Below are 57,671 nucleotides of genomic sequence, written 5' to 3'. Positions count from 1 at the left end.
AATTATATGTGTTTGATTATCTTTCAATATTAAACAACATCATTAGTAAACTCTTGTAATAAAAGAATCAATTCATAAGCACATTCCATTTGTTCTTGTCCTGTATTATTAAGCTGTAATAAATCCATCCATTTAAAATAAAGAGATTCAAATAAATAAAGCTCTTCATAATTTAACCAACATAAATTAGATACAATATGAACTGGTATTTCTTCGTAAATAGTATTTTCAAAAACTTTACGAAAATTTTTATTCTGAAAACGCACAGGCCATGAAGGCATTATAAAGCTCATTTTAAACGAGAAAAAATCTTCATTAACCGAATAATTATTATAAAAAACTAAGCACTTAATTACTTCCTCTATCGTTTCTTTTAACGTTATTGTTAAAATATTTTTTAATTTATCTATCGTTTCTTCTAATAAAACTCTCGAAATAAAATTGTTAGAAATAGCTAATACATCACCATTTAATGAGCTTATTTCTAACTGAAACTCATCATTTATTGATAAAACACTAAGTTGTAATTCACTATTTAACAAACCATTAATTAATTCATCAATAATTTCATCTCGTTTAACAAGTGTGTTTTTACTATTATGAGAAAGAATTATTTTTACTGATGAATCTAATAATGAAAAATCTATTTGAAATCCGAAATTATCTTCAAAACAAGAAGGCAATAATAAAACATGTTCTAATAATAAAAACCCTTCGCTTTTCTGATTGATATTAACCAAATAATTTATAGATTTTTTAATTGCATTTTCTGCTGCTATTTCATTTTTCGCTATGTGTACAATGTTCGATTTATTACTACTTCTTTGATATAAAACGTAATAATAATAATAATCAGCTATTTTAAGATCTTTTTTTATGATATAATTTGCTTTATCTATACCATATTGCATCACATCATTTAGTAATAATTCTTTTTCTCCAACATAATGCATGTTGTTATATAAACTCTCTTTTACACTTTCTTTTACTTTTATGTCATCTATTTCAATAATTTCGAAATGTTCATCAGAAGTATAAATATCAATTTCACTAACTACTACAGATACTTCCAAAGTTTTAGGATGTATACGTATACCTGATTCTGATATACTTTTAGTCAGCGATTTCATTTCAAAATTATTGATTCCTAAAAGTATTGCTATTTTTTTTAATACTCCTGATATCATTTTTCCTTCTTTATAATTGAAAGATTTTGATCTGTTATAACTAATAGTTGCATACTGCTTAACTAACTCTTGTTTATCAACTAATAACTGCTCTTCAAATTTATTAATCGGTATTGCATCACCATAACTTACTTGATTTATTTTAAGTAAACTATACGTTTCAAAAGCTTCATTATATCTAGATAATAATTGACTAGCAACTTTATTTAATCTTATTGAAGAATGATTATCAAAAAAAACATTTAATTCATTTGTTATTTTATCCCAATATATTTTAGTTTCTTCTAAATTATAAGAAGTGTTTACTGGCTCGATAACATCCAATAAATCTGCTATATCTGGTAAAGTATTTGTAAAGTACGATGCTTCTTTATTTTCATTAATATCATACAGCGTATAAATATTAGCTAATTGTGCCAAAAAATTTACTATAAGCTGATCAAAAGGCATTAAATAAGCTTGTAACTGTTTTATTTGAGCTTTACGTAATGGTGTTGCTGAATTACCTATACCTCTATCTCCAATACCATAAATTTCTGGAAATTGTTTTCTTATTGGATAATGATATGTTATATCTTGATAAGTTCCGCTAGGTATCGATATTTTATTTAAAGAATTAGAAGCTGCTTTAAACTTACTTGATTTTAAAGCCTGAATAAAAGACAATTGCTTTTTAGCCTTTTTTAAATCTGGTTGAAAAGAAATACTAGAATTTTCAAAAATTAGGTTTTCATTTGATTTAGGAAATAAAATTCTTCCTGTCATATTTTTTGGAACCTTAAAATTTTCTTTAATAACATGTTCTTTTTTAGTAATTGGATTTACATAATTTAAAGAGAAATTATTGATATTTAAAACCCCAGGAATTCTAGAAATCATTTTAATTATTTCAGAAATTTTAATAACTTCTAAAGGTCCTCTTAAATTTTCACCTTTTATAAATCCGTTTACTAAATTAGGTCCATTAAATATTTCATTTATTGATATATTTTCTTCTTGTAATTGTTTTAAAGAAGAATAACTTACCTCTGGCGCCAAATAATCATTAACACTATGTAAAATATTTGCTAAAATTCCTTCAGCATCAACAGTATCTAATAACTTAATTTTAAGCGATACAACTAGTGTTAAAGGTTTATAAATTTCAATAGCATATAAATCTTCACACAGGTTACGATGTTCATTATATATTTGAGTTATTTGTTCTTTTATATCTTTATTTTCTTCCGCTTCTTTAACTTGATGTACGTGATATTGATATTTCTCTACATATAAGTGTAATAAACCTTTTACATTATTTAATTCTTTATCATAATTATCAACAGGATGTATCCACAGGTTTTTTACATTATGTACTTTATCAATAAAAAATTTTCTATAATCATTAAATGTGATAGGCGTGGTTGTTAAAATATCTGATGCAATAAAAAGACCATTATCTCCAGATTTTAAAGCCTCTTTTTTTGATGATACTAAAATATCTTCTATAGGTAAAGTTGTTTTATGTGCTAATTCTGTAATAGCATATGAAATATTCTCTAATAAAGTTACTCCAGGATCGTGTTCATTATAATCAGTCCAAACACCACCACTTAGCTTTTGGAGAATTTCCAATGCTTCTTCATGTAGTTCTTCATAAAGACTAGAACCTTTTTTTCTTTTAGAAATATATCCTTTGTTATCCATAAATAATTTACACTATTGTTTAAATAGTTTGCTAATATCAGTGTCCCATAATTTTGTTATGTGATACTGTATGTTTTGTCCTGTTCCATAATCAGATTTTGTTCTCATTTGTAGTTTATAATCATAAGTACTACCTGTAAAACGAATATCTATTTTATTCCAAAACCAACCATAATGTGCTTGTGTTTTACGAATTTTATGATGTGATTTTCCAAAAGTACTTAATGCATGCGCATGTAATAAAGCATATCTTCCTGCTTTAGCTTTTCCTACCTGAGCCATTACTTCAAAAGCGATGCAACCATCTAAACCAGTAACAATATCATGCCAATGACCATCTGCACTAATAGTACCAATTTTATAAGTACCAATGCGAGTATCTGCTCCTAAAACACCTGTTACTTCTAATGTTGTTCTTGGTTTTTTTGTACCAATACCTATTGCTCCTGATTTTTTAAAGGAAATTGCAGTAATTGCTTTTGTATTAGTAATAGGAGCTTCTATAGAAAGGTCGTTATCTTCGTTTTGCCCTAATGCAACACTCCATTGTGGTAATTCATCCTCTACATTATCGTAAAAACTAATTACTTTGTTAGAGTCTTCTCCTTTAGGTGCTAATACTAATCCATCTTTTTCGTTTTTAGAAATTCCATCATCTACTTTATTTAGCATCGCATCTATCAAACTAAAGAAATTACTTTCTTTTGGTCTAGCTCCTGCTGCAAATAATGTCTTAAGGCTTTGTCTATTTAATAACTTAATTTTCAATAGTTCTTAATTTAATGGTTATTTATTTTAAAAGTCAAAACAGTATCCGATTTTGATTTTTTTAATATTACTGTATTTTCAGCTATTACTTCTTCTGTTTGATTTATCGATGCTATAATTTCTTTTTCATCTTCATAATCTCCTGCAACAATATAGTCTACTCCTATTTGTAAATTCTGACTTTCTATTTCTGCTATTGTTTCATCTTCTAAAATTGCTGATGAATAAATATTATGTTTATTTTTAGGTACTAAAATAGACCAAGGCTTCGTCGGATTTATTTCTTCATTTTCTTCATAAATTTTCACTGAAAAATCATCGAGTCCTTTTTTTATAATATGTTCTATTTCTAATTTTTTTATAGATTCTATGTATGATAAATTCTCTAAATAACTCTTTAACATTCTAGGAACAATAGTAGTTCCTATACCTTGAACAGCCGTAGAATCTTCATGAGTTATCGGGCATAAATACTCACATAGTTCAGTATTTAATGCATTCAAATAATATCCGCCTTGATCTTTAGCTTCAAACTCGACAATACAAGTAACAAGCAACCATTCTACAGTTGGGTTTATTACTTTTATTTTGATAAAAGAGTTCGATTTCTTTTTTATAAATTGATGTATCGCATCTAACTCATTGCCATTAAAATAATGATGTTTATAGTGTTTCCATTTATTCGATAATACTATCAACGTTATTTTTCCTGCTTGTGGTTTAAAAAACTGATTTAAGTTTGTACATTTTACAGCTATTATTTCATGAAAATATTGAAGTATCAAATGTTCATAATCCCAAACTGTTAAAGCTCTATCTTTATGTCTTAAACGCTCACTAACTTCGGTATAAAATAACTCAGGAGTTGTTGGTATTTTACCTCCAAAAGAGGCGGTTGGTTGTACTACTTTTTTAATTGCTGTTATTTTATTTACGACTTTAATAATACTTTCGGCAGCAACTTTTTTACCTATAACATTTTCATCATTACTGGTACAACTAGCTATTACTGCATTAGGATGAATACCATTAATTATAGGATATTTATAAGCTTCTTTTTTAGCTACAAAGCGTAACGAAAATTCTTGATTACCTACAGATAATACATTATTCGGAATTAGTATTTCTATAATTCCTGATTTACTTAACTGGTCTGTTCCATCTGAAATAATATTCTTTTTAGGTAGTGTTCCCCAAACATCTATCTTCAAATATTCGAAAATAATATTATTAGATGCTTTAGAATATTGAGACGTATTATTATTTAAATCGAAAAATAAGGAAACAGTACTCTCTTCTTCTATTTTATCTAATTTTAGATACAAATAACCTTCTCCATCAAAATTTGAAATAATAGTATTTTTAGAAACCTTACTATTATCTACTGTTTTTTCTCTTCCAAAAGGTGTTAAATGAATATAATTTCCTGTTATTTCATCAGTAATATCATTAAAATTATTATTAAAATAAATTGCATCACTTGCTATATAATCTAATGTTAATCGTTTTACTTTTGGAATAAATGCTTTATTCGGTAACGGTAATGATTCATTATTTTTTGCATTATATGTTGCTGTATTTATATAATTTTGCTGATAAACTTCCTTTCCAAAAGCATTATTAGGTGCTATTAAAGTTAGTTTTAAAAAACCACTATTAGTATGTATATTATAAGGAACAGGATCTTGTAATGTGTAATTTTTAGGTAATTGATATTTATCTAAATTAGATAATTTAATAGTTTTGTTTTTCGAAATTATTTCACTGTTATATCCTTCTTCTGTTACAACTGATATTGTATCAAAAAGAGAAATATTTTCTTTTTTATCTTCTTCTGTCGGAAGCCAATATCCGTTTGACAACCCTGTAACATCTACTCGAAAAGATGTATTTGTAAATTTTTCTGAATATCCTTTATAATATGTTTCAAAACCTCCGTAATCCAAAGGAACTACTTCCCACTCAATATTTATATTTACGTTTGATAATTCTTTTTTAAATAACTCACTTTTACCAACTAATAAATAATCGCCTATTTTAGCAGCTGAACCAAAAAGATTAAATACTTTTGTTAATGGCATTTTTCCAATATTATTATAAACCGAAAGGTTTTTAATATCTGTAACATTAACATCAATAGTTGCTTTTTCTAATTTTAAATCTTTTAAAAAAGAATACACATATACAGGTGCATATTCATCTAAAACAACCTTTATCATAGGCCAATCATATTTTTTATCCGATGCTAAAACACTTATTGGTGGCGCAGTATTTTCTACGATAAAATGAAGACTGAATGTGTTTGCTTCTCTATTAAATTTAACGCTATAAGAATTTATTGTTTCCCAATTTACTGATGTTGTGTACGATATTACAAAGGCATCTTCAAAAACAGTATTAAAAATTACATCTAAAGGTAATTTCTTATTTAAAACAATTTCATCTAATAATTTCCAAAAGGTATTTTTTGATGATTCTTTTTCTAACGTAAATGTTATTCTAATTTCTCGTTGTCCTTCTTCTAAAAACAATACTTGAGAACCAATCATAAAACCAACATCTGTTGTTATTTTAGATGATATTCCAGAATCTATAATTGAATCTTCATCTGCTCCAAACAACGATTTATTTGCAATATTTTTTGCTGATATTTTATTACAAATAAGATTATTTTTAATAATATTAGATATTGTAGGGAAATTAGTTCCTATTTTAATAAATGGACTTTTATTAAAATATAAGGTTTGTAAAGTACTAATTTCTATAGGTGACGCTAATAATGGTTTGGTCGTTTCAAATAAGATATCTTTTTTACTATCAAATAATTTCCCTGCAGTTAACGCTGTTTTTTCAGGAATTAATATTTCTTTTGATTTTGTATGTAACTGGAAATAAACAACCGTTTGAGTAGCAATTCCTTTACTTGGTACTTGCTGTAATACGTCTTTATAATAAAAATCTAAATGACGTTGTCCTATTTGATTAATTTGATCTTGAACCTTTTTAAATAACAATGAAAATGTAATATACATTGCATTATTAGGCATATGATTATTTTCACTAAAAATAGCTCTTTTTAAATATTCACTTGTAAAATTCTGAATATATAAAACCATTTTTCTGAATGTATGATTTATTTCTGATAAATCAAATTCGTCTTTATTATTTGTTGTGCTTGCATACTTTTTTAAAAGATTTACAATATTATCATTCGTGTTTTTTTCTTTGTTTATTTTTTCTAAAACATCCTGAAGTATTTCTTTCTTTTCGTGTAATACATCTAACAATACATTACTTATTTTATCAGCAAGAAAACCTTCTTTAAAATATAATAATGTATGATACCACTTCTCTATTTTAGCATACCATTCTAATAAATCATAAATCATTGTGACAGACAATTTTTCTTCATCTTCTATATGAAGATTCTCAATTGGCTGTTTTATTATTCCTATAATATAGATAACAGGATCTTGCTCTACTAGCTCTTTCCAGTTACCGTCAATAACATTTTCTGTTGTAAAGAAATTAATTTTTTCTAAATACGCAACAATGTAAGCTAACAAATCTTCAAAAGAACGCTCGTCTATCTTAAACTTCGGATTAAGTAAATTAGGGTTTATTCTCTGACGTTGTATGGTTCCTTTTCTTCTTTTCATCATCATATGTATTGACTAAACAATACGCTTACTTTTTATTTTTCAATTTATTAAGAGCTACTAAATCGGAAATACTAGTAGGCTTTTTTGTTTGTCTTTTATATAATTCAGGAATATCTGTTCCTTCTATTTTATAATACGGAAATACAAGATTGAACCTTGTATTTGTTAATGGAATTTTATAATCTAAATTAATTTTGATAACGCCATCTAAATATTGCGATTCATCTAAATGAACTTTTATTAATTTTATTCGAGGCTCATATCTTAAAATAGCTGTTCTTATAGTTTCTATAATAACATGCACTCTAGAGTTAGAAATAGACTCAAATAAATAAGTATAAATATCACAACCGTATTTAGGATTCATAATACGTTCTCCTATTTTTGTATTCAATAAAATTTCTAAAGATTGTTGTATATCTTTTTCATTAGAAATCATTTCAACACCTAAAGCTGTTTCTTTATGAAAGGTAGGCGGAAAACTCCAACCTGTACCTAAAAACAAATTATGCTTTTTTATATCTTGTTTCATCGAATAAATTAATTAAGATTTACTGAAGAACCACTAATACTTGTACTTCCACTGCTACTAATTGTACATCCACTATCACCATTAACTGTTACAGAATCTGTTCCTGAAACACTAATAGAACTACCACTAATTGAAACATCATCATCAGAAGCCGTTATTGTTACAGATGAACCTTGTAGTGTAAGTGCTCCTACTGCTTTTATTGCTATAGCCGATTCGCTATTTATAGTAATTCCGTCACTGTTTAATTGTATCTCATTTTTATTTTGATCTGTAATTGTAATCTCTTCGGTATTATCACTAATTAAAATGGTATTATTATTAGGTGTTAGTATTGTCATTTCTACATTTTCATCATCAAACTTTACTTGAAGTTGACTTCTTGTAATAATTCCTTTTATATTATTGTTACTATCCGCAGGAATAACAGTATCCTCAGGTGGCAAAGCACTACTATACATACTACCTAAAATAACGGGATAAGCAGGATTACCATCAATAAAACCAAGAATAACCTCATCATTTACTTCTGGATAAAAAAAAGCACCAAAGCTATTACTAGCATAAAAGGAAGCCAATCGAGCCCATACAAATTCAGTAGTATCATTTAGCATTGGTATTTCTACTTGTACTCTATATTCTCCGCCATCTTCGTCGTAAGTACTTTTAACAATACCTACTTGCATTCCTTTAATATCGATTAAAGTATCTTTTATATTTGGTTGAGATGGAGCATTTTTAACTTTTTCATTATGAAATTCAGGAACAACACCTATTTGTACTTCTGTTGTCCATTTACCAGTACTAAGAGTATGCGAAACACTAGAAACGTAAGCATCACCATCAAAAAGTTCTCCCATACCTGTTAATGAAATTAAGGTGTTTGGTTTTACTTCTGATGATCCTAAAAACGTAATACTACCTTTATATTTAGACATTCTTAAGCGTAATAATAACGCATCTGAAAGTTCTTGTGTTTCTTCTTGTGTTAAAGGAACAGAGGTTATAATAGTTTCATCTGTATCTGTGACAGCTTCTAAATCGGAATCAGAAACATCACCTTGTTCATTTGTTGTTGGCTCACTTGCTTCAGAACTTAATGAATCTTGTTCTGATGGTGCCCAAGAATTATATGAAATAGAATTTAATTGTTTTGTAGATTCTAACTCTACATCCATTTCTATAATATCTCTACCATATTCCAATTCTAATACAGGATCGGTATCAACAGTTATAGCATTAACAACAAGAGTTCCGTTGTCGGTTACCACTGCCATTCCATTACGTTGTGCTCGGCTTACTATAAAATCCCAATCTGATGCTTGATTCTGTATAATTTTTTCTTTTACAACCGTAGTTTCTGTAATATCAGCAGTAATACCAAGATTCGTTGCTATTTGTGTTATTGCATCACTATCAAGTGCATCGGAAAGAACCAGATTACTTTTACTATTTACTGATTTTATTAATCCATCTTTACATGTTATTTGAAAAGTAGTTCCTGATTCATCTACCTTAATCGCTTGTTTTGTTACTTCTCCTGAAAAAACAGTAACAGTACTTGTTGCGTATCCTAAAGATATTTCAATAGCATTTCCTGTACTAAAAGTAGTTGCATCTGCTATTTCAAACATTTGTGTTGATGGATTTCCATCTCTTATTGTAATTTGTGCTTGTGCTATAGTATCTACTTCTTGAGATATGCTTACACTCATTACTCCATAAGAATCAGGAATAGCATCACCTTCTGAGGTAATGATAAATGACACTAAATTATTTCCACTTATTATTGGTGAACTCGCCATGATAAATTTACTTTAAAGGTGGTAAATATAACTTTGTACCTGGAATTATATTTCTAAAATTTAATATATTATTAAACTTAGCTACATCAATATAATAACTACTATCGCCATATATTTTATAACAAATTAAGGGTAAAGTATCTCCTTCTTTCATTTCAATAAAATGAGTAAGATCTGGAGATTGATTATCTGCTTCTGCAGCAATATCATCTGCTGAAACTGCACCATCAAAAGCAACACTTAGTTTAGCTCTTAAAGGCGTACCATCACTCTGAAATAATGTATAAGAAATATTTAATGAAGTTAACTTACATTTAAAAACTAAAGTACCCCACGAAATTATTAAATAATTAGGTTCATGTATACTTCCGTTATAAGTAAAACATGTTGTTTTAAAAGTATCTACTTGATCTGAAACAGGAGTTTGTGTAGCTAATAAACTTGTTGAACTTACAGCACCTGTGGCATCAAAATAAATATCAAAAGACACTTTTTCAGGAGGTGTTCCTTTATACCAAACCGAAGTTCCAGGAGAACCTACAGGTTGAAATTTATTATATTCTATTGTATGCTCATGTGAATAAGATGCAGGATTTATTTGCACAGTACAACTATCACCTGTTTCGCTAGCATATTCGTTATCTGAATATGCAGTAATGATCATTAAATCTTTTGACATTTAGCGCTCTTTAAGTTTTTGTAGTTGTCTTTTTACTTCTTTTTCACAAATATTTGTAATTGTTTCTTTTATCAAATTGATATCCAAAACATCTTGCTTAGCTTTAATAGACTCCTCAACTTTAACTTTTATTACTAACTCTCTTATTTCTATGGGCATAATTTATATTACTAATGAATAATCATAAGACAATTCTAAACTTTCTATAAGGATTTCATTATTCATTGAATTTAATGGAGAAAACTCCCATTTAACAGGCCATGCATTAATAAAACTCCAATTTTTGATAGGAAAACTATCTTCATCTAAAAGACTTAAAATAACTGTTTGAGTAATTATTGATGATGATAACCCACCTCCAATTGTAGCTTCACACCATAATGATAATGCTGAAATACTTGACGTTACTCCTCGTTTTAATACTAAATTCGGATATTTTGTTCCTGCTGGAACTCTGTGTTTAAATCGGTTTTCACCTCCTTCGGATATCTCTTCAATACCCATTTCCATAGACATACCCGATACCTCTTGAAAAGAAGTATCGAATAAGCCTAATTCTAATGGAAATGTAAGTCTAAAATAAAAACTTGGTAATGGGTAATCACTCATATATTATATTAGCTATTAGCTATAGTTAAACCTTCATGAGCTAACTCTAAGGTTTCAATAGCAACTTCATTTGCTTCCGACTTTAAATCAGTAGCTGTAATTTTAGTTGGCCAAGCATTTGTTAATGTCCAAGTCATAGTTGGTGCTCCAGATTCATCTAGTAACTTTATAACTACGGTTTCTCTTTTAATGGTATTCATTTTTATTGCACTATACCAATCCCAAAATTTGTTATCTTTTACAAAAACACCTTTTTTAAGTGTTATGTTACTAAATTTAGATAATCCAGGCATTTTAATAGTACTAAATGTTTTACTATCACCATGTCTATATTCGATAACTTGTGTTTCTGTATCTAAACCTGATACCTCTTGAAAAGATGCCGAAGTATCTTGAGAACCTAAACTAACTGTAAAATAAAATTTAGTTAACGGCCATATTGCACCCTGTGCTGATCCATCATCTGCCATAATTGTATGTTTTTAATAAAATATTTAATTAATTTATATATACTGTATTTTTTAAGCTTTTTGCATTTCTTGCTGAAAAGTAACTTCAATGAATTCTGCTGGATGAGATACTGCAACTTTTACAGCAACAATCATTCTTCCATTTAAAATATCATCCGAAGTCATAGTACTTCCAAGTCCTATGGTAACAGAAAAGGCATCTGTAGGTTTTGGACCTACTAATCCTCCTTGATTCCATAATCCTAATAAGAAATTACTAATCATACTTTTTACAGAAACCCATGTATTAGCATCATTTGGTGCAAATACGTAAGCACTAGCGGCATCTTTTACCGATTGCTCTATATAAATTAATGTTCTTCTTACATTTATGTATCTCCAATCATTAGAGTTACCATCTAAGGTTCTAGCTCCCCAAACAAGCACTCCTCTTCCTGGAAATGATCTGATTGCACAAATAGATTTTCCATCTAATGGCATATTAAGATCTTCCTGAGCTTTTAAATCTATTTTTATAGCAGGCGCTATAACAGATTGTACACCTACATTTGCAGGAGCTACCCAAACACCTGAATTATTATCTACAGTTGTGTAAATACCTGCCATGGCAGCACTTGGTGTCATTAAATTTAATTTCTCTAATAAATGTTTTAATAATAATTTATAAGATGAGCTTAAATTTTTAAGTACAGAGTCTGCTTTTTCTTGTGATATTCCACTTACATCTGGTTTCGTTGTAAATAAAGCATTTATGTACTTTTTTACTGGGTTTGCTATCGTATTTTTAGTTTTCGGATCTAAAGTACTAGGAAACTCAGCATTAAGCATTGCTTTTACATCATTATAACTTGCTGGAGCAATATTGTTATATGAAATATCTGTTAATTGATTAACCGTTGTATGTAACCAAGGATAATATGCTGATGCATAACTATTAAATTTAGGTAATGTAGGCTCTACTGCATTTCTAAAGGCTTCAACACTTGTTGTTCCTACTAAAGGCTCACTGTATCCCCCTGGTACATCTAAAAGTGCTACTCTAGTTGTTAATGCTCCACAATGATTTATCAATTGTCCTTGTAAGCTATAACACAATGCGTATTTTTTAGCTAATTCGGTCTCTGTCGGATCCATTAATTCAACAGCATCTGGTACAACAATCATTGTTGGCTCTGCTTCTTTTTCTAAAACAGTTAACGCATCTGTAAAAGGATCTGTAGATGTTAAACCTGTCATAGAATAATCATAACCTCCTGTAGATACGATATAACATGTTCCTCCTCCGTTTTCGTAAAAAAACTTTACAGAACTATACAGTCTATAATTAACAGTACTTGTTGCTAAACTATAACCGTTATCACCTATAAAAAAGTCAACAGTTGCTGTCGATTTTTTAGTAGTAGCCTCTACTGTTGCTGGCTTTGTTGCATCAGAAGTTTTCTTTTTAGAAGGATCTACTGCTGGTGTAACAGGTTTTGCTACTGTAGCATTGTTTGGTATTTGATTTACCGCAAACTGAATCTGTGGAGGCATACTCCCAAAAACAGCATTAAACTCAGCTAATGATGTTATTTTAACGGCTTGGTTTACTAGGTTTTTACCATTGTAATTGGTTTGACCTGTGTACCCAATAAATGCGGGAATTGCAGTCGGTACTGATACCACTGAATTACCAAAAGCATCCAATTCTTGGATATAGACGCCCGGTGTTTTCATTTGTGTTACTGACATTTGGTTAGTTTGATTAAAGGTTATACGTAAATTACTGATTGAGAATAATACACATTCTCATTATTTTTTTCTTTTTTTATTATAGATGATATTGCAGGAACAGGTAATTTCATTTCAAGTTCTAACAAAGCATCTGAAAATTGATTATTATATTCAATTTTTAATACAGCATGTTTTTTCGGTAGTTGACTAAATTTAATAGCATTAGTTGAGGTAAATACGTTAGCCTTTTGATTTCCAAGATATAGTTCTTTTTTTGGCTTTTTATATTGCTCATCCTCTGAAGCTTCTATTTCAATATTTTTAATTTCGATTTTTTTATCCTCAGGAACAATAATTACATATTCTCTAAAAGTTGATCTAGCATTAAAAAATATTTTTAATAAAGGAATTGTATTTTCTTTTAATGATTCTAAAATATTACGCATTTTGATATGTAAAATACCGTAACAATTTGTACTTAAAGTATTAGATAATCCTATAAATTTATTAGATAAAACACCATTTATCCATAGTTCATAAACTCCTATTCCAAAAGCGGTTATATCTACAGGTATATTAGATTGTTCTTCTGAAAATTTCTGATTATAAATCTCTTGATTATCAGTCTTTATTATAATTGTAGTTATTTTTTTTTCAGGAATACTTAAATTAAAACGTAACGAACGAACCTCTAAATATGTTTTTGGTGCTACTGATGTTTCTTTATTTAATCTATTAATAATTTCAGAATTTGTTATATAACTAACACTTTGTTCTTTTTTTTGTGAAGTTATATCTGTATAATTATTAAAATTTGGATCAGAATTTATTAATTGAAAATATAAATCTTCCGTATTTTTAAGTTCTTCCCCTATTTTTTTTGATGAATCTACTTCTGCATAAGCGTGGTATTTATTTTGATATTTTTGAAACCGTATACCATAGTTTTTTAAGATTCGTTGTGTTTCATATACAGGTAATAAATCAAAAATAGTACATTCATTATTCTTAAAATATTGATGCTCTATAATTAATGTAAACCAATGTATATGTTGTTTATTCATAAATATTTTATAATTTTTGAGTACTTGTATCTAAATTATTTATACCTGATATCTGTTCGTTTGCACGTCCTTTCTGAATACTAATCATTCTAACTTTATACACCATAGAAGGCACATATTTAGCTCCTATACCACTCCAAATATGACTCAACTCCTGTATAGGAATATTATATATTTCAAAAGTTAACCGTTCTATTGATGCATCTAATTCGGGATATGTTTCAGGTTTAAAAACTTTAGAAGCCTGAAATACACCTATAACATTCGACAACATTTTTAATGCCTCCATATAATTTGCCGAATTATAATTTGCCGAAACCAATAAATACAAATTAAGATGTACCGCCGGATTCACCTTACTAAAAGAACCTCTTCCATTAGGAACATATTCTCCTCGTGTTTTTACAACCTTTTCATGCTCAAGATTAATAATAGATAAAACAACTTTGTTCTCAATATTGTTAGTTACACTTCCATCTAAATTTATAAGACTACCAACTACCACAACATCATCCGTAAGACCAAAAGATAGCTTTAGTTCTTTATTTAATAAGTTACTTATAAATAGTAATGTTTTATCTAACATTTAAAGTATTATTTTTTATCATTTAATTGAGTTTTTATTGCTGCTACTACCGTTCTTGTAAAATACATTCCTACAAAACAAATACCATATACAACTCTAAAAACAGGATGTTCTTTTGTAATAATTTCTGAAACAGCTTCAATTTCTTTTGATATTTTAGCATCAATAATATGTGCGTCAACACTTATTATATAAGAAATAATTAGAGATAAAGGAATACTAGTAAATGTTACAAATATCAACCATAAAAACTCTTTAGAAACTGCTTTTTTTATACTAGCAAATACCTTCTTAATTTTACCATAATCTTCTTTTACACTTTTATTATCGATATTTAAAGAATTCATTTATGGTAAGTTTTTTTGTTTTTTCTTGATTATTTTACTTGATAAATAAAAAGCATAAACACCTAAAAAGAATCCTATTATTAACAATACAATACCATCATTTATCCAATATTGCATTCTAAAAACAACAACCGTTAATATTAAAATACCTGTTATGTAATATGTCATTAATGAATTATTACTAAAAAAAGCATTACGTGTGTTTGGATATAAAATTGCGATTAAAAAACCAACACAGGCAAAAAATAGAACAAAAGACATTATATAAAGTAAAATTGTTTTATAATTAGTTACTGTAACTAATTTTTTTTCGACACTATTAATTTTACCATTAGGGTCTTTAAGTCCTAATGTATTTACTATTCGAGATACAATAGATACTGTTTTTTTAGATGATGTTTGAGTTTTATCAACTGAGTTCTTATCAGTACTTGAAGTTTCTCCTTCAGAAGAATCAAGTATTTTTGGTGGCTTACCTAATTCTTTACTTATAATTTCCCAAAAATCATTATAACCTTTATCATATCCTAAAGCCCATATTCCTAATCCTTTTAACTTTTTTTCTTTTATGAATTGAGTTTTAAAATAAAAACTAGAATCGTTTTCAAACCAACATTGCCTATAACTATTTTTTGTGTTTTTAATGCTATAAGCGCTATAAGCACTTTTACTTACAGGCTCTATATAAATAGCCTCATTGTTTTCGATATTGTTTTTTATATAGCTAAAAGTTCTATTACCTAAATACTTTTTAACTTTTGATTTTATCTCTAAACTTTTTGTTTCCCATAAAGTTCCATAAGTAGGTAAGGCTAATATTATTTTAGAATTAGGAATATCATTTTTTAAATAATAATCTACGGATGTACTTAAGTTATAAGGCTCCCATGTTTTACCACTTTTTAAAGGTGCAGAAGGTCCTGCATATTTACTTGTTTTACCATAATAATTATACCCCATTATTACAAAACAATCAATAGCTTGATTAATAGCTTTAAAATCTAAAGCTTCACTCCAGTTTACACTAGGTAGGGTAATATATATTTTATAGTTTTTATTTGCTTTTTTTAATCTGTTAGATAAACTAATTAAAAAATTTGTGTAATGTACCTTTTCATTTTTTGAAACACCTTCAAAATCGATACAAACACCATCTGCATTTCTTTTAGATAATAATGTTATCAGATTATTTATTAAGATATCTATAGCTCCATCATTTTTTAAAAATTTTCTATTATTTTTTATTCCAAAATTACTAACAGTTAATAATATTTTTTTATCCTTTTTAGCTCTAATAGAATCTATTAAAGCTGTTGTTTCCCAATCATGTACAGTAATAGGATGACCTGTTTTAGGGTTTACTTCGTATGAAAAATAAGCAACTGTTGATAGTAATGAAAAATTAATACTTTTATAGTAATCTTTTTCCCAATAAGGATACCACCCAAAAACCTCATAATTTAACTTAAAGTCTTGGCTTGTATTAAACCTAATAGCTTTATTTTTAGCTATAGTTGTTAAAAGGTTTGGTGATTTTTTATCTCTTAATATTTTATGATGTTGATGTACAAATTGTCTAGCCTGTTTAACAGAATCACTAGGATTAAAAATGTTTTTTATAAATTTTACTACTTTTTTTTCTTTCTTCTTAACTTTAGAAACATCTTGAACAGGAATTGTATCTACTTTTATAAAGCTATACGAGAACTGCTTTACAAAAACAAACAAAAAAAATAATAAAATAGCACCTCTACTCCTCACTATAAAAATGATTTAATTAAATTAAAATACAAGCTAATAGACTAAACTATTGGCTTATAATATATGAAACTATAAATGACACTAAACACATAAAAAGATAAAAAAACTCTTTAAATTGTTTTTAATGATTGATTATTGAAAAATAATAACTTGAAGAAATTTTATATTAATAAATTTCGGGGAAGATCTAAAAGTTATATTAACAGGATAAATATAGTTTAAATTTTCAAATACCTTATATAATAGCTTAATCCTATTAAAAAAAACAAAATAAAACACTATAAAACAGCTTAATATATTTTATTTTTTTTAATTAAAATTAAAAAAGCCACATACATTTTGATTAATTATCAAAATATATGTGACTAAAAGGTATCTCTAAAAAGATAATCTATAATTTTATAAAACTTTATTTATAAAACTTCCAATACCTCCTACTCCATTTTTATCTAAATCTTTAATAAAAGCCGAACCTATAATTGCCCCATCCGCATAATTACAAGCAGTTGTAAATGTTTTGTTATCAGAAATACCAAAACCAACAACTAATTTACTTTTTAAATTCATTGCTTCAATTCTCTTGAAGTAATCAATTTGCTCTGTTGATATTTCTCCTTTTGCTCCTGTAATAGATGCAGAAGCAACTACATAAATAAACGCATCAGTAAGTGCATCAATTTTTCGAATACGTTCTTCTGATGTATGAGGCGTAATTAAAAATACGTTAGTAATTCCGTATTTTTCGAATAACGCTTTATAATGATTTTCATATTCAATCATTGGCAAATCAGGAAAAATAACAGTTTTCATACCGCAATCTTTTACTGCTTGACAAAATTTATCCTCACCATATTTAATAAGCTGATTTAAATATCCCATTAAAACTAATGGTGTTTTATTGGTGTCTTTTACTGATTTTAGTTGCTCAAAAACAATATCTAAATTCATTCCATTTTGCAAAGCTCTATGACTACTATCTTGTATCGTAGTTCCATCTGCTAAAGGGTCAGAATAAGGTAAACCAACCTCTATAAAATCGACACCATTTTCACTTAAATCGTGTATAATTTTAGTTGTATCATTTAAATTTGGAAAACCTGCTGTAAAAAATATAGAAAGTAAATTCTTCTTTTCTTGAAATATTTCTTTTAATAATTTCATCTTCTTACGCTTTTAAATGCTTCATATACGTTTCTAAATCTTTATCGCCTCTTCCTGATAAATTCACTATAATTACTTGGTCTTTTTTGAATTTTATTTTAGATAAAACAGCCAATGCGTGTGAACTTTCTAAAGCAGGAATAATTCCTTCTAACTTGGTTAATTCAAAAGCAGCTTTTAGGGCTTCATCATCTGTTGCATTCAAAAATTCGGCACGCTTAGTTTCGTGTAAAAATGCATGTAAAGGACCAACTCCTGGATAATCTAATCCTGCAGAAATAGAATATGGCTCTGTAATTTGTCCGTATTCATCTTGCATTAAAATAGTTTTACTTCCGTGAATTACACCAACTTGTCCTAATTGAGATGTTGCTGCACTTTCACCAGAATCAACTCCTAAACCACCAGCTTCAACAGCTATTAAACCAACTTCTTCATCTTCTAAATAATGATAAAAAGCACCCGCAGCATTAGAACCACCTCCAACACAGGCAATAATTGTATCAGGGTTTTCTTTTCCTGTTTTTTCTTTTAGTTGCCATTTCATTTCTTCTGAAATAATAGCTTGTAAACGCGCTACCATATCAGGATACGGAGCAGGACCAACCACAGAACCAATTAAATAATAACTATCTGGATGTTGAATCCAATAACGAATTGCTTCGTTTGTAGCATCTTTTAAGGTTTTACTTCCACTTAATGCAGGCACAACTTTAGCTCCTAACATTTTCATTCGAGCAACATTAGGCGCTTGCCTTGCAATGTCTTTTTCTCCCATAAAAACGATACATTCTAAACCCATTAAAGCACAAACTGTAGCCGTTGCAACACCATGTTGTCCTGCACCTGTTTCTGCTATAATTTTTGTTTTACCTAGCTTTTTTGCTATTAAAATCTGTCCAACAGTATTGTTTACTTTGTGTGCTCCTGTATGATTTAAATCTTCACGTTTTAAATAAATAGTAGCACCATATTTTTCTGATAATCTTTCTGCCAAATATAACGGAGTAGGACGTCCAACATAGTCTTTTAATAAAGCTTTATATTCGTCTTGAAACTCTTTAGATTCGATAATTTTAATATAATTATCCTCTAATTCTTGTACATTTGGATGTAATAATTCAGGAATAAATGCACCACCGAATTGCCCGTAATATCCTTCTTTAGTTGGTTGATATTTCATTTTTTATCTATTTAGTATTCCTCACGGGTTTAAAAAACATTGAGGTCTTTTTTAAATTTTGTTATATCTTTTACTGATTTTAAACCAGCTTCAATTTCAAATTTACTATTTACATCTAAAGCATAAATTGGTAAATTTAATGCTCGTAATTTTTTTATTTCTGATACTTCTTCTAACCCAATTCCACCGCTTAAAAAGAAGGGTTTTGTTAAATTATATTTTTGAAGAACAGACCAATCAAAAGTAATTCCGTTTCCTCCTCGTTCTTTTCCTTTAGTATCGAACAAAAAGAAATCAACTAATGATTCGTAGGGTTTTAAAACTTCAAAATCGAAACTATCTTTAATTCCAAATACTTTTATCAATTCTGGAATTTTATATTTAAGATGTTGCTTTTTATCAGCAATACTTTCTTCAAAAATGGTTCTTAAACGCTGTACATATTCTGATGATTCATCGCCATGTAATTGCAACGTATTTAAACCATATTCTTCGGTTAATGAAACTACTATTTCTGGAAGTTCGTTTACAAAAACACCTACTTTTTTAATTTCCTTAGGTAAATCGGGAATAATTCCTTCAAAATTTCTTTTTGATTTTTCATAGAAAATAAATCCTAAATAATCAGGTTGCAATGCTGCAACTTGTTGGATATTTTCTACATATTTCATTCCACAAACTTTCAGTTTCATATTTATCTTATTTGAGCGATAAAATCTTTACAAGCTTCTCCAGGATTTTTTGTTTTCATAAAATTTTCTCCTATTAAAAACCCTTGAAAACCATGTTCTTTTAATCCTGTAATAATTCTTGGGTCTGAAATTCCACTTTCTGAAACCTTAATTGCGGTATCAGGAATTTGCCCTGCCAAGTTGATAGAATGTTCTAAATCAACTTCAAAAGTTTTTAAATTTCTGTTATTAATTCCGATAATTTTATTATCCAAATCACTAATTTTATCTAAATCTTCTTGTGTATGTATTTCGTATAAAACTTCTAAACCTAAATCGGTTGCTAATTGCCCGTAATTTTTAAGTTCTTGTTTTGTTAAACAAGCTGCGATTAATAAAATAACGTCTGCTCCTATTGCTTTAGCTTCAACAATTTGAAAACCATCAACAATAAAATCTTTTCTTAAAATTGGTATTTGCTGATTTACAGTTCTTGCCTCTAACAAATCGGCCATAGTTCCGCCAAAAAAAGAAGTATCTGTTAAAATAGATTGCGCTGCTACGTTAGCATTTAAATAACCTTCTGTTACTTCTAATATTGATGATGTATCGTTAATAATTCCTTTTGATGGAGATTTACGTTTATATTCTGCAATAATACCTGTTGAACCTACTGTTAATAATGACTTTTTTAATGAAAAAGGCGCATTTTTAAAATTTGGACTTTTTACTAATTTACTAACAGGAACTTCTGCTTTAATTTTAGCAACTTCTGTTTTCTTAAAGGCTATTATTTTATCTAATATTGTCATTTTTTTATGCTTTTGTAATTTTTATGAGTTTTAAAATTTAGTAACTCATTATAATTAACTTTTTACTTTATGCTATTAATTTAGCTAAACATTCTTTTGCTTTCAATCCTAATAAAGAATCTTTTGCTTCTTGATATGCTTGTTCAAAACTCTTTTGATTATCAACAATTTTTAAAGCAAATGCAGTATTTGTAAGCACAACACTATTTTGTGCTTCTGTACCATTTCCTTCAATAATATTTTTGAATATTTTAGCTGCATCAGCAACGGATTTACCGCCAAAAATAGCTGATTGTTGTACTCTTTTTTGCCCTAAATCTTCTGGATTAATTAGTTGTTCTCCATTTTTAGTGAATAACTTAAATCCGCTTGTTAATGAAATTTCATCATAACCATCAAGCGCATGTACAATTCCGTAATTAGTACCTTCTTCTTGTAAAATATAATTGTACAAACGGGCAACTTCCAAATTAAACGTTCCTAATAATTGATTTTTAGGCGAACTCGGGTTTACCAAAGGACCTAACATATTAAAAAACGTTTTTAACGCTAATTCTTTTCTTGTTGCGCTCACCGCTTTCATTGCTGGATGAAATTTTGGTGCGTGTAAAAAACAAATATTTGCTTTTTCTAAGTGCGATTTTAAAATAGCTTCATCATTTGTAAATTGATATCCGAAACTTTCTAACATATCAGAAGAACCTGATTGAGAAGATACGGAATAATTTCCATGTTTTGCTACTTTCTGCCCTGTTCCTGCAACAATAAAAGAAGTTAATGTTGATATATTAAAAGTATCTTTTCCATCGCCTCCAGTTCCTACAATATCAATAGTGTTATATTCAGAAAAATCAACTTTTATAGCCAATTCAATCAAAGCATTTCTAAAACCTGCAAGTTCATCAACAGAAATCGGGCGCATCATAAAAACAGTCATAAAAGACGCTAAATGTGCTTCGTTAAATTTTCCTGAGGCAATATCAATTAAAACCTGTTTTGCTTCAAGTTTTGTTAATCTTTTATGTTGATATAAATTATTTAAAATTTCTTTCATGTTCTAAAAGATTTTATTTTTTAGCGTTGTTTAAAAAATTTCTAACAAGTTGTTCACCTACATCTGTTAATATTGATTCTGGGTGAAATTGAACTGCAGATAAATTAAATTCTTTATGCTGAATTGCTTGGATTCCTCCTTGCTCATCTTTTGCCGTAATCATTAATTCTGATGGAAAATTCTCGTAAGAAGCTGTCCAAGAATGATATCTTGCTGCTTTAAATTTAGTTGAAACATCTTTAAAAATAACTGCATCTTTTTTGATGATTTCCATTTCGGTAGCAACACCATGAAATACTTCTCCCATGTTTTCTATTGCTCCACCAAAAACTTCGGTAATTGCTTGTAAACCTAAACAAACTCCAAAAATTGGTTTTTTACCTGCGTATTGTTTTATAACCTCTTTTAAAATACCTGCTTCGTCAGGAATTCCTGGACCTGGTGATAAAATAATAACGTCATATCTATCAATTTCTGTAACAGAAATTTCATCGTTTCTGAATACATCTGGCAAATTACCTGTAATATCTTCTACCATGTGTACCAAATTATAGGTAAACGAATCGTAATTATCTAGTATTAATATTTTCATTTTTTTCTAATTGTAATTGCCTAATAAATGTTGTTATTTATAAGTCAATTTGTTTGTTTATTTTTTAAGATATTAATGAATAATCTAAATAATATCTTAAAACTCGCTTTTGCGTTAGGGATTGAAACGGCATCCTTTTTATTTTTTTTCAAAATAAAAAGATATAGTGGAAAGCCCGCCCGAACGCCCTAAATATTCTCTGCCAAAATTAACGCTTTTTTCAGAGCTGCTAATTTATTATTTACCTCTTGTAATTCTTTTTCTTCATCAGAATGAATTACAATTCCTGCTCCTGCTTGATAATATAACACATTGTTTTTACTAACAAACGAGCGAATGGCAATGGCTAAATTTACAGAACCGTCTAAACCGATAATTCCGACTGCACCTCCATAAAAACCTCTTGATTGGTTTTCGTAACTATCGATTAATTGCATGGCTTTATATTTTGGCGCACCACTTAATGTTCCTGCGGGGAAAGTATCTCCAACAATTTCAATCGGATTTCCTTTTATTTTTCCTTGCACAGTCGATACCAAATGAATTACATGACTAAAATATTGAACTTCTTTAAACACCTCAACTTTTACATTATCGGCATGTTTACTTAAATCGTTTCGAGCTAAATCAACTAGCATTACGTGTTCGGCAGTTTCTTTTTTATCTTCGGATAATTTTTTCCCAAGCTTTATGTCTTCCGCCATATCGCCAGTTCTTCTGAAAGTTCCTGCAATTGGATTTATAGTTGCTTTTCCTTCGTTAATTTTAATTTGTGCTTCTGGTGAAGATCCCATTAATTTAAACGAACCGTAATCGAAATAAAATAAATAAGGTGATGGATTTATTGAACGTAATGCTCTGTATACATTAAATTCATCTCCTTTAAATTTTTGTTGAAATTGACGAGATAATACTAATTGAAAAACATCTCCTCTTTTACAGTGCGATTTTGCTTTTACAACATACTCTTTAAAATCTTCATTGGTACAATTTGAAGTTTCTTGTCCGTCTATTTCAAATTTTTGAGTATTGAAAGCTTGTGCTTCAATAATAGTTTCTACTTCTGAAATTCTTGATTCAGTTCCTGCTTCTACATTTTCAATAATTGTCATTTCATCATTAAAATGATTGATGGCAATTATAAATCTGTAAAAACTATACTGCATTAAAGGTATTTTAGACGGAGCGTCTTTTACGTTTAATTGTATGTTTTCAAAATACTGAACACTATCGTATGTTGAGTAACCATATAATCCGTTGAATGATTTTAAGGCTGGATCGCAATCTAAATCTACCGATTTAGAAAAGTTATCAAATAAGGTATAAAAATTCTTATCGATACTGTTTTTTTCAATAACTTTTCCTTGTTTTGAAACAACAAAATCGTGATTTTCTACTTTCATTGTTACCACAGGTTCAATAGCTATAAAAGAAAAACTTTCTTCTTTACTATGGTAATCTGAACTCTCTAACAATAAGGTATTAGCATATTTATCTCTAAATCGTAAATACAACCCTACTGGAGTAATTGTATCTGCAATTCGTTTTTTACTAACTGTTTTAAATGCTATTTTATTCATTTTATTTATTATTAAAAACAAAAAAGGCTTATCGTGAGATAAGCCTTTTCTTTATATAATATATACATATAGGTTTGTTCTCACTTATTTATTAAGAGAGTTCCACCACCATATGTTGTTTTGTTTCATCATTATGATACAAAGATATAAAAGTTAATTTAATTATTTATTAAAGTTTTATTTTAATTTTAAACTTTCAATAGCTGAAGAATCCCAAGTATATCCATATCCTCTCCAAAAAGAACCTGTTTCTCCTTTATATTTCCAAGCAATCTCTTTTTCTGGTGTTACTTCCCAAAAACCGTATCCTCCTTCACAAATTAATGTATTACCATTATCTAATCGTACTGCTCCTGATATTTTCTCATAAAACAATTCTGAATCTGTAAAACTCCAAACTACATTTGGTTCATTACTAGCATCAGTTTTCAATTCAAAAACACTTGGCATAGCTAGCTCGTATACCGTTGACTGACTTACATCAGCCCCATTCATATAAACTAATACATTACCAGCTCCTGGTTGATTTTTTTCTAAAAAATTAGGAAAATGATTTCTGTTAAACATACGATTACCAAATGAGTTTTTATAAGCTTCAGGGTTTCCAAACCTATATAATAAATCTCCTCCTTTATTATAATTACCTCCTACACTTTTTTTAGCTTCAACTGATGTTGTACTATGGTCAATAACCCATACTTCACTATAATAATTTACACTTACATATATTACATTTTTATCAACATCAAAATCTATTCCATTTGCATGCATAATATCTCCATTTTCTTTAGGGAAATAATTAATATCGATGCGTTCTGGACTCTTATTTAAAACACCAAATGTTGAAGTAATATCAGAAAATTTATCTTGAATAATATGATCAAAACTATGCCATTCCCATACTATTTGATTAGTACTAGGGTTTACCTCTATTAATACTTCTGGATAAATATCTCCATTTAACTCAACTCCTTTTAGTTTAGCTTCAGATTCTGTAATTTTTTCCCATGCTAAAAAAAGAATATTTCCATTTGGTAACATTTCTACATCATGATGAGCTAAATAATCTTCAGAAGCATATTCATATTCCCAATTAATAGTTCCGTCAATATTTAACAATCTAACAACACCACCGCCACCGCCAAAAGAGAATGCAGGGTCTTTAACCTTAAACATACCTAATAATTTACCATCTGGCATAATTTCAAGGTCATTCCCTAAATTTAAATCAAAATCCCATGTTTTAACTTTTTCTCCTGTTTTATCAATTAAATAAGATTGTTTCGCTCCATTTTCAACAGCTAGCACTAAACCTTGATCTATCAAACTTTTTTCATAAACCTCTACGTTCGATGTTAAAATTACAGGATCTGTAGTCTCTTCTTTTATTACATCGTCTTTAGTACAATTTAAAATTAAAACTGTAAATAAAAAACAACAATATTTAAACAACTTATTCATAAATATTTAATTTTATAATTAAAAAAGTAAACTTAATTATAATTAACTAAAATATCTATATTAAAAAACAATTTTTAATCACAAAAAACACATCAATAAGTTATAATAAACAATTAAAAACAAATTTAAAGTTATAATATGAAATCATAATCAATATTATTATTTACATAATTAAACTTATATCTGATATTTGCATCATAAACAAGAACAAAAAAACACTCGATATAATATTTCGAGATTTAAAATATAAAGTTATGTGTGGAATTGTATGTGCATTTGATTTAAAACAAACTTCAGATAGTTTAAGACCTCAGGTTTTAGAAATGGCTAAAAAAATTAGACATCGTGGACCAGATTGGAGTGGTGTTTATAGTGATGATAGTGTTATAATGGCTCATGAAAGATTAGCTATTGTAGATCCTGCTTCAGGACAACAACCTTTATTTAGTGCCGATAAAAAACTAATTTTAGCAGCAAACGGAGAAATATACAACCACAGAGAATTAGCTAAAAGCCTTACTAATCCTTATGAATTTCAAACAGCTTCTGACTGTGAAGTAATTTTAGCACTTTACAAAGAAAAAGGGGTGGATTTTGTAGATGATTTAAACGGAATTTTTGGTTTCGCTTTATATGACGCTGAAAAAGATGAGTACTTTGTTGCTCGTGATCATATGGGAATTATTCCTTTATATATTGGTTGGGATCAAAACGGAACTTTTTATGTTGCTTCTGAATTAAAAGCTTTAGAAGGTACTTGTTCTAAAATCGAATTATTTCCTCCAGGACATTATATGTCTAGTAAAGATGGAAAATTTGTACAATGGTACAAAAGAGATTGGAGAGATTATGAAGCTGTAAAAGAAAACGAAACTAGTATTGCAGAAGTTAAAGAAGCTTTAGAAGCGGCTGTACACAGACAATTAATGAGTGATGTACCTTATGGTGTTTTACTTTCTGGAGGATTAGATTCTTCTGTAATATCTGCAATTGCTAAAAAATACTCACAAAAAAGAGTTGAATCTGATGATAAATCAGAAGCTTGGTATCCGCAATTACATTCTTTTTCTGTAGGATTAGAAGGTTCGCCTGATTTAGCTGCAGCTCAAAAAGTTGCAGATCATATTGGAACTGTTCATCATGAAATAAAATTCACTATTCAAGAAGGTTTAGATGCTATTAAAGATGTTATCTACAACATAGAAACATACGATATTACAACAATCCGTTCTTCTACTCCAATGTATTTAATGGCACGTGTTATTAAATCAATGGGTGTTAAAATGGTATTATCTGGTGAAGGTGCTGATGAAATTTTTGGAGGATATTTATATTTCCATAAAGCTCCAAACGCAAAAGAATTCCATGAAGAAACTGTTCGTAAATTAGACAAACTACATATGTATGACTGTTTAAGAGCTAACAAAAGTTTAATGGCTTGGGGAATTGAAGGTCGTGTACCATTTTTAGACAAAGAGTTTATGGATGTTGCAATGCGTATTAACCCACAAGATAAAATGATTAACGGAGAACGCATGGAAAAATGGGTTATCCGTAAAGCTTTTGAAGATATGTTACCTGAAAGTGTTGCTTGGAGACAAAAAGAACAATTTTCTGATGGTGTAGGTTACAGCTGGATTGATACTTTAAAAGAAGTTGTTGATAAAGAAGTTACTGATGAACAATTAGCTAATGCTAAATTCAGATTCCCAATTCAAACTCCAACTAACAAAGAAGAATTTTATTATAGATCAATTTTTGAAGACCACTTCCCTAGTGATACCGCTGCATTAAGCGTTCCACAAGAAGCAAGTGTAGCTTGTAGTACAGCTATCGCATTAGAATGGGATGAAGCATTTAAAAACATGAACGAACCATCTGGTAGAGCAATTGCCAATATTCATGATGATTCTTACTAAATAATTGTTCTTTTTTTAAATTTTAATTATTTAAAACCTCGCTTTTGCGAGGTTTTTTCATATACAAAACTTACCGTGTTTCAAAAATAATAAGAAATAAACTATAAAGATGTTTTTAAGCGTTTTAAGACATTTTTAAATTATTCGCAAATAGCTTTATTTTTAAACCTCAACAGCTAAAAAGCTTTAAAATAATTGTATTTTTGTAATAGTTGTTTTATCTAAAAATAGCATATCCTTTTTTTAGAAAATTAGCTAGTTTTTTTATCTGTAGAAAAAAAAAATAATATTTATTTTGTGATAAAAGACATTAAAAACAAAACTTAATTAACTCTTTTTTATAATGAGCGAAGAAAATAAAGGTAGCTATGATGCTTCCAGTATCCAGGCCCTAGAGGGAATGGAACACGTAAGAATGCGTCCATCAATGTATATTGGAGATGTTGGCGTTAGAGGTTTACATCATTTAGTTTATGAAGTAGTAGATAACTCTATTGATGAAGCAATGGGTGGTTATTGTGATACAATTGATGTTACTATTAATGAAGATAATTCTGTTACTACCAAAGATAACGGTCGTGGTATTCCTGTAGGAATTCACAAAAAAGAAGGCGTTTCGGCATTACAAGTTGTAATGACTAAAATTGGTGCTGGTGGTAAATTCGATAAAGATTCTTATAAAGTTTCTGGTGGTTTACACGGTGTTGGTGTAAGTTGTGTAAATGCTCTTTCTGATCTTTTAACGGCTACGGTTCATAAAGAAGGAAGTGTTTGGCAACAAGAATATTCTAAAGGAAAAGCATTATATCCTGTAAAAAAAATAGGAGAAAGTGATTTTACAGGTACTATTGTTACTTTTTTACCTGATAAAACAATATTTAAACAAACAACTGAATTTAATTACGAAACTTTAGCAACACGTATGCGTGAGTTATCGTTTTTAAATAAAGGTATCACGATTACTTTAACAGATAAACGTAACACAGATGACGAAGGAAATTTTATTTCTGAAGTTTTTCATTCTGATGAAGGTTTGCCTGAGTTTATTAAATATTTAGATTCTACGCGTGAGCAACTAACTTCCAAAGTAATTTCTATGGAAGGAGAAAAAAACGGAATTCCTGTTGAAGTTGCAATGGTTTATAATACTTCATATTCTGAAAATTTACATTCGTATGTAAATAATATTAATACACACGAAGGAGGAACACATTTATCTGGTTTCCGTAGAGGATTAACAGGAACATTAAAAAAATATGCCGAAAATTCTGGCTTATTAAAAAATGTGAAATTCGAAATTGCTGGTGATGATTTCCGTGAAGGATTAACAGCTATTGTTTCTGTAAAAGTTGCAGAACCTCAATTTGAAGGACAAACAAAAACAAAATTAGGAAACAGAGAGGTTTCTGCGGCAGTATCACAAGCTGTTTCAGAAATGTTAACAAATTACTTAGAAGAAAATCCGAATGATGCTAAAACAATCGTTCAGAAAGTAATTTTAGCAGCAACAGCAAGACACGCAGCAAGCAAGGCCAGAGAAATGGTACAGCGTAAAACTGTAATGTCTATTGGTGGTTTACCTGGAAAATTATCTGATTGTTCAGAAACAGACCCAGAAAAATGTGAAATTTTCTTAGTAGAGGGAGATTCGGCTGGTGGAACAGCAAAACAAGGGCGTGATAGAAATTTCCAAGCAATTCTTCCACTTCGTGGGAAAATTTTGAATGTTGAAAAAGCCATGCAACACAAGGTTTTTGAGAACGAAGAAATCAAAAATATGTTTACAGCATTAGGTGTTTCTATCGGAACAGAAGAAGACCCTAGAGCTTTAAATTTATCAAAAGTTCGTTATCATAAAGTAGTTATTATGTGTGATGCCGATGTCGATGGATCGCATATTGCTACTTTAATTTTAACATTTTTCTTCAGATATATGCGTGAAATGGTAGAGCAAGGCTATATTTATATTGCTACTCCTCCTTTATATTTAGTTAAAAAAGGACAAAAACGTGAATACGCTTGGGATGATAATCAACGTGATTTAATTGCTCAGAAATTAGGTGGAAACGTAAATATACAACGTTATAAAGGTCTTGGAGAGATGAATGCAGATCAATTGTGGGATACTACAATGAATCCTGAATTTAGAACTTTACGTCAAGTTGTAATTGATAGCCCTACTGAAGCTGATAGAGTTTTCTCTATGTTAATGGGAGATGATGTACCACCTCGTAGAGATTTTATAGAACGTAATGCAAAATATGCTAATATTGACGCGTAAAACTTTCAGTTTATCTAGCTGAAACTTTATAAATAAAGCAAAATAAAACCCTATTGAAACTTCAATAGGGTTTTGTTTTTATATCGATGTGCAAATCGTTATTTTTGTGCAACTAAATTAATCATCACAATTAAAATATAAAAATATGAAAGTAACAGTTGTAGGAGCAGGTGCTGTAGGTGCAAGTTGTGCAGAGTATATTGCTATTAAAAATTTCGCATCAGAAGTTGTATTAGTAGATATTAAAGAAGGTTTTGCTGAAGGTAAAGCAATGGATTTAATGCAAACAGCTTCTTTAAATGGTTTTGATACTAAAATTACAGGAACTACAGGAGATTATGGAAAAACTGCTGGTTCTGATATTTGTATTATCACTTCTGGTATTGCACGTAAACCTGGTATGTCTCGTGACGAATTATTAGGAATCAATGCAGGTATTGTAAAAATGGTTGCTACTAGTTTAGTTGAGCAATCACCTAACACTATTATTATTGTAGTTTCTAATCCTATGGATACTATGACTTATTTAGTACACAAAGCAACTGGATTACCTAAAAATAGAATTATTGGTATGGGTGGAGCTTTAGATTCTGCTCGTTTTAAATATCGTTTAGCTGAAGCTTTAGGAGCGCCTATTTCTGATGTTGACGGAATGGTAATTGGTGGTCACTCTGATAAAGGAATGATTCCTTTAACTCGTTTAGCTACTCGTAACTCTGTTCCTGTTTCTGAATTTTTATCAGAAGAAAGATTAGAACAAGTAAAACAAGATACTAAAGTTGGTGGTGCTACCTTAACTGGTTTATTAGGTACTTCTGCTTGGTATGCTCCAGGAGCTGCAGTTTCTGGTATGGTTCAAGCTATTGCTTGTGATACTAAAAAAATATTCCCTTGTTCTACTTTATTAGACGGTGAATATGGTTTATCTGGTTTATGTATCGGAGTACCTGTTGTTTTAGGTAAAGACGGAATTGAAAGTATTGTTGAAATTAATTTATCTGATGATGAAAAAGCTAGTTTAGCTTCTTCTGCAGATGCTGTTAAAAATAATAATGCTGCTTTAAACTTATAAGAAGTTTTTAGTACTCTACTATCAAATAAATCCTGAGTAATTTTAAATTACTCAGGATTTTTATTTTTAAAATATTTGTAAGGTTAAAAAAACAGTACGACTAATGAAATGAGAAACATTATATAATGTTTTTTTTTCATAGTTTTTTATAGCAATTTTCCCATTTCATTTATGAAGTGGGTTTTTTTATATAAAACTAAATAGATTGTTGTACTTCAAATAACTCTCCTTCTTCACACTTCAAGGTTTTATGTTTAAACTTTACAATTAACTGATAATCGTGAGTAGCCATTAAAATAGTTTTTCCACTTTTATGAATTTCATTTAACAATTCCATCACTTCTAATGAGGTTTGAGGATCTAAATTTCCTGTAGGCTCATCAGCTAAAATTAATTCTGGATCATTTAATAAAGCTCTTGCAATAGCAACTCGCTGTTGTTCTCCTCCTGAAAGTTCAAAAGTATTTTTATTATACTTTTCTTTCATTCCTACTTTATCTAAAACTTCATAAATTTTATGTTCTATATCAGTTTTATTTTTCCAACCAGTAGCTTTTAAAACAAATTCTAAATTTTTAAAAACATTTCTATCATTTAAAAGTTTAAAATCTTGAAAAACGATTCCTAACTTTCTTCTTAAAAAAGGAATATCTTTTTGCTTAGTTTTTTTTAAATTAAAACCAACAATTTCACCTAAACCATGTTGTAATTGTAAATCACCATACAAGGTTTTTAGCAAGCTACTTTTTCCACTTCCTGTTTTTCCGATCAAATAATAAAAATCTCCTTTATTTAATCTGAAATTAACTTTTGATAACACTAAGCTCTCTTGCTGATAAATATCTGCATTTTCAAGATGTAAAACAGATCTTTCCATATATTAATTGATTTTTACAAATCTAAAATTTTATTACTTAATTATATAACATTTCTTACTTTTGATGCATTGTTTACCAACAAAAATAAAAAAAGAACGTTATAGTTCTTAGATAACTAAAAAATATGAGATTTATTTGTTATAAAAAAAGCTGTTATTTATTATTTTTAATCGCTTTTTCAACAACTATAATAGCACAAGAATCTGCTATTAATTCAGAAACTACAGCCGATTATCACAAAGCTGTAAAACTTTACAATAACAAGGCTTATGCAGCTGCACAAGGTTTGTTTAGTGAAGTTTCCAAAAATTCTGAACCGCACCGAAACAGCAAAGCTGATGCCGATTATTACGAGGCAATGTGTGCCATTAAACTAACCCAAAATAACGCTAATGATAAGGTAGTCGCTTTTGTAAGAAACTACCCATATCACAGTAAAAAAGAGAAAGCTTTCTTAGAAGTTGGTAACTATTATTTTGCCAACAGAAAAGCAGCACACGCCTTAAAATGGTATCAAAAAGTAAATGAAGAACTTTTAAGTGCTCCTGAAAGAAATGAATTGAACTATAAAATGGGTTATGCTTTATTAGTTTCTAATTATTTAAAAGATGCTAAAGAGCGTTTTAAAACCTTATTAGGAAACCCTACTTATGGTAATGATGCCCGATATTACTTCGGATATGTTGCTTACAAACAACAAAATTTTGGAGAAGCGGAAGATAATTTAAGTCAATTAGCAAATGATGCTACTTATCAATCAAAAGCGAATTATTATATTTTAGATATTAGTTTTAAAGCTGGTCGTTTTGATAAATCTGCAGATATTGGTACAAAACTTTTAAAAAAATCAAAGGATAAAAAAGAAATTTCTGAAATTTCTAAAATTGTTGGAGAAAGTTATTTCAACCTAAAAAAATATAATGCTGCAATTCCATATTTAAAAGCCTACAAAGGTAAAAATGGAAAATGGACAAATACCGATTATTATTACTTAGGATATGCTTATTATCAGCAAAAAAACTATGAAGAAGCAATTGGTAATTTCAATAAAATTATTGGAGGAAATAACAAAGTTGCCCAAAATGCCTATTATCATTTAGGAGAGTGTTATTTGGAATCAGAGAAAAAAATGGAAGCTTTAAATGCATTTAAAAATGCTAGCGAAATGGATTTCGATTTAAAAATAACAGAAAGTGCTTCGTTAAGTTATGCTAAGTTAAGTTACGAACTTGGAAATCCATATAAAAGTGTTCCTGAAGTTTTAAAAGATTATTTAGCTAAATATCCAAAATCTGCTAGCGCTACCGAAATTAGTGACTTATTAATTACTTCATATTTACATCAACAAGATTATCAAGGTGCTTTAGATTATTTGGCAACGACTAAATCTTCAAAAAATAAAAATCTTGCAAACGAAGTTTCTTTATACAGAGGAATTCAATTATTTAATGAAAGTACTTTAAAAATAGCAAAACCATATTTTCAGAAAGCAACTTTAACCGAAAATCAAATAGTTAGTAATAAAGGAATTTTTTGGCTTGCTGAAACCGATTATTTATTAGGAAATTATCAAGATGCATTAACTAATTTTTTACGAATTACAAATACTGATTTTGAAGAATCTAAAAAATTAAAATATAATATTGCTTATACCTATTTTAAATTAAAAGATTATAAAAACTCAGCAATTTATTTTCAACAATTTTTAGATAATAATTTAAATGATAATAATTTAAATGATGATGCTTCTAACCGATTAGGAGATTCTTATTATGCTTCTAAAGGATTTTTAAAAGCTATTAGTTCATACGAAAAAGTAATTAACGAAGGTGGTGTTGGTGCTGATTATGCGCAATATCAAAAAGCGATGAGTTATGGTTTTATGGGTAAAAACAATCTTAAAATTGAAGCTTTTAAAACACTTATAGAAGAATATAAAGATTCGCAATTACAAGATGATGCATTATTTCAATTAGCAGCAACTTATACTACTGTAAATAATTCGGCTAAAGCTCAAGAAACTTATGATACTTTGTTATCAAAACATTCAACTAGTAATTATGCTCCTAATGTTCTTTTACGTAAAGGATTATTGTACAATAATGATAATCAAAAGAAAAAAGCTTTAGAAAAATATAAAGAAGTTGTAGCAAAACATCCAAATTCAAAAGAAGCTAAACAAGCTGTTACAAACGTTAAAAATGTTTACATTGATCTTGGACAAGTTGATGAATATGCAGCATGGGTTGAAACTGTTACTTTTATAAATGTTACAGATGCAGACCTTGACAATGCTACTTATCAAGCTGCTGAAAATAAATTTTTAGAGAACAATAATACCAAAGCAATTACAGGTTTTAATAAATATCTTAATGCTTTTCCTTTAGGAATACATGCTTTGAAAGCTCATTTTTATTTAGCACAAGCATATAATAATACGAGTCAATTTAATAATGCAATTCCTAATTATGCTTATGTAATTACTAAAGATAAAAATGCATTTACAGAAGAATCTTTAACCAAACTTGCTAAAATATATTTAGAAAAAGAAGATTGGAACAACGGAATAAGTGTACTAGAAAAATTAGAAAAAGCAGCTAATTATCCGCAGAATATTACTTTTGCTCAAAGTAATTTAATGAAAGGTTATTACGAAAGAAAAGAATACTCAAAAGCAATTACTTATGCCGAAAAAGTATTAGCTACTGATAAAATAGATACTAATATTTCTGAAGATGCAAAAATAATAATTGCTCGTTCGGCATTTAAAACGAATGATTTTATAACCGCTGAAGAGTATTTTAATGAAGTTAGCAAAAATGCAACTGGCGAATTAAAAGCTGAAAGTTTATATTATAATGCCTTCTTTTTAAATGAAAATAAAGATTATGAAGCATCAAATAAAGCGGTGCAAAACTTAATCGCCAATTATTCTTCTTATAAATATTGGGGTGTTAAAAGTTATATTGTAATGGCTAAAAATTACGATGCTTTAAATGATGCTTATCAAGCAACCTATATTTTAGAAAATATTATCAAAAATTTTACCGAGCATAAAGATATTACAGAAGAAGCTAGCAATGAGCTTAGAGCTATCAAAAATAAAGAAGCCAAAACAAACGAGTCTATTAATAGCCAAAACTAGAATTTGTTAAAAACAAAAAAGAGTTCAATGATTAAATTAATAAAAAAACACATCCTTTTACTTGTTTTATTTGTAATATCAGTTGCAAATTCACAAGAAAAAAAAGTACCCGAAAAAGCAAAAGATAGTATCATAAAAACAGAAGTTGTAAATGTAGTAACATCGTATGTTCCTAAAATTACAGATGCTTTTAAAATAAAACAAAAGCCTTTAATAACACACTCAAAAGAAACTCAGAAAAAAGCACTTGAATACACTATATTTTCTGTGCCTGTAGCTTCTACTTTTATACCTAAAAGTGGTGTAATGAAAAAGATTGACTTAGGTAAAAGAGAAGAATTATATCCAAATTATCTTTCACTTGGTTTTGGTACTAAAATGACACCTTTTGTTGAAGCATACATCAGAAATGAAACTGGTTATGGTGGTGAGTTTGGTGCGCATTTAAAGTTTTTACTTTCTGCCGATCCTGTTGAAGAAATACCGCTTAGTAGTACATATTATAACATGGGATTAAATTTATTCTATGCACAAAATGAGCGTTATTATAGCTGGAAAGCAGGTGTTAATGGAGAACGAAATAAGCATAATTGGTATGGATTACCTACAAATATTTTTCCTACTGAAGCAACAGTTGACAACAAGGCTACAATTAGCCGTATAGAACCTGAACAAGCATACAACTATTTTAAAGTTTTTGGTGAAATTAAAATGGATGACTCTTCTCTTGAAGAAGTAAAAATATCTGCTTCTCTTTTCTCTGATATCTTAGAAAGTAGTGAATTTTTAGTCGATGGAAATGCGCTGTTTAAAATTCCTTTAGATAATATACATCGTGAATTTAATGACTTATATATAAATACAACTCTAAGTTATTTAGGTACTACTTTTGAAAATAATTATGAAACTCAAGAGCAGTTAAAATATAGCTTCTTTAACTTTGGAGTTCATCCTACTTATAAATTTTTAGCGTATGATATCTCTGTAAAAATAGGTGCAAAATCTTATTTTTCTATGGATATGGAAAAAAGTGAAAATCAATTTTTAATCTATCCTGATATTGAAATTTCGTATCCTATTGTAAAAGATGCTTTAGATGTTTTTATAGGAGCTTCTGGCGATTTAAAAACAAATACATATCGTAGTTTAGCTACCAAAAACCCATACATCTCTCCTACTCAAAACTTATTACAAACAAACAAGTATGAAGCTTTTGGAGGTTTTAGAGGTAAATTAAAACATCAATTTAGCTACAATATTAAAGGAAGTTATGCTAATATTGAAAATAATCCATTTTTTGCATTGAATCAATCAAAATCAGACGGAACAAACAACGCAGGAACTGACGCTTTTTCTTTCTTTGGATATGAATACGGAAATTCTTTTAAAACAGAGTATGATGATATTAAAGCAATCACTTTCTTTGGTGAACTTGCTTTTAATGGAATTAAAAACCTAACTATTGGATTAAATGGAGAGTTTAATCAATTTACTTTAACTAATGAAGAATTAGAACCTTGGAATACACCCGAAATGAAAGGAGAATTCTTTGGAACTTATAAAACAAGTAAATGGTTTGCAGGTACAAACTTATTTTTTGTTGGAGAACGAAAAGGAAAATTATACAATATATTACCTGAAAACACTTTTACTACAGTTAATTTAGAAAGTTATTTTGATATAAATTTTAATGGTGGTTATCATTTTAATGATTCATTTTCTGTATTTTTAAACCTGAACAATGTATTAAATACAAACTATCAAAGATTTAATAGTTTTAACGTACAAGGTTTTCAAGCTATGGCTGGCTTAACTTGGAAATTTGATAGTATATTATAAAAAAATCAGCCTTAATTATTATAAATATATCCCCTTAAAAACAACTAAATGAAAAAATTAATATCCTTACTAACACTAATTATAACCTTATTTTCTTGCAGTAGCGACGACAACCTTAATTTTGATCCACAAAACGAGGCTGATATTATTAAATACATTGCTGATAATAATTTAACAGCTAAAAGAAGTAATTCAGGATTATATTATGTCATAGAATCTGAAGGTACAGGTACAAAACCAACTTCAAACTCAACGGTGACAGTAAATTACAAAGGTTATTTTTTAGATGGAAAAACTTTTGATCAAAATTCTACAGGTTATAAAACCAGTTTACAACAAGTAATAAAAGGATGGACAGAAGGAATTACTTATTTTAAAGAAGGTGGAAATGGAATTTTGTTAATTCCTTCTAAATTAGGATACGGAGTATCATCAAACAAACAAATACCTGGAGGTTCTGTTTTAATTTTTGATATCGAATTATTAAAAGTTCATTAAAGATATCTTTGTTTAATAAAAATATTATTAAACAAAACAATAATATTAATCAAAAAAAGACACTTGAAAACATTTTTATCAAGTGTCTTTTTAACTTTTATAAAACATATTTATTTTATTTTTCAGAAATAATTGCATCTTTTTAGGTTTTAAATAGTCTACTATATGAACTCAAAAAATAAATATCATGAAATATAAAAATCAATGTACTTGCAATTGTAACGGATGTAAAACAGGAAACTGCTCTAATTGCACTTGTGAAAATTGCTCTTGTAATAACTGTAATTGCTAAAGCGAATATTTGTTAACTTCTGTCATTACAAGGCACAAATTAAATTTGGCTTTGTAATGACATTTTTTGTAAATTTATAAAATGACGACAAATCAAGTTTGGAAAAAATATGCTGACGATGTTAAATATTTTATCTTAAGTAAAGTTAAAAATACTACAGCTACGGATGATATTTTACAAGACACTTTTATCAAAATACACACAAAGCTACATACCTTAAAAGATATTACCAAGTTAAAATCTTGGATTTTCACCATTGCTAGAAACGCTATAATCGATTATTTTAAAAGCACCAATAAAACTTTTGAATTGGCTAATTTTGAAACGGAAACAATCATAAAAGAAGAAATACACACAGAACAAGATTGTTTGCGTGGTATCTTAAAAAACTTACCTAAAATATATAGAGATCCTTTATTTTTATCAGATATTAAAGGCTTAAAACAACAAGAGGTTGCTGATACTCTAAAACAAAGTTTATCGACTACTAAATCGCAAATTCAACGCGCTAGAAAACTAATAGCAAAAGGTTTTATGGACTGTTGTGGTTTTGTATTAAATGAAGATGGTAAACTCGTTGGAGAAATACAAGACAAAGGTGATTGTAAAGTTTGTGGGTAAATCTGAAATCAATAGAAAAAAGTATCACATAAAAAAACCTCAATCTTAAAAAAGATTGAGGTTTTTTAGTGGGGAGAGCAGGATTCGAACCTGCGAAGTCGTAAGACAACGGAGTTACAGTCCGTCCCAGTTGGCCGCTTTGGTATCTCCCCAAAGCTTTGCAGAAAAACAAAAGCTTCTCTTATAATAAGAGAAGCTTTTTAGTGACCGGGCTGGGGCTCGAACCCAGGACCCTCTCCTTAAAAGGGAGATGCTCTACCAACTGAGCTACCAGGTCATTGTTTGTTTTCTGCTTAGCGGTTGCAAATATACAAGCTATTTTTAATTTACCAAAAGTATTTTACAAAAGTTTTAAAACTTTTTTATACATTATTGTTTTACAATTACTTAACATTAAAATTATTTTTCTAATAAATAAGCTTCACGTACTTTTTTAAATAAATTAGATGAATACACAAAGTCTACCACTGCTTCATTGTCGGTTTTAAAAATTTCTTTGTGTGATCCCTCCCATGCTTTTAAACCATTTTGAAGAAAGACAATCTTCTCTCCTATTTCCATCACAGAATTCATATCATGTGTATTAATAACAGTTGTTATTTTATACTCATCTGTAATTTCTTGAATTAAATTATCTATTACAATTGATGTTTGCGGATCTAAACCTGAATTAGGCTCATCACAAAACAAATATTTAGGATTCATAACAATTGCTCTTGCAATAGCTACTCGTTTTTGCATTCCTCCTGATAATTCTGCTGGAAATTTTTTATTCGAGTTTTCTAAGTTTACACGATTTAAAACAAAATTAACTCTGTCTAACATTTCGCTTTCTGACTGCTTGGTAAACATTTTTAAAGGAAACATAATATTTTCTTCAACTGTTTGTGAATCAAACAAAGCACTTCCTTGAAAAACCATACCTATTTCTTTACGAAAATTTCGCTTATCTTTTGGCTTCATTTCTGTATTTACACGACCATCATAGACTACTGTTCCTTCTTCAGGAACGTGTAATCCTATTAATGATTTTAAAAAAACAGTTTTTCCTGAGCCACTTTTTCCTATAATTAAACTAGTTTCTCCAGGTAAAAAAGTAGTACTAATTCCTTTTAAAATTTCAATACCGTTAAAACCTTTATGTAAGTTATTTACTTCTATCATTTATGTTAATAACATTTGAGTTAATAAATAATTGGCAATTACAATAAGTACGGTTGTCCAAACTACCGATTGTGTACTTGCCTTACCTACTTCTAGCGAACCTCCTTTAACATAATATCCATGATATGCAGGAACTGTTGCTATTAAAAAGGCAAAAATTAATGTTTTTATCATTGCATAGGTTATTAAAAATGGATTAAAATCCATTTGTATTCCTATAATATAATCTACACCTGAGAATAACCCTGAAAGCATTCCTGTAAGCCAACCTCCAAAAATCCCTAGAAACATTGCTAAAACTATCAGAAAAGGATAAAAAAATATGGTCGCTATTATTTTAGGTAATACTAAATAATTTAAAGAATTAATTCCCATTACTTCTAAAGCATCAATTTGCTCTGTAACTCTCATAGAACCGATACTTGATGTAATATACGACCCTACTTTTCCTGCTAAAATAATAGAACAGAATGTAGGTGCAAACTCTAAAATCATAGAACGTTTAGCCGCAAATCCTATTAATGAATCTGGAATAAAAGGACTATCTAAACTTAAAGCTGTTTGCAAGGCTATTACCCCACCTATAAAAAATGAAATAAACGAAATAATACCTAAAGATTTAAGTCCTAACTCATCAATTTCTCTAAACAAAGCTTCTTTAAAAACACGTGAACGTTGTGGTTTTGTAAAAACTTGTTTTAGCATTAAAATATACTTACCTGTATGTTCAATGTAGTTCATTTAAACGAATCTATTTTTCTTTTTGCTAAAGTATTAAAAAACCATTAACTCTTAGCTTTATTATCTGTTTTAGTATGCTTTTCTTCCTACCTTTGGATTTATAACTTTTAAAATTTAGAATGAAAAAATTAGTCCCCATAGCTATTTTAGCTATCGTTTGTTTATCTAGTTTTACTACTATCAAAAAGAAAACACCTAAAAAACCTAAATTAGTTGTAGGTATTGTTATTGATCAAATGCGCTATGATTACCTTACTCGCTTTGCTACTAAATACGGTAAAGATGGTTTTAATCGCCTATTAAAAAGTGGTTTTTCGCTTGAAAATGCACATTATAACTACATTCCTACTTATACTGCTGTTGGACATGCTTCTATTTATACGGGTACAACACCTGTAAATCATGCAATAATCAGTAATTATTGGTATGATAAATTTTTAAAAGAAACTATTTATTGTGTTGATGATAGTAATTATAAAACTATTGGAAACGATGGTAAAGGCGGGAAAAAATCGCCAAAAAGAATGTTAAGTACAAGTATTACCGATCAATTAAGATTAGCCCAAAACATGAACGGAAAAACTATTGGTATCGCTATAAAAGATCGTTCGGCTATTTTACCTGCGGGTCACACAGCAAATGCGGCTTATTGGTTTGATGGCGGTAGTAAAGGTGATTGGATTACCTCTTCGTATTATATAGATAAACTACCTAATTGGGTTCGAAAATTTAATCAAGATAAAATAATTGACACCTATTTAAATCAGCCATGGGAAACATTATATGACATTAATACTTACACCGAAAGTATTACCGATGACAACAATTTTGAAGAACCTTTTAAAGGAGAAAAAAAACCTATATTTCCTCATAATATTCCTGAATTAAGAAGTAAAAATAAAAATTACAGTATTATAAAAGGAATTCCTGCTGGAAACTCATTAACTACCGATTTTACAAAAGCAGCTATTATTGGCGAAAACTTAGGGAAATCTAATTATACCGATTTTTTAACGGTTAGTTATTCTTCTACTGATTATGTTGGTCATCAATTTGGTGTTGCATCAAAAGAAACTCAAGATACTTATTTACGTTTAGATAAAGATTTAGCATCTCTTTTTAAATTTTTAGATACTCAAATTGGAAAAGGAAATTACACTTTGTTTTTAACTGCCGATCATGCTGCGGTACAAGTGCCTTCTTATTTGCAATCGGTTAAAATTCCTGCAAATTATTTTAGTTATAAAAAATTCAAAGTGTTTGTAAATAATATCACCAAAAAATATTTTAATTCGGATGATTTAGTAGAAAACATTTCAAACTTTCAGATTTTCTTAGATAAAGAAAAAATTGAAACCTTGAATTTAACTAAAAATGAAGTAGCTCAAAAAATTGCTGATGAAGTGATTAATTACAAAGGAATCTACAAAACTGCAACAGCCAGAACTTTACAAACAACCTCTTTTACTTCGGGTATTTTAAACTCGTTACAAAACGGATATAATCAAAAATTTTCAGGTGATATAATGCTTGTTCCTACTCCTTCAACGGTTAGTTATCCTAAAAAAGGAACGACACACGGTTCGGGATACTCATATGATACACACATTCCTATCATTTTTTATGGAAATGGAATTAAAAAAGGTTCTTCAAAAAAGAAATACGAAATTATAGATATTGCTCCAACACTTTCGAATTTACTTCAAATTGAATTTCCGAATGGTGCTACTGGAAAAATTATAGAAGAAGTTTTAAACTAATAAAAAAGGCACTCAATGAGTGCCTTTCTTTTTTTCAAATAATATACAATATGTAAAAGGGGATTATTTTAACTTCTTATACTTTAAAATCAAAATTGTTTTTTATTATCTAACATTGATAATACTTCTATAAAACACGTTTCTATATAGTTAGACACGATTTTTCACAAAAGGTCACATTTTTATTCTGATTTATTTAAAATAATAAGTGCTGCAATAACCCCAGGTACCCAACCGCAAAGGGTTAGTAAAAATACAATTAATACTGATCCACAACCTTTTCCTAGAACCGATAACGGTGGAAAAACAATTGCTAATAAAACTCTTAATAAACTCATATTTTCTTTGTTGATATACTATATAAAGACTCTTATATTCAATTTTTGTTACAGTTATTCTTATTTTTTTATTGATAACAAAACCAAGAGTCTGTTTAAATTTCATTTAAAAACATTTTATAGTTGAAAAACCAAATATGTAAAGCTCAATTTATTTCAGCTTTACATCCTGATTTGCCGTAGTTCTTGACTTTATGAGGTGCTTAACTAAATATAATATCTACGTAATTGAATAACGAAAATAATAAACAACAAAAAAGCCTCACTAAATTAATAGTGAAGCTTTGAGTGAGCCCTGGAGGATTCGAACCTCCGACCGCCTCCTTAGAAGGGAGGTGCTCTATCCAGCTGAGCTAAGAGCCCGTAGTTTTAAAGTTGCTACGTACAACTGTGTCGGGGTGGCAGGATTCGAACCTGCGACCTCCTCGTCCCAAACGAGGCGCGATGACCGGGCTACGCTACACCCCGAATAGTCATCTTAATTGCGGAGAGACAGGGACTCGAACCCTGGAACCAGTTACCCGGTTACAGATTAGCAATCTGCTGCATTACCACTCTGCCATCTCTCCTGAGTGCTTCAAAACCACTAAAACTAATAGTTTCGAATTGCGAGTGCAAATATACATCTAATTAAAAGTTCTCACAAGTTTTTTTTGAAAAAACTTTAATCAATCAGGATACTCTATTCGTAAGTGATAGATACTCATTAACTTACTTTTAATAATTTTTTTTATTTTTTCTATCTCTCTAAAGGTAATATCTGAATTTACGAACTGATTATCGCTTTTTTGCTTATCAATAATTTTATCTATTAAATTATCTATAGATTGGGCAGTCGGGGTTTTTAAACTTTTTGAAGCAGCTTCAGCTGCATCACACATCATTAAAATTGCAGTTTCTTTAGAAAAAGGAATTGGTCCTCGGTATTGAAAGTTTTTAATATCGACTTCTCCATCAGGGTTATTTTCTAATTCTTGCTTATAAAAATAATAAGTAACTGTTGTTCCGTGATGCGTTCTAATAAAATCGATAATTCTGTCTGGTAATTTATGCTTCTTTGCTATTTCGATTCCTTTAATAACATGTTCTAAAATTATTTGAGCGCTATCTTTAGGTGATAAATCGTTGTGTGGATTTACTCCTGTCGATTGATTTTCGCCAAAATATATTGGATTTGCTATTTTACCTATATCATGATATAAAGCTCCTGTTCTTACTAACATTGAATTTGCGCCTATTTCATTTGCTGCGGCTTCGGCTAAATTTGCAACCTGCATAGAATGCTGAAAAGTTCCTGGAGCTTTTTCATTTAAATCTCTTAATAATTTAGAATTTGTATTTGATAATTCTAACAAAGTAACATCTGAAACTAATCCAAATAATTTTTCATAAAAATAAATAAAGAATACCGCTAAAAATGATAATAATCCGTTTGCGGCAAATAATCCGAAATACATCCCATTTATCTTATCGGCACTCCCCTCTTTTAAAATAGAAAAAGCAAAATAAGTAATCATATAAATTAAAGTAATTCGTCCTATTGAAATAAACAAACTAGCTCTTTTATATAACTCTGAAACAGTTAATATTGTTACAATACCTGCAATAATATGTAGGTATATAAACTCAAAACTATTAGGCACAATAAATCCTAATAGTAATACAGTAAGTACGTGTGTAAAAAAACCTAATCTGGCATCAAAAAAAGTTTTTAATACTATTGGCAAAATACTTAAAGGAACAACATATAAAAAACTTGAGTTATATTTTACAACTAAAGTTTGTATTAAAATCATTAGAAAAACATTGAAAAAAATAAAGGTTACTTTATTATTATCATTAAATATTTCTGAGCGATATTTTTCTAAAAATAACAACAGCATTAACAATGCTAATGCAACTAAAATAGTATATCCAAAAACAATCCAATTATAATTAGACTTTGTTAAAAGTTGTGAACTTGATGCTTTTTCATACGATTTTAAAATAGTTAACGTCCTTCCTTCTACAATACCTCCTTTTAAGACTATTAATTCTCCTTTAGAAACTTTTCCTTTTGCATAAGAGATACTTTTTAAGGCTTCATTTAACTCTTTTTCGCTGTATTTAACATCAAATACTACATTTGATTGAATAGCTTCAGATAAAATATTTAAAATAATATTTTTTTGATAAACATCAACTTCAATAATATTCTCTGAAATAAGTTTTAATACATCTTTCGATTGTACTAATTTTGAAAAAAGAATATCATCAATAGAGTTTCCTTTTCGTAAAACGATAAGTTCTTCTTCATTAGCTTTTGTTATACTTGCATCATCTAAAAACCCATATTCATATATTTTATGAATAATATCTGCACCTATTTTTTTTAAAATAACAACATCTTTAATTGATAACGAGTCATAAGTTATTAACTTATCATTATAAACCTTTAATACTTTTACTGAAACTTTTTGATCATAAACAAAATACTTTTTAATATTAGCTTTAATTTCATTGGTTTCCTGCCTAACTTCAGCTGTTGTTTTTTCAATAGCAAAATCGAATGGAGCATATAAATTTTCATACTGCCAAGGTTTTGCTTGTGTGTAATTATATTTAAACTGTCCTCTTTTAGGAAATAAATATACGATTGCAACTACCGAAATCAAAAACAATAATACTTTATAAATAATAGCATTATTCTTATATAACTTATTTATAAAATCGTTCATTTTTTATATTTAGAAGTGTAAATATAACCTTTCTCTATTATTTGAGTACTTGTTATAAAATGGTTATTTTAGCAGAAGAAATTATACCCAAACATATGAAAGAAGTAGTTATTGTATCAGTTGCAAGAACACCAATCGGTAGTTTTTTAGGATCTTTATCAACCATACCCGCACCAAAATTAGGTGCTGTAGCAATTAAAGGTGCTTTAGATAAAATCAAATTAAACCCTGCAATGGTTGAAGAAGTTTTTATGGGAAATGTAGTTTCTGCTGGTTTAGGTCAAGCACCCGCACGTCAGGCAGCTATTTTTGCTGGAATACCTAATACTGTGCCTTGTACTACTATAAATAAAGTATGTTCATCAGGAATGAAAGCTATCATGTTAGCCGCTCAAACAATTGCTTTAGGTGATGCTGAAATTGTAGTTGCTGGTGGTATGGAAAACATGAGTATGATTCCTCATTATCAACACGCTAGAACAGGAGCTAAATTTGGTGCTATTACTATGGAAGATGGCTTACAAAAAGATGGCTTAGTTGATGCTTATGAACAAGTAGCTATGGGAGTTTGTGCTGATGAATGTGCCGTTGTTCATGATTTTTCTAGAGAAGATCAAGATGCTTTTGCTATCGAATCTTATAAACGTTCTGCAAATGCCTGGAACGAAGGTAAATATGCGGATGAAATTGTACCAGTAGAAATACCTCAACGTCGTGGTGAACCAATTATTTTTTCTGAAGATGAAGAATATAAAAATGTAAAAATGGAGAAAATTCCTACTTTACGTGCTGCTTTCACAAAAGAAGGAACGGTAACTGCTGCAAATGCTTCTACTATTAATGATGGTGGCGCAGCATTAGTGTTAATGTCTACTGAAAAAGCTGTGGAATTAAACATCACTCCTTTAGCAAAAATAAAAGGATATGCCGATGCAGCTCACGAACCAAAATGGTTTACAACTGCACCTGCCAAAGCTTTACCAAAAGCCTTATCAAAAGCAAATATTTCAATTGATGATGTTGATTGTTTCGAATTAAACGAAGCCTTTTCTATTGTAGGTTTAGCAAATATGAAAATTTTAGGATTATCTGCTGATAAAGTAAATGTAAATGGTGGAGCTGTTTCTTTAGGACATCCTTTAGGTGTTTCTGGAGCAAGAATTGTTATTGCTTTAACATCAATATTAAAACAAAATAACACTAAAATTGGAGCAGCTGCTATTTGTAATGGTGGTGGTGGTGCTAGCGCAATGGTAATCGAAAGAATATAAATTTTAATAAAAAAGATAAATGCAATTAACCTCTTTCGGAATTTGTAATTTAAGTATAATACCACTTCGATTAGAACCTTCTGATGCTTCAGAAATGGTCAATCAATTATTATTTGGTGAACATTTTAAAGTGTTAGAAAAAACTGGAAGCTGGGTTAAAATTAGACTAGCTTTTGATAATTACGAAGGTTACATCGACCATAAACAATACGAAGAAATTACAGAAGATATTTATAATTCTTTATCCAAAGAAAATAAAAGTTACGCTGGTGAATTAATTGATTTTATTAGCGATAAAAAAGGTTATTTAACTACAATTCCATTAGGAGCTAGACTTCCTTTTCTTCAAAATAAAAAAATTAATATAAACAATACTTTTTATTCTTATGAAGGAAAAGTTTATCATCAAAAATTAGAAAAATTAGCAATTATTGAAACTGCTTTTCTATTTTTAAATACGCCATATTTATGGGGTGGAAAATCTCCTTTTGGTATTGATTGTTCTGGTTTTACACAAATTGTCTATAAATTATGTGGTTATAATTTATTACGTGATGCAAGAGAGCAAGCTACTCAAGGTAGAAGTTTAAATTTCATTCAAGAAAGTGAACCTGGCGATTTAGCTTTTTTTGATAATGAAGAAGGTAAGATTACACACGTTGGTATTATTTTAAAAGATAATAATATTATCCACGCACATGGTAAAGTTCGTATTGATAAATTAGATCATAGTGGTATTTATAATGTAGATACTAATAATCATACACATAAATTAAGGGTTATAAAACGTTATTTTTAAATAATTTTTAATTAAAACAAGAATATAAAAAAACCGAAACTCTAAAAGTTTCGGTTTTTTTTATGATATTAAATAAAATCTATTTCATTGATTTATATAAAGTTCTAAATTCAGTTGCTTTCGCTTCCATTTCTAAAACTTCGTATAAGTTCATTAATGTTTTAACAGTATCACTATTTCTTTTTATAGCATCTGCTTTTTCTAAAAATGGCAATGCTTCTTTATAAACTTCTTTCTGTTCTAATGCTAATGCATCATACTTTTTAAAGTTATCTAAATTCTTATTCATCTGCTCAACAATTGCTTTATCTTTATTCAATACAACAACTGCTAAATTCATATAAGCATCTCCGTAATCAGGTTTTAACTCAATTGCTTTTTTGTAATATCCTTTAGCCTCATCTACCATACCTTCATTAAAGTTAACAACACCTAAGTTATAATATAATGTTGGGTTTGTAGGGTCTAAATCAATAGCTTCTTTCATTAAAGCTCCAAATTTATCCATTTGTTTAAGCTTGATATACATATCAGCTTCATTTAATAATAAATTTAAATCTTTCGGGTTTGCTTTTCTTGCTTCTACTAATGCTTCAATAGCTTCATCAGTTTTACCTTGCTCTTTTAATAGTAAAGCAATGTTTTTTACAATAACTGCATTTTTAGATTCTGTAGATTTATTTTCAGGTTTAATATATTTTTTAGACCTAACCATTAAATCTCTTTGTTGCTTTGAACCTAAATTTTCTACTTCACCAGTTAAAGCGCTAGTTGCTAAGTATTGAGTTTCAACACCTGTATAACCAACTTTTCTTAACTCCTTATAATATTTAATAGCAGTATCATACTCTTTAGCTTGCGTCGCTGAAATTGCTGCATTATAAGCAAATGAAGTATCTTTAGGACTTAGCAGATATGTTAAATAAAAATTATCTGCTGCACTTTTATAATCTTTTTTATTATTATATAAATCAACGGCTTTTCCTGATACGTCTTGAATCATTTGACTCAATATAGGTTTTGCTTGTGCACTATATTTATTATTAGCAATTACCGACAATGACTTAAAAGAAGAAGCTGCTTCTAGATAATTTTTTGTTGCTGCTAATGCTTGTCCTTTTAAAAAGTAAAATTTAGATGTATATTTATCTTGACCGCTATTCATTACTGTTTCTTGTGCCGAATTTAGTATTGTAATAGCCGTTTTAAAGTCTTCTTTTTTTATAGCTTTCTCTGCTGATTTTAATTCTGATTTCTGAGCCACTAAACCTAATGACATTAAACCTAATGAAAGCGTTACTAGTTGTTTGTTCATCTTAATTATAAATTTATTGTTATTCTTGATCTTCGTTTGTATTATTTTCAATTTCCGTGCCAGTTTCTGTTTGAGCCTCTTCGACTACTTCAATTTCTTCTGATACCTCTTCTTCTTCACGCATTACTTTTGCTACTGCAGCAATACTATCTGTTTCTTTAATATTAATTAAACGAACACCTTGTGTTGCACGCCCCATTACACGTAAATCTTCAACAGCCATACGAATTGTAAGCCCCGATTTATTAATAATCATTAAATCATTTGAATCATCTACGTTTTTAATCGCTACTAATTCTCCTGTTTTTTCTGATATATTTAAAGTTTTTACACCTTTTCCACCACGGTTTGTTACACGGTAATCTTCTAATTTAGATCTTTTTCCGTATCCTTTTTCAGAAACCACTAAAATATTACTGTCCATATCATTTACAGCAATCATTCCTATTACTTCATCTTTATCATGTTGTAAACTTATCCCACGAACTCCAGATGCAGTTCTTCCCATCGGACGAGTTTTAGCTTCTTCAAAACGGATAGATTTACCCGATTTTAATGCTAACATTACCTGACTATCTCCAGTAGTTAATTTAGCTTCTAAAAGCTCATCACCTTCTTTAATAGTAATCGCATTAATTCCATTAGTTCTTGGACGAGAATATTGTTCTAAAGAAGTCTTTTTAACTTGTCCTTTTTTAGTTGCCATAATTACGTAACGACTATTGATGTACTCTTCATCTTTTAAGTCTTCAGTAACTAAAAATGCTTTAACTTTGTCATCAGGTTCAATGTTGATTAAGTTTTGCATTGCTCTACCTTTGGTATTCTTTCCTCCTTCGGGGATTTCATACACTCTCATCCAGAATACTTTTCCTTTTTGAGTAAAGAACATCATATACTGATGATTTGTTCCAACAAATAAATGCTCTAAGAAATCCTCATTACGAGTAGTTGCTCCTTTTTGACCACGTCCACCTCTGTTCTGAACTTTATATTCATCAAGATTCGTACGTTTTACATATCCTGCATGCGAAATAGTAACTACAACTTTAGAGTTTGGTATCATATCTTCGATACGCATATCTCCACCAGCATAATGAATTACAGAACGACGTTCATCACCATATTTATCTCTAATATGAGTTAATTCATCTGTAATTATTTGATAACGTCTTGGTTCATTCGCTAAAATATCTTTTAAATCGATAATAGTTAACATTATTTCATCAAACTCACCACGTAATTTATCTTGCTCTAAGCCTGTTAATTGACGTAAACGCATTTCAACAATGGCTTTAGCTTGAATTTCAGTTAATTCAAAACGCTTGATTAAACTCTCACGAGCTTCATCACCATTTTTAGAGGCACGGATAATTTTAATTACCTCATCAATATTATCTGAAGCAATAATTAATCCTTCTAAAATATGGGCTCTTGCTTCAGCTTTCTTTAATTCAAATTCTGTTCTACGAACAATAACTTCATGTCTATGTTCTACAAAATAATGAATTAATTCTTTTAAGTTTAATTGTTCAGGACGACCATTTACAAGTGCAATATTATTAACACTAAATGATGTTTGTAACTGAGTATATTTAAAAAGTTTATTTAAAACGATATTAGGAATTGCATCACGCTTTAAAATATAAACGATACGCATTCCATTTCTATCAGATTCATCACGAATATTCGCAATTCCTTCTAATTTTTTATCATTAACTAACTCCGCAGTTTTTTTAATCATTTCTGCTTTGTTCACCTGATAAGGAATTTCAGTAACAACGATACATTCTCTTCCTTTTACTTCTTCGAAACTAGTTTTAGCACGCATCACAATACGCCCTCTACCAGTATGAAAAGCATCACGTACACCTTCATAACCATAAATAGTTCCTCCTGTAGGAAAATCTGGCGCTTTAATGTGTTCCATTAGCTCATCAATTTCAATATCGTTATTTTCGATATAAGCAATAGTACCGTTAACAACTTCTGTTAAATTGTGTGGTGCCATATTTGTTGCCATACCTACTGCAATACCTGACGCACCGTTTACTAATAAGTTAGGAATACGAGTTGGTAATACCGTTGGTTCTTGTAAAGTATCATCAAAATTTAAACGATGATCAACAGTATCTTTTTCAATATCAGCAAGCATATCTTCTGATATTTTCTGCATTCTTACCTCAGTATAACGCATTGCTGCTGGAGAATCTCCATCAACAGAACCGAAGTTTCCTTGACCATCAACCATCATATAACGTACACTCCAACTTTGTGCCATACGAACCATAGAATCATATACAGAAGTATCTCCGTGTGGGTGATACTTACCAAGTACTTCCCCTACAATTCTTGCAGATTTTTTATATGATCCTGTTGCCTTAATACCTAGTTCGTGCATACCGAATAAAACTCTTCGATGAACTGGTTTTAAACCATCTCTTACATCTGGTAATGCTCTTGATACAATAACGGACATCGAATAATCGATATACGCTGATTTCATTTGCTCTTCAATGTTGATAGGAATCAACTTTTCGCCATCTGCCATATATATTTGTTTAAAATATTAGTTGTCATTTTCATTTTAAAAAAAAATGAACTTTAATTTATAAAACTCATTTCCAAAATACGCTAAAATCAGCTGTACTTTTTAAAACATTGCAAGATACCACAAAGCCTTCTTTTATACAAAATTTATACTTATTGTTTTAACCAAGCTTATCAGTAGTTTTTAAACATTAACAGCGTATATTTAATACGACAGAATGTGTCTCAAAAATTATTGGCATTTTTTTTGTTATCTTTAAAGAAAAAAAGTTACTAACTTTACACTTATACAAATTAAATTTATGGAAGATAATTTTTCACCACAGGTTAAAGATGTAATTACTTTTAGTAAAGAAGAAGCCTTACGATTAGGTCATGATTTTATTGGAACAGAACATCTATTGCTAGGTTTGATTAAAAAAGGAGACGGTAAAGCAATCGAAATCTTAACTACTTTTGATGTAGATTTAGAATTGATGCGCAATAAATTAGAAAAATTAAACCCGGCTATCTTATCAATAGCAAGTATCGAAAAAAAGAACTTGCACCTTACTAGACAAGCAGAAAAAGCAATAAAAACTACGTTTTTAGAAGCTAAATTATATCAAAGCAATTCAATTGACACGGCACATTTACTATTATGTATTTTACGTAATGAAAATGATCCTGCTACAAAATTACTTCAAAAATATGATGTAAGCTACGAAGATGCTAAAACGCTTTATAAAGAACTTCATATAGATGACGATAACTTTTCGTCTCCAATAGCTGAAACACCTTCTGAAGATGAATCATCTAGAGATAAACAAAATCCTTTTGGTCAACAATCTTCAAAAGGAAAACAAGTAAAAAGTTCTAAAACACCTGTTTTAGACAATTTTGGTCGTGATTTAACAGCATTCGCAATTGCAGGTAAATTAGATCCTGTTGTTGGACGTATAAAAGAAATTGAACGTGTTTCTCAAATTTTAAGCAGAAGAAAGAAAAATAACCCAATGTTAATTGGAGAACCTGGTGTTGGTAAATCGGCAATTGCAGAAGGTTTAGCTTTAAGAATTGTAGAACGAAAAGTCTCAAGAATTTTATTTGACAAACGAATTGTTTCTTTAGATTTAGCGAGCTTAGTTGCTGGAACAAAATACAGAGGGCAGTTTGAAGAACGCATGAAAGCATTAATGAATGAGTTAGAAAAGAATGATGATATCATTTTATTTATTGATGAAATTCATACCATTGTTGGTGCAGGAGGCGCAACAGGTTCTTTAGATGCTTCAAATATGTTGAAACCTGCTTTAGCTCGTGGAGAAATTCAATGTATTGGTGCTACAACTTTAGATGAATTCAGAACAAATATTGAAAAAGATGGCGCTTTAGAACGTCGTTTTCAAAAAGTAATCGTAGAGCCTACAACTGTTGAGGAAACGATACAAATTTTACATAATATTAAAGGGAAATATGAAGCGCATCATCAAGTATCATTTACTGATGAAGCTATAGAAGCCTGTGTAAAACTTACAAATCGTTATATGACAGATCGTTTTTTACCTGACAAAGCTATTGATGCTTTAGATGAAGCAGGGTCTAGAATTCATATCACAAATATTGTTGTACCTCAACAAATTTTAGAACTAGAGGCTAAATTAGAAGAAATTCGTAAACAAAAAACGAGAGCAGTTAGCGGACAAAAATATGAAGAAGCTGCAAAGCTTCGTGATGATGAAAAAAACATTGAAACAGCTTTAGTATCCGCTGAAAATCAATGGGAAGAAGACGCTAAATTAAATAGAGAAATTGTTACTGAAGATAATGTTGCCGAAGTAGTTTCTATGATGACAGGGATTCCTGTAAACAGAGTTGCAGAAGCAGAAAGTCATCGTTTAGCTGATTTACCTAATATGATTAAAGGTAAAGTTATCGGGCAAGATGAAGCAGTTACCAAAGTTGTAAAAGCAATACAACGTAATCGTGTTGGATTAAAAGATCCTAACAAACCTATTGGGTCGTTTATATTTTTAGGTTCAACAGGAGTTGGAAAAACACAATTAGCAAAAGTATTAGCTCGTGAATTATTTGACTCTACTGACTCTTTAATTAGAATTGACATGAGTGAATACATGGAAAAATTTGCTATCTCTAGATTAATTGGAGCGCCTCCAGGATACGTCGGATACGAAGAAGGTGGACAATTAACCGAAAAAGTTAGAAGAAAACCTTATTCTGTAATTCTTTTAGATGAAATTGAAAAAGCACATCCTGATGTATTTAATATGCTTTTACAAGTGTTAGATGATGGACATATCACTGACAGTCTTGGAAGAAAAATTGACTTTAGAAATACTATTATTATTATGACTTCTAATATCGGAGCTCGTAAAGTAAAAGAATTTGGTTCAGGTGTTGGTTTTGGTACTTCATCAAAAAAAGATCAAGAAGATGCTCATGTAAAAAGTATTATTGAAGGTGCTTTAAAAAAATCATTTGCACCCGAATTTTTAAATCGTATTGATGATGTTATTATTTTCAATTCATTAGAACGTGAAGATATTCATAAAATTATTGATATTGAATTAGAAAAACTTTTAAGTCGTATTGCTGATTTAGGATATAAATTAATACTTAACGAAAAAGCAAAAGATTATATTGCTGATAAAGGTTTTGATAAAAAATATGGTGCAAGACCTTTAAAAAGAGCAATTCAAAAATATATTGAAGATGCTTTAGCTCAAGAAATTGTAAATTCTAAATTAGATGAAGGTGATACTATCACTATGGATTTAGATGAAAAAAATAATAAACTTGTTATCAATATAGAAAAAGGTACAAAAACTGAAGAATCTCGTACAGAAATAGAAGAATAATGATTTAAAAAAACTCCTGAGTTTATTACTTGGGAGTTTTTTTAAATAAACTATCATAAAAAAAACAGTGTTAAAACAAAGCCTGTTTTAAAGACAAAAAAAAATTAAATTCCTGTTAAAATCTTTGATAAAAAATCTAAAAAAAGTAACTTTGACAACTTATTTTAAATAAATAGTAAATGATGAAAAAAATACTACTTTTAGCCTTAATAGCAATTACTATTTCGTCTTGTGAAAAAGAAGAAGAAAAACCGGTAAAAGATTATCTTGTTTTATCAGGAACAATTAAAAATTTCAAAAAAAGAGAAATTAATTTAGTAGGTCTTAACTTTGAAAAAAATATAAAAGTTGATAAAAAAACAGGTTCTTTTTCTGATACTATACAAATTAATAGAGATAATTACTATGCACTTATACTTAAAAAAGGAAGAGTAAGTTTAAACTTATACCTAAAAGATACTGTAGATGCAAATATAATTGCTGATTATAAAGATATTAATGAGGTTAATTTTACAGGAACTAACGCTAATATTAATAAATATTTAGCTGATAAAAAGATAACATTTTCTAAAATTCTAGTAAATGCAAACAAATTATTCTCTTTAGATGAAAGTGATTTTTTAGATAAAATGAAAGAATATAAAGATGCTTTAATTGAGTTATCAGTTTCTAATAATTTACCTACAGATTTCTTGAAAAAAGAAGTTAAAAGTATTGAATATGAATATTTAAGAAACTTAAGTAATTACCAAGATTACTATGGTGCTTTAACAGAAAATGAAGATTTTACAGTTTCTGAAGATTTCCCTGATCCTCTTAAAAATTTCAATTACAGTAGTGGTGATGATTATGTAAGCTCATATTCTTACCGTAAAATGTTAGAAACCCAACTATACGCTATAGCACAAGAAAAAAACGAAGAAGGTGGTGATTTTCCTTTAACTTATTTAGAAACTGTAGAAACAATAGTTAATGATAGTTTAGCTAAAAATGATTTAATATACAAAAAGGCTAAAAATGATATCACTTATACTGATAATTTAAAAGAGTATCATGATAAATTTATGACATACTCTACTAATAAAGAGCATAAAGAATTTATTTCAAAAACATATAACATATTAAAAACAACTGCTAAAGGACAACCCGCACCAAAGTTTTCAAATTTTGAAAATTATAATGGAGGAACAACTTCTTTAGATGATTTATTAAATAAAGGAAACTATTTATACATTGATGTTTGGGCAACTTGGTGTGCTTTTTGTAAAAGAGAAATTCCTTTACTAAAAAATTTAGAAGAAGAGTACCACGGAAAAAATATTACGTTTGTAAGTATTAGTGTTGATGATAAAAAGCAACATGAAAAATGGAAACAAACAATAATTGACAGAGAAATGACTGGAATACAGTTATTTAGCGGCAAAAAACAAGGGGATTTAGAATGGGCCCAAAAATTCTTAATAAAAGGATTGCCTAAATTCATTATTATTGATCCTAATGGAAATATTGTAAGCCCTAATGCACCTGCACCTTCTCAAGGAGAAAAGTTAATTGACATATTTGATGAATTAGGTATATAAATCATCATTTCAAAAACTAAAAAAACCGCTAATTAGCGGTTTTTTTTTAGTTTTATACCAAATGAATTAAGAGTTATTTTTTATTATGACTTTACTTTTAAACTCCATTCAAATTGAAATTTAGATACAGAAATACCATCTTCATTAATTCCTTCCGATGTAACTAAAATAGTTTGCCCTTCACCTGTTTCAATCGATTTTTGAATTGCTCTTTTTATAACCAATCCATCATTACATTTAAAATAAACTCTACCTGTAGCTTTTTTAGTAAAAGTAGCATTCATATTAGTTACTAACATGGATACTTTTCTATTAGATTTATCAATAGCCTGCATCACTAAAATACCTGTAGATAACTCGGCTGCCATTCCTTGTACCGCCCAAAACATACTATTAAAAGGATTCTGATTTATCCAACGATGTTTTACGCTTACTTCTGATTTTTCATCAGAAATAAACTTAACTCTAATTCCACAGATATATGCAGAAGGCAATTTAAATAAAGTGAAAAAATTTATTTTTCGAGGTGTAAACTTCATTAGAACTGTGTTTGTAGGCAATTTACAGCTTTTTTTTGAAAATTACATGAGTATATAGCATCTAAAGAAATGTTAATAAAATGTTAATTATAGTACTATGTAATACAAAGTACCTTTTAAAAGATATATATTTGCATAATCAAGTAGTATAAAAAATATAACCATGCAAAACAACAACGATAATACCAACGCATTTTTAATACACATTTCCGCATTTGTAGGATATTTATTTCCTTTAGGAAGTATTATAACGCCTTTAATATTGTGGCAAACTTTAAAAGATAGAAGTTTATTTTTAGATAAGCACGGAAAAGAAGCTGTAAACTTTAATATCAGTTTTGGTTTATATATTTTTATTTTAAGCGCTTCTTTCTTTTCTTTTTTCTTCGGAAATTTTTTAAACATTTTTAATGGAATCGACATTGACTTCGGTGAACATCATTTTTATAATGGTATTTTCGGATTTTTAGGAATTGCCTCTTTAGTAAGTATTGTTTCGTTGATTAAAATAGCTTTGATTATTATCGCTGCAATGAAAGCAAATAAAGGAGAAGAATACCACTATCCTTTTACAATTAATTTTATAAAATAACCTTATAAATCGCGGTATATGAAGATTGAAAATACAAAAGCACAAATGCGAAAAGGGGTTTTAGAATATTGCATTTTATCTATTTTACAAAATGGTGATGCTTATACTTCTGAAATACTTTTAACATTAAAAAGTGCAGAAATGATTGTGGTTGAAGGAACTATTTATCCATTATTAACTCGCCTAAAAAATGCAGGTTTACTTAGTTATAGATGGGAAGAATCAACCTCAGGACCACCACGAAAATATTATGTTTTAACAGAGAATGGTGGGCTGTTTTTAAAAGAATTAAACAACACTTGGAGTAATTTAGTAAACGCAGTAAACTTAGTAACTACTACAAAATCAACTAACGATGAATAAGACAATAAACATAAACTTAGGCGGGTTCTTCTTCCATATAGATGAAATTGCTTATCAGAAATTAAAACGTTATTTAGAAGCAATTGCACGCTCTTTAAGTGATGATCCGCAAGGAAAAAATGAAATTATTTCAGATATTGAAGCACGTATTAGTGAACTTTTATCTGAAAAAATTACTGATGCTCGTCAGGTTGTAAATGAAAATGATATTGAAGAAATCATTACAATTATGGGGCAACCTGAAGATTATGCAGAAGTTGAAGAAGACTACAGTGACGATACTTCATACAGTTCTAAAACAAAAAAAAGTACGTCTAAAAAATTATTCAGAGATGGTGATGACAAGTTCTTAGGTGGAGTTTGTTCAGGTATTGCTCATTATTTTAATATCGATGTTATTTGGATTAGAATTGCTTTTATCATTTTGGTTGCCTCTGGTTTTTCGCCTTTAGCATATATTATTTTATGGGTTTTATTACCCGAAGCAAAAACAACTTCTGAAAAATTACAAATGGAAGGCGAAGCTGTAAACATTGATAATATTGAAAAAAAAATTCGTAACGAGTTTGAATATTTATCAGAAAAATTAAAAGATGGTGCTAGTGAAATATCCGATAAAATTTCAAGTGCAGATTATGAAAAATTACGCTCAAAAACAACATCAGGTTTACAAGATTTTATAGATACAATCGCTAAAATTTTACTTACTTTATTTAAAATATTTGGTAAATTTATGGGTATTCTTCTAATTTTTATTGCTGGTAGTACTATACTTGCGTTATTGTTTGGAGCATTTTCAATCGGTAGTTTAGAAATTTTAAATGTTGATAACGACTTTGTACATTATCCACCATTTTTTTATGAATCTATTTTACCGAAATGGTTGTTAGCAATTTCGTTATTTTTATTGATAGGAATTCCGATGATTGTATTATTCATCTTAGGATTAAGAATACTTTCTCCTTCTATTAAAAAATTAAACACAACTACTATTTTCACCTTATTAGGAATTTGGTTGATTTCATTATTTACAATTAGTTTTTCGGGTATCGAATACGCTACAACTCACGCTTATAATGGTGCTAATGTGAGTAAACATAATATTACTTACACAAAAGAACAGCCTTTAAAAATAAGAGTTGTTAATGATGATAAT

Annotated in this window: 46 protein-coding genes and 5 tRNA genes (2 of these 51 only partly in view); 15 read left to right on the top strand and 36 right to left on the bottom strand. The window is 29.1% G+C overall.

Translation table 11 applies throughout. The features are described 5' to 3' along the window. The 23 genes from AB0T67_RS10510 to AB0T67_RS10400 form a co-directional block, all read right to left on the bottom strand. Positions 1-27 carry the beginning of a contractile injection system tape measure protein gene (locus AB0T67_RS10510; protein ID WP_369220261.1) on the bottom strand. The gene continues 3,717 nt to the left of window position 1, outside the view, so only the first 27 of its 3,744 coding nucleotides appear in the window; its start codon is at positions 25-27; its stop codon lies off the left edge, out of view. Between the two features lie 2 nt (positions 28-29). Further along, entirely contained in the window at positions 30-2,873 is a 2,844-nt protein-coding gene (locus AB0T67_RS10505) for a hypothetical protein (RefSeq protein WP_369220260.1), read from the bottom strand. Positions 2,874-2,885: 12 nt separating this feature from the next. Beyond that, on the bottom strand, positions 2,886-3,641 hold the full coding sequence (locus AB0T67_RS10500; RefSeq protein WP_369220259.1) for a hypothetical protein: 756 nt from the start codon (positions 3,639-3,641) through the stop codon (positions 2,886-2,888). A gap of 11 nt (positions 3,642-3,652) precedes the next feature. Further along, positions 3,653-7,306, bottom strand: coding sequence for a hypothetical protein (locus AB0T67_RS10495; RefSeq protein ID WP_369220258.1), 3,654 nt, complete (start codon positions 7,304-7,306; stop codon positions 3,653-3,655). A gap of 22 nt (positions 7,307-7,328) precedes the next feature. Next, on the bottom strand, positions 7,329-7,835 hold the full coding sequence (locus tag AB0T67_RS10490) for a GPW/gp25 family protein (RefSeq protein WP_369220257.1): 507 nt from the start codon (positions 7,833-7,835) through the stop codon (positions 7,329-7,331). An 8-nt stretch (positions 7,836-7,843) separates the two neighbouring features. Then, positions 7,844-9,640 (bottom strand): type VI secretion system tip protein VgrG, encoded by a 1,797-nt coding sequence (gene vgrG / locus AB0T67_RS10485; protein WP_369220256.1) that lies wholly within the window; start codon positions 9,638-9,640, stop codon positions 7,844-7,846. A 7-nt stretch (positions 9,641-9,647) separates the two neighbouring features. Then, positions 9,648-10,319, bottom strand: coding sequence for a CIS tube protein (locus tag AB0T67_RS10480; protein WP_369220255.1), 672 nt, complete (start codon positions 10,317-10,319; stop codon positions 9,648-9,650). After that, positions 10,320-10,478 (bottom strand): DUF5908 family protein, encoded by a 159-nt coding sequence (locus AB0T67_RS10475; RefSeq protein ID WP_369220254.1) that lies wholly within the window; start codon positions 10,476-10,478, stop codon positions 10,320-10,322. Between the two features lie 3 nt (positions 10,479-10,481). Next, positions 10,482-10,928, bottom strand: a complete 447-nt coding sequence (locus AB0T67_RS10470) for a phage tail protein (RefSeq protein WP_369220253.1) — start codon at positions 10,926-10,928, stop codon at positions 10,482-10,484. An 8-nt stretch (positions 10,929-10,936) separates the two neighbouring features. Beyond that, complete coding sequence (locus AB0T67_RS10465; protein WP_369220252.1) at positions 10,937-11,398, bottom strand: phage tail protein; 462 nt, start codon at positions 11,396-11,398, stop codon at positions 10,937-10,939. 51 nt (positions 11,399-11,449) lie between these two features. Further along, the gene (locus AB0T67_RS10460) at positions 11,450-13,129 is read right to left on the bottom strand and encodes a phage tail sheath family protein (RefSeq protein ID WP_369220251.1); all 1,680 of its coding nucleotides are present in this window, start codon (positions 13,127-13,129) and stop codon (positions 11,450-11,452) included. A 20-nt stretch (positions 13,130-13,149) separates the two neighbouring features. Then, positions 13,150-14,175 (bottom strand): hypothetical protein, encoded by a 1,026-nt coding sequence (locus tag AB0T67_RS10455; RefSeq protein WP_369220250.1) that lies wholly within the window; start codon positions 14,173-14,175, stop codon positions 13,150-13,152. A 7-nt stretch (positions 14,176-14,182) separates the two neighbouring features. Next, positions 14,183-14,761 carry a DUF4255 domain-containing protein gene (locus AB0T67_RS10450; RefSeq protein WP_369220249.1) on the bottom strand — a complete coding sequence of 193 codons (579 nt, stop codon included), beginning with the start codon at positions 14,759-14,761 and terminating at the stop codon, positions 14,183-14,185. A gap of 8 nt (positions 14,762-14,769) precedes the next feature. Beyond that, the gene (locus AB0T67_RS10445; RefSeq protein WP_369220248.1) at positions 14,770-15,108 is read right to left on the bottom strand and encodes a hypothetical protein; all 339 of its coding nucleotides are present in this window, start codon (positions 15,106-15,108) and stop codon (positions 14,770-14,772) included. Beyond that, complete coding sequence (locus AB0T67_RS10440; RefSeq protein WP_369220247.1) at positions 15,109-16,836, bottom strand: glycosyl hydrolase family 18 protein; 1,728 nt, start codon at positions 16,834-16,836, stop codon at positions 15,109-15,111. A gap of 432 nt (positions 16,837-17,268) precedes the next feature. Next, positions 17,269-18,030, bottom strand: coding sequence for a tryptophan synthase subunit alpha (gene trpA / locus AB0T67_RS10435; RefSeq protein WP_369220246.1), 762 nt, complete (start codon positions 18,028-18,030; stop codon positions 17,269-17,271). A gap of 4 nt (positions 18,031-18,034) precedes the next feature. After that, the gene (gene trpB / locus AB0T67_RS10430) at positions 18,035-19,213 is read right to left on the bottom strand and encodes a tryptophan synthase subunit beta (protein ID WP_369220245.1); all 1,179 of its coding nucleotides are present in this window, start codon (positions 19,211-19,213) and stop codon (positions 18,035-18,037) included. A gap of 29 nt (positions 19,214-19,242) precedes the next feature. Next, positions 19,243-19,905 (bottom strand): phosphoribosylanthranilate isomerase, encoded by a 663-nt coding sequence (locus AB0T67_RS10425; protein ID WP_369220244.1) that lies wholly within the window; start codon positions 19,903-19,905, stop codon positions 19,243-19,245. A gap of 2 nt (positions 19,906-19,907) precedes the next feature. After that, entirely contained in the window at positions 19,908-20,696 is a 789-nt protein-coding gene (gene trpC / locus AB0T67_RS10420; RefSeq protein ID WP_369220243.1) for an indole-3-glycerol phosphate synthase TrpC, read from the bottom strand. Between the two features lie 67 nt (positions 20,697-20,763). Next, positions 20,764-21,750 carry an anthranilate phosphoribosyltransferase gene (gene trpD / locus AB0T67_RS10415; protein WP_369220242.1) on the bottom strand — a complete coding sequence of 329 codons (987 nt, stop codon included), beginning with the start codon at positions 21,748-21,750 and terminating at the stop codon, positions 20,764-20,766. A 13-nt stretch (positions 21,751-21,763) separates the two neighbouring features. Beyond that, positions 21,764-22,342: an anthranilate synthase component II gene (locus AB0T67_RS10410; protein WP_369220241.1), complete on the bottom strand. Its 579-nt coding sequence runs from the start codon at positions 22,340-22,342 to the stop codon at positions 21,764-21,766. Positions 22,343-22,530: 188 nt separating this feature from the next. After that, complete coding sequence (locus AB0T67_RS10405; protein ID WP_369220240.1) at positions 22,531-23,922, bottom strand: anthranilate synthase component I family protein; 1,392 nt, start codon at positions 23,920-23,922, stop codon at positions 22,531-22,533. A gap of 177 nt (positions 23,923-24,099) precedes the next feature. Beyond that, complete coding sequence (locus AB0T67_RS10400; RefSeq protein ID WP_369220239.1) at positions 24,100-25,383, bottom strand: aryl-sulfate sulfotransferase; 1,284 nt, start codon at positions 25,381-25,383, stop codon at positions 24,100-24,102. A gap of 254 nt (positions 25,384-25,637) precedes the next feature. Between AB0T67_RS10400 and asnB the strand changes: the two genes are divergently transcribed. The 3 genes from asnB (at position 25,638) to mdh (ending at position 30,655) form a co-directional block, all read left to right on the top strand. After that, positions 25,638-27,302 carry an asparagine synthase B gene (asnB, locus tag AB0T67_RS10395; protein WP_369220238.1) on the top strand — a complete coding sequence of 555 codons (1,665 nt, stop codon included), beginning with the start codon at positions 25,638-25,640 and terminating at the stop codon, positions 27,300-27,302. Between the two features lie 343 nt (positions 27,303-27,645). Further along, positions 27,646-29,583, top strand: coding sequence for a DNA topoisomerase (ATP-hydrolyzing) subunit B (gene gyrB / locus AB0T67_RS10390; RefSeq protein WP_369220237.1), 1,938 nt, complete (start codon positions 27,646-27,648; stop codon positions 29,581-29,583). 145 nt (positions 29,584-29,728) lie between these two features. After that, on the top strand, positions 29,729-30,655 hold the full coding sequence (gene mdh, locus AB0T67_RS10385) for a malate dehydrogenase (RefSeq protein ID WP_271230594.1): 927 nt from the start codon (positions 29,729-29,731) through the stop codon (positions 30,653-30,655). 196 nt (positions 30,656-30,851) lie between these two features. On the opposite strand, the gene AB0T67_RS10380 is transcribed toward mdh, so the two are convergent. After that, a complete protein-coding gene (locus tag AB0T67_RS10380; RefSeq protein WP_369220236.1) occupies positions 30,852-31,532 on the bottom strand; it encodes a cell division ATP-binding protein FtsE in 681 nt (226 codons plus the stop codon). Between the two features lie 125 nt (positions 31,533-31,657). Between AB0T67_RS10380 and AB0T67_RS10375 the strand changes: the two genes are divergently transcribed. From AB0T67_RS10375 to AB0T67_RS10360, 4 genes are all read left to right on the top strand, one after another. Then, positions 31,658-34,678 (top strand): tetratricopeptide repeat protein, encoded by a 3,021-nt coding sequence (locus AB0T67_RS10375; protein WP_369220235.1) that lies wholly within the window; start codon positions 31,658-31,660, stop codon positions 34,676-34,678. Positions 34,679-34,705: 27 nt separating this feature from the next. After that, on the top strand, positions 34,706-36,517 hold the full coding sequence (locus AB0T67_RS10370; protein ID WP_369220234.1) for a TonB-dependent receptor: 1,812 nt from the start codon (positions 34,706-34,708) through the stop codon (positions 36,515-36,517). A 48-nt stretch (positions 36,518-36,565) separates the two neighbouring features. After that, a complete protein-coding gene (locus tag AB0T67_RS10365) occupies positions 36,566-37,015 on the top strand; it encodes an FKBP-type peptidyl-prolyl cis-trans isomerase (RefSeq protein WP_369220233.1) in 450 nt (149 codons plus the stop codon). 373 nt (positions 37,016-37,388) lie between these two features. After that, the gene (locus tag AB0T67_RS10360) at positions 37,389-37,928 is read left to right on the top strand and encodes a sigma-70 family RNA polymerase sigma factor (protein ID WP_369220232.1); all 540 of its coding nucleotides are present in this window, start codon (positions 37,389-37,391) and stop codon (positions 37,926-37,928) included. Positions 37,929-37,997: 69 nt separating this feature from the next. Here the strand turns inward: AB0T67_RS10360 and AB0T67_RS10355 are convergent. From AB0T67_RS10355 to AB0T67_RS10340, 4 genes are all read right to left on the bottom strand, one after another. Then, positions 37,998-38,080 (bottom strand) — tRNA-Tyr (locus AB0T67_RS10355). A 52-nt stretch (positions 38,081-38,132) separates the two neighbouring features. Then, positions 38,133-38,205, bottom strand: a tRNA-Lys gene (locus AB0T67_RS10350). Positions 38,206-38,327: 122 nt separating this feature from the next. Further along, positions 38,328-39,092 carry an ABC transporter ATP-binding protein gene (locus AB0T67_RS10345; RefSeq protein ID WP_369220231.1) on the bottom strand — a complete coding sequence of 255 codons (765 nt, stop codon included), beginning with the start codon at positions 39,090-39,092 and terminating at the stop codon, positions 38,328-38,330. After that, positions 39,093-39,833, bottom strand: coding sequence for an MlaE family ABC transporter permease (locus tag AB0T67_RS10340; RefSeq protein WP_271230601.1), 741 nt, complete (start codon positions 39,831-39,833; stop codon positions 39,093-39,095). 119 nt (positions 39,834-39,952) lie between these two features. Between AB0T67_RS10340 and pafA the strand changes: the two genes are divergently transcribed. After that, entirely contained in the window at positions 39,953-41,593 is a 1,641-nt protein-coding gene (gene pafA / locus AB0T67_RS10335) for an alkaline phosphatase PafA (RefSeq protein ID WP_369220230.1), read from the top strand. 182 nt (positions 41,594-41,775) lie between these two features. Here pafA and AB0T67_RS10330 read toward each other — a convergent pair whose 3' ends face one another. From AB0T67_RS10330 to AB0T67_RS10310, 5 genes are all read right to left on the bottom strand, one after another. Next, on the bottom strand, positions 41,776-41,931 hold the full coding sequence (locus AB0T67_RS10330; RefSeq protein ID WP_369220229.1) for a YqaE/Pmp3 family membrane protein: 156 nt from the start codon (positions 41,929-41,931) through the stop codon (positions 41,776-41,778). Between the two features lie 289 nt (positions 41,932-42,220). Next, positions 42,221-42,294, bottom strand: a tRNA-Arg gene (locus tag AB0T67_RS10325). 30 nt (positions 42,295-42,324) lie between these two features. Continuing rightward, a tRNA-Pro gene (locus AB0T67_RS10320) sits at positions 42,325-42,399 on the bottom strand. A gap of 17 nt (positions 42,400-42,416) precedes the next feature. Beyond that, positions 42,417-42,500: transfer RNA gene (locus tag AB0T67_RS10315), tRNA-Ser, on the bottom strand. Positions 42,501-42,599: 99 nt separating this feature from the next. Then, positions 42,600-44,648 (bottom strand): HD family phosphohydrolase, encoded by a 2,049-nt coding sequence (locus tag AB0T67_RS10310; RefSeq protein WP_369220228.1) that lies wholly within the window; start codon positions 44,646-44,648, stop codon positions 42,600-42,602. A gap of 95 nt (positions 44,649-44,743) precedes the next feature. Here AB0T67_RS10310 and AB0T67_RS10305 point away from each other — a divergent pair, with 95 nt between their 5' ends. Both AB0T67_RS10305 and AB0T67_RS10300 read left to right on the top strand, forming a co-directional pair. Next, entirely contained in the window at positions 44,744-45,919 is a 1,176-nt protein-coding gene (locus AB0T67_RS10305; RefSeq protein ID WP_369220509.1) for an acetyl-CoA C-acyltransferase, read from the top strand. A gap of 19 nt (positions 45,920-45,938) precedes the next feature. Further along, positions 45,939-46,718 (top strand): C40 family peptidase, encoded by a 780-nt coding sequence (locus tag AB0T67_RS10300; protein WP_271230604.1) that lies wholly within the window; start codon positions 45,939-45,941, stop codon positions 46,716-46,718. Between the two features lie 79 nt (positions 46,719-46,797). Here AB0T67_RS10300 and AB0T67_RS10295 read toward each other — a convergent pair whose 3' ends face one another. Together AB0T67_RS10295 and gyrA are read right to left on the bottom strand one after the other, a co-directional pair. Continuing rightward, a complete protein-coding gene (locus AB0T67_RS10295; RefSeq protein WP_369220227.1) occupies positions 46,798-48,033 on the bottom strand; it encodes a tetratricopeptide repeat protein in 1,236 nt (411 codons plus the stop codon). Between the two features lie 19 nt (positions 48,034-48,052). After that, entirely contained in the window at positions 48,053-50,584 is a 2,532-nt protein-coding gene (gene gyrA / locus AB0T67_RS10290; protein WP_369220226.1) for a DNA gyrase subunit A, read from the bottom strand. Between the two features lie 301 nt (positions 50,585-50,885). Here gyrA and AB0T67_RS10285 point away from each other — a divergent pair, with 301 nt between their 5' ends. After that, positions 50,886-53,441, top strand: coding sequence for an ATP-dependent Clp protease ATP-binding subunit (locus tag AB0T67_RS10285; protein ID WP_369220225.1), 2,556 nt, complete (start codon positions 50,886-50,888; stop codon positions 53,439-53,441). 179 nt (positions 53,442-53,620) lie between these two features. After that, a complete protein-coding gene (locus AB0T67_RS10280) occupies positions 53,621-55,021 on the top strand; it encodes a TlpA family protein disulfide reductase (protein ID WP_369220224.1) in 1,401 nt (466 codons plus the stop codon). Positions 55,022-55,104: 83 nt separating this feature from the next. Here the strand turns inward: AB0T67_RS10280 and AB0T67_RS10275 are convergent, their stop codons facing one another. Beyond that, a complete protein-coding gene (locus tag AB0T67_RS10275; RefSeq protein ID WP_369220223.1) occupies positions 55,105-55,560 on the bottom strand; it encodes a DUF4442 domain-containing protein in 456 nt (151 codons plus the stop codon). Between the two features lie 163 nt (positions 55,561-55,723). Here AB0T67_RS10275 and AB0T67_RS10270 point away from each other — a divergent pair, with 163 nt between their 5' ends. The 3 genes in view from AB0T67_RS10270 to AB0T67_RS10260 are tightly spaced (at most 18 nt apart) and all read left to right on the top strand, a layout consistent with a single transcriptional unit that may run on beyond the window. Continuing rightward, on the top strand, positions 55,724-56,152 hold the full coding sequence (locus AB0T67_RS10270) for a DUF4870 domain-containing protein (protein WP_369220222.1): 429 nt from the start codon (positions 55,724-55,726) through the stop codon (positions 56,150-56,152). Positions 56,153-56,170: 18 nt separating this feature from the next. After that, entirely contained in the window at positions 56,171-56,515 is a 345-nt protein-coding gene (locus AB0T67_RS10265; RefSeq protein ID WP_369220221.1) for a PadR family transcriptional regulator, read from the top strand. Further along, a protein-coding gene (locus tag AB0T67_RS10260; RefSeq protein WP_369220220.1) for a PspC domain-containing protein crosses the window boundary here: on the top strand, positions 56,508-57,671 show its 5' portion. The gene runs 825 nt beyond the window's last position; 1,164 of the gene's 1,989 nt are visible here — the first part of the coding sequence; it begins with the start codon at positions 56,508-56,510; its stop codon lies beyond the right edge, outside the window. Before AB0T67_RS10265 ends, AB0T67_RS10260 begins: the two co-directional genes overlap by 8 nt.

The organism is Tenacibaculum salmonis (assembly GCF_041053065.1).
GTDB lineage: Bacteria > Bacteroidota > Bacteroidia > Flavobacteriales > Flavobacteriaceae > Polaribacter > Polaribacter pacificus_A.
Note: the sequence above shows the minus strand (reverse complement) of the source record. Positions and strands in the feature narration are given on the sequence as shown.

What these genes read in the sequence shown, in the direction of transcription:
- AB0T67_RS10505 (WP_369220260.1), bottom strand. Translation starts at nt 2,873, where the DNA reads ATGGATAACAAAGGATATATTTCTAAAAGAAAAAAAGGTTCTAGTCTT.
- AB0T67_RS10495 (WP_369220258.1), bottom strand. Translation starts at nt 7,306, where the DNA reads ATGATGATGAAAAGAAGAAAAGGAACCATACAACGTCAGAGAATAAAC.
- AB0T67_RS10490 (WP_369220257.1), bottom strand. Translation starts at nt 7,835, where the DNA reads ATGAAACAAGATATAAAAAAGCATAATTTGTTTTTAGGTACAGGTTGG.
- vgrG (WP_369220256.1), bottom strand. Translation starts at nt 9,640, where the DNA reads ATGGCGAGTTCACCAATAATAAGTGGAAATAATTTAGTGTCATTTATC.
- AB0T67_RS10480 (WP_369220255.1), bottom strand. Translation starts at nt 10,319, where the DNA reads ATGTCAAAAGATTTAATGATCATTACTGCATATTCAGATAACGAATAT.
- AB0T67_RS10475 (WP_369220254.1), bottom strand. Translation starts at nt 10,478, where the DNA reads ATGCCCATAGAAATAAGAGAGTTAGTAATAAAAGTTAAAGTTGAGGAG.
- AB0T67_RS10470 (WP_369220253.1), bottom strand. Translation starts at nt 10,928, where the DNA reads ATGAGTGATTACCCATTACCAAGTTTTTATTTTAGACTTACATTTCCA.
- AB0T67_RS10465 (WP_369220252.1), bottom strand. Translation starts at nt 11,398, where the DNA reads ATGGCAGATGATGGATCAGCACAGGGTGCAATATGGCCGTTAACTAAA.
- AB0T67_RS10460 (WP_369220251.1), bottom strand. Translation starts at nt 13,129, where the DNA reads ATGTCAGTAACACAAATGAAAACACCGGGCGTCTATATCCAAGAATTG.
- AB0T67_RS10455 (WP_369220250.1), bottom strand. Translation starts at nt 14,175, where the DNA reads ATGAATAAACAACATATACATTGGTTTACATTAATTATAGAGCATCAA.
- AB0T67_RS10450 (WP_369220249.1), bottom strand. Translation starts at nt 14,761, where the DNA reads ATGTTAGATAAAACATTACTATTTATAAGTAACTTATTAAATAAAGAA.
- AB0T67_RS10445 (WP_369220248.1), bottom strand. Translation starts at nt 15,108, where the DNA reads ATGAATTCTTTAAATATCGATAATAAAAGTGTAAAAGAAGATTATGGT.
- trpA (WP_369220246.1), bottom strand. Translation starts at nt 18,030, where the DNA reads ATGAAATTATTAAAAGAAATATTTCAAGAAAAGAAGAATTTACTTTCT.
- trpB (WP_369220245.1), bottom strand. Translation starts at nt 19,213, where the DNA reads ATGAAATATCAACCAACTAAAGAAGGATATTACGGGCAATTCGGTGGT.
- AB0T67_RS10425 (WP_369220244.1), bottom strand. Translation starts at nt 19,905, where the DNA reads ATGAAACTGAAAGTTTGTGGAATGAAATATGTAGAAAATATCCAACAA.
- trpC (WP_369220243.1), bottom strand. Translation starts at nt 20,696, where the DNA reads ATGACAATATTAGATAAAATAATAGCCTTTAAGAAAACAGAAGTTGCT.
- trpD (WP_369220242.1), bottom strand. Translation starts at nt 21,750, where the DNA reads ATGAAAGAAATTTTAAATAATTTATATCAACATAAAAGATTAACAAAA.
- AB0T67_RS10410 (WP_369220241.1), bottom strand. Translation starts at nt 22,342, where the DNA reads ATGAAAATATTAATACTAGATAATTACGATTCGTTTACCTATAATTTG.
- AB0T67_RS10405 (WP_369220240.1), bottom strand. Translation starts at nt 23,922, where the DNA reads ATGAATAAAATAGCATTTAAAACAGTTAGTAAAAAACGAATTGCAGAT.
- AB0T67_RS10400 (WP_369220239.1), bottom strand. Translation starts at nt 25,383, where the DNA reads ATGAATAAGTTGTTTAAATATTGTTGTTTTTTATTTACAGTTTTAATT.
- asnB (WP_369220238.1), top strand. Translation starts at nt 25,638, where the DNA reads ATGTGTGGAATTGTATGTGCATTTGATTTAAAACAAACTTCAGATAGT.
- gyrB (WP_369220237.1), top strand. Translation starts at nt 27,646, where the DNA reads ATGAGCGAAGAAAATAAAGGTAGCTATGATGCTTCCAGTATCCAGGCC.
- mdh (WP_271230594.1), top strand. Translation starts at nt 29,729, where the DNA reads ATGAAAGTAACAGTTGTAGGAGCAGGTGCTGTAGGTGCAAGTTGTGCA.
- AB0T67_RS10380 (WP_369220236.1), bottom strand. Translation starts at nt 31,532, where the DNA reads ATGGAAAGATCTGTTTTACATCTTGAAAATGCAGATATTTATCAGCAA.
- AB0T67_RS10375 (WP_369220235.1), top strand. Translation starts at nt 31,658, where the DNA reads ATGAGATTTATTTGTTATAAAAAAAGCTGTTATTTATTATTTTTAATC.
- AB0T67_RS10370 (WP_369220234.1), top strand. Translation starts at nt 34,706, where the DNA reads ATGATTAAATTAATAAAAAAACACATCCTTTTACTTGTTTTATTTGTA.
- AB0T67_RS10365 (WP_369220233.1), top strand. Translation starts at nt 36,566, where the DNA reads ATGAAAAAATTAATATCCTTACTAACACTAATTATAACCTTATTTTCT.
- AB0T67_RS10360 (WP_369220232.1), top strand. Translation starts at nt 37,389, where the DNA reads ATGACGACAAATCAAGTTTGGAAAAAATATGCTGACGATGTTAAATAT.
- AB0T67_RS10345 (WP_369220231.1), bottom strand. Translation starts at nt 39,092, where the DNA reads ATGATAGAAGTAAATAACTTACATAAAGGTTTTAACGGTATTGAAATT.
- AB0T67_RS10340 (WP_271230601.1), bottom strand. Translation starts at nt 39,833, where the DNA reads ATGAACTACATTGAACATACAGGTAAGTATATTTTAATGCTAAAACAA.
- pafA (WP_369220230.1), top strand. Translation starts at nt 39,953, where the DNA reads ATGAAAAAATTAGTCCCCATAGCTATTTTAGCTATCGTTTGTTTATCT.
- AB0T67_RS10330 (WP_369220229.1), bottom strand. Translation starts at nt 41,931, where the DNA reads ATGAGTTTATTAAGAGTTTTATTAGCAATTGTTTTTCCACCGTTATCG.
- AB0T67_RS10310 (WP_369220228.1), bottom strand. Translation starts at nt 44,648, where the DNA reads ATGAACGATTTTATAAATAAGTTATATAAGAATAATGCTATTATTTAT.
- AB0T67_RS10305 (WP_369220509.1), top strand. Translation starts at nt 44,744, where the DNA reads ATGAAAGAAGTAGTTATTGTATCAGTTGCAAGAACACCAATCGGTAGT.
- AB0T67_RS10300 (WP_271230604.1), top strand. Translation starts at nt 45,939, where the DNA reads ATGCAATTAACCTCTTTCGGAATTTGTAATTTAAGTATAATACCACTT.
- AB0T67_RS10295 (WP_369220227.1), bottom strand. Translation starts at nt 48,033, where the DNA reads ATGAACAAACAACTAGTAACGCTTTCATTAGGTTTAATGTCATTAGGT.
- gyrA (WP_369220226.1), bottom strand. Translation starts at nt 50,584, where the DNA reads ATGGCAGATGGCGAAAAGTTGATTCCTATCAACATTGAAGAGCAAATG.
- AB0T67_RS10285 (WP_369220225.1), top strand. Translation starts at nt 50,886, where the DNA reads ATGGAAGATAATTTTTCACCACAGGTTAAAGATGTAATTACTTTTAGT.
- AB0T67_RS10280 (WP_369220224.1), top strand. Translation starts at nt 53,621, where the DNA reads ATGATGAAAAAAATACTACTTTTAGCCTTAATAGCAATTACTATTTCG.
- AB0T67_RS10275 (WP_369220223.1), bottom strand. Translation starts at nt 55,560, where the DNA reads ATGAAGTTTACACCTCGAAAAATAAATTTTTTCACTTTATTTAAATTG.
- AB0T67_RS10270 (WP_369220222.1), top strand. Translation starts at nt 55,724, where the DNA reads ATGCAAAACAACAACGATAATACCAACGCATTTTTAATACACATTTCC.
- AB0T67_RS10265 (WP_369220221.1), top strand. Translation starts at nt 56,171, where the DNA reads ATGAAGATTGAAAATACAAAAGCACAAATGCGAAAAGGGGTTTTAGAA.